The 57671-nt window shown below is 41.6% G+C and carries 36 protein-coding genes and 1 pseudogene (2 of these 37 only partly in view); 28 read left to right on the top strand and 9 right to left on the bottom strand.

The window, feature by feature from the left end; translation table 11 throughout:
• Positions 1–1762 carry the 5' portion of an alpha-N-acetylglucosaminidase gene (locus SNE26_RS09345; RefSeq protein ID WP_321559090.1) on the bottom strand. Its footprint begins 371 nt before the window's first position, so 1762 of the gene's 2133 nt are visible here — the first part of the coding sequence; it begins with the start codon at positions 1760–1762; the stop codon falls past the left edge of the window.
• Positions 1763–2308: 546 nt separating this feature from the next.
• On the opposite strand from SNE26_RS09345, the gene SNE26_RS09340 reads away from it, so the two are divergent.
• From SNE26_RS09340 to SNE26_RS09315, 6 genes are all read left to right on the top strand, one after another.
• Entirely contained in the window at positions 2309–3070 is a 762-nt protein-coding gene (locus SNE26_RS09340) for an SDR family NAD(P)-dependent oxidoreductase (RefSeq protein WP_321559089.1), read from the top strand.
• A gap of 72 nt (positions 3071–3142) precedes the next feature.
• The gene (locus tag SNE26_RS09335) at positions 3143–3751 is read left to right on the top strand and encodes a TetR/AcrR family transcriptional regulator (RefSeq protein WP_321559088.1); all 609 of its coding nucleotides are present in this window, start codon (positions 3143–3145) and stop codon (positions 3749–3751) included.
• Positions 3752–3840: 89 nt separating this feature from the next.
• The gene (locus SNE26_RS09330) at positions 3841–5166 is read left to right on the top strand and encodes a TolC family protein (RefSeq protein WP_321559087.1); all 1326 of its coding nucleotides are present in this window, start codon (positions 3841–3843) and stop codon (positions 5164–5166) included.
• A 7-nt stretch (positions 5167–5173) separates the two neighbouring features.
• Positions 5174–6226: an efflux RND transporter periplasmic adaptor subunit gene (locus tag SNE26_RS09325; RefSeq protein ID WP_321559086.1), complete on the top strand. Its 1053-nt coding sequence runs from the start codon at positions 5174–5176 to the stop codon at positions 6224–6226.
• 11 nt (positions 6227–6237) lie between these two features.
• On the top strand, positions 6238–9294 hold the full coding sequence (locus SNE26_RS09320; protein WP_321559085.1) for an efflux RND transporter permease subunit: 3057 nt from the start codon (positions 6238–6240) through the stop codon (positions 9292–9294).
• A gap of 366 nt (positions 9295–9660) precedes the next feature.
• A complete protein-coding gene (locus SNE26_RS09315) occupies positions 9661–9927 on the top strand; it encodes a hypothetical protein (RefSeq protein WP_321559084.1) in 267 nt (88 codons plus the stop codon).
• On the opposite strand, the gene SNE26_RS09310 is transcribed toward SNE26_RS09315, so the two are convergent.
• Positions 9924–10703 carry an NUDIX domain-containing protein gene (locus SNE26_RS09310; protein WP_321559083.1) on the bottom strand — a complete coding sequence of 260 codons (780 nt, stop codon included), beginning with the start codon at positions 10701–10703 and terminating at the stop codon, positions 9924–9926. The genes SNE26_RS09315 and SNE26_RS09310 overlap by 4 nt on opposite strands.
• Positions 10704–10867: 164 nt before the next feature.
• Between SNE26_RS09310 and SNE26_RS09305 the strand changes: the two genes are divergently transcribed.
• The 12 genes from SNE26_RS09305 (at position 10868) to SNE26_RS09255 (ending at position 27684) form a co-directional block, all read left to right on the top strand.
• The gene (locus SNE26_RS09305) at positions 10868–13783 is read left to right on the top strand and encodes a glycosyl hydrolase (RefSeq protein ID WP_321559082.1); all 2916 of its coding nucleotides are present in this window, start codon (positions 10868–10870) and stop codon (positions 13781–13783) included.
• A gap of 45 nt (positions 13784–13828) precedes the next feature.
• Positions 13829–14230, top strand: a complete 402-nt coding sequence (locus SNE26_RS09300; protein ID WP_321559081.1) for a hypothetical protein — start codon at positions 13829–13831, stop codon at positions 14228–14230.
• A gap of 22 nt (positions 14231–14252) precedes the next feature.
• Entirely contained in the window at positions 14253–14510 is a 258-nt protein-coding gene (locus tag SNE26_RS09295; RefSeq protein ID WP_321559080.1) for a hypothetical protein, read from the top strand.
• Positions 14511–14521: 11 nt separating this feature from the next.
• Complete coding sequence (locus SNE26_RS29525) at positions 14522–14707, top strand: hypothetical protein (protein WP_373695591.1); 186 nt, start codon at positions 14522–14524, stop codon at positions 14705–14707.
• A gap of 55 nt (positions 14708–14762) precedes the next feature.
• Entirely contained in the window at positions 14763–15788 is a 1026-nt protein-coding gene (locus tag SNE26_RS09290; protein ID WP_321559079.1) for a GntR family transcriptional regulator, read from the top strand.
• A 225-nt stretch (positions 15789–16013) separates the two neighbouring features.
• Positions 16014–18869 (top strand): TonB-dependent receptor domain-containing protein, encoded by a 2856-nt coding sequence (locus SNE26_RS09285; protein WP_321559078.1) that lies wholly within the window; start codon positions 16014–16016, stop codon positions 18867–18869.
• Positions 18870–19060: 191 nt separating this feature from the next.
• Positions 19061–22000 (top strand): glycosyl hydrolase, encoded by a 2940-nt coding sequence (locus SNE26_RS09280; RefSeq protein ID WP_321559077.1) that lies wholly within the window; start codon positions 19061–19063, stop codon positions 21998–22000.
• A gap of 465 nt (positions 22001–22465) precedes the next feature.
• Complete coding sequence (locus tag SNE26_RS09275) at positions 22466–23446, top strand: AraC family transcriptional regulator (RefSeq protein ID WP_321559076.1); 981 nt, start codon at positions 22466–22468, stop codon at positions 23444–23446.
• Between the two features lie 116 nt (positions 23447–23562).
• Complete coding sequence (locus tag SNE26_RS09270; RefSeq protein WP_321559075.1) at positions 23563–24630, top strand: alkene reductase; 1068 nt, start codon at positions 23563–23565, stop codon at positions 24628–24630.
• Positions 24630–25556 carry an NADP-dependent oxidoreductase gene (locus SNE26_RS09265; protein WP_321559074.1) on the top strand — a complete coding sequence of 309 codons (927 nt, stop codon included), beginning with the start codon at positions 24630–24632 and terminating at the stop codon, positions 25554–25556. Before SNE26_RS09270 ends, SNE26_RS09265 begins: the two co-directional genes overlap by 1 nt.
• A 66-nt stretch (positions 25557–25622) precedes the next feature.
• Positions 25623–26540: an NAD(P)H-binding protein gene (locus SNE26_RS09260; RefSeq protein WP_321559073.1), complete on the top strand. Its 918-nt coding sequence runs from the start codon at positions 25623–25625 to the stop codon at positions 26538–26540.
• A gap of 64 nt (positions 26541–26604) precedes the next feature.
• Entirely contained in the window at positions 26605–27684 is a 1080-nt protein-coding gene (locus SNE26_RS09255; RefSeq protein WP_321559072.1) for an alkene reductase, read from the top strand.
• A gap of 587 nt (positions 27685–28271) precedes the next feature.
• On the opposite strand, the gene SNE26_RS09250 is transcribed toward SNE26_RS09255, so the two are convergent.
• A complete protein-coding gene (locus SNE26_RS09250) occupies positions 28272–29708 on the bottom strand; it encodes an SEFIR domain-containing protein (protein ID WP_321559071.1) in 1437 nt (478 codons plus the stop codon).
• Positions 29709–29848: 140 nt separating this feature from the next.
• Positions 29849–30814, bottom strand: a complete 966-nt coding sequence (locus tag SNE26_RS09245) for a hypothetical protein (protein ID WP_321559070.1) — start codon at positions 30812–30814, stop codon at positions 29849–29851.
• A gap of 275 nt (positions 30815–31089) precedes the next feature.
• Here SNE26_RS09245 and SNE26_RS09240 point away from each other — a divergent pair, with 275 nt between their 5' ends.
• The 9 genes and pseudogenes from SNE26_RS09240 to SNE26_RS29520 all read left to right on the top strand — a co-directional run.
• A complete protein-coding gene (locus tag SNE26_RS09240; protein WP_321559069.1) occupies positions 31090–32124 on the top strand; it encodes a CBS domain-containing protein in 1035 nt (344 codons plus the stop codon).
• A gap of 347 nt (positions 32125–32471) precedes the next feature.
• Positions 32472–34871, top strand: a complete 2400-nt coding sequence (locus SNE26_RS09235; protein ID WP_321559068.1) for a hypothetical protein — start codon at positions 32472–32474, stop codon at positions 34869–34871.
• Positions 34861–39045 carry a hypothetical protein gene (locus tag SNE26_RS09230; protein ID WP_321559067.1) on the top strand — a complete coding sequence of 1395 codons (4185 nt, stop codon included), beginning with the start codon at positions 34861–34863 and terminating at the stop codon, positions 39043–39045. The genes SNE26_RS09235 and SNE26_RS09230 overlap by 11 nt, the downstream gene beginning before the upstream one ends.
• Positions 39046–39047: 2 nt before the next feature.
• Positions 39048–39560, top strand: a complete 513-nt coding sequence (locus SNE26_RS09225; RefSeq protein WP_321559066.1) for a hypothetical protein — start codon at positions 39048–39050, stop codon at positions 39558–39560.
• 2 nt (positions 39561–39562) lie between these two features.
• A complete protein-coding gene (locus SNE26_RS09220) occupies positions 39563–40147 on the top strand; it encodes a hypothetical protein (RefSeq protein WP_321559065.1) in 585 nt (194 codons plus the stop codon).
• A 571-nt stretch (positions 40148–40718) separates the two neighbouring features.
• A complete protein-coding gene (locus SNE26_RS09215) occupies positions 40719–42191 on the top strand; it encodes an alpha/beta hydrolase (protein ID WP_321559064.1) in 1473 nt (490 codons plus the stop codon).
• Positions 42192–42197: 6 nt separating this feature from the next.
• On the top strand, positions 42198–43205 hold the full coding sequence (locus tag SNE26_RS09210) for a caspase family protein (RefSeq protein WP_321559063.1): 1008 nt from the start codon (positions 42198–42200) through the stop codon (positions 43203–43205).
• A complete protein-coding gene (locus SNE26_RS09205; protein ID WP_321559062.1) occupies positions 43168–44817 on the top strand; it encodes a hypothetical protein in 1650 nt (549 codons plus the stop codon). Before SNE26_RS09210 ends, SNE26_RS09205 begins: the two co-directional genes overlap by 38 nt.
• Before the next feature lie 308 nt (positions 44818–45125).
• A pseudogene (locus tag SNE26_RS29520) lies at positions 45126–45263 on the top strand (GIY-YIG nuclease family protein); the annotation flags it as partial.
• A gap of 935 nt (positions 45264–46198) precedes the next feature.
• Here the strand turns inward: SNE26_RS29520 and SNE26_RS09200 are convergent.
• The 3 genes from SNE26_RS09200 to SNE26_RS09190 form a co-directional block, all read right to left on the bottom strand.
• Entirely contained in the window at positions 46199–46999 is an 801-nt protein-coding gene (locus SNE26_RS09200; protein ID WP_321559061.1) for an SDR family oxidoreductase, read from the bottom strand.
• A 143-nt stretch (positions 47000–47142) separates the two neighbouring features.
• Positions 47143–49455, bottom strand: a complete 2313-nt coding sequence (locus SNE26_RS09195) for a glycoside hydrolase family 3 C-terminal domain-containing protein (protein WP_321559060.1) — start codon at positions 49453–49455, stop codon at positions 47143–47145.
• Positions 49456–49496: 41 nt separating this feature from the next.
• Entirely contained in the window at positions 49497–49886 is a 390-nt protein-coding gene (locus SNE26_RS09190) for a hypothetical protein (RefSeq protein ID WP_321559059.1), read from the bottom strand.
• A gap of 492 nt (positions 49887–50378) precedes the next feature.
• Between SNE26_RS09190 and SNE26_RS09185 the strand changes: the two genes are divergently transcribed.
• Complete coding sequence (locus tag SNE26_RS09185) at positions 50379–53210, top strand: TonB-dependent receptor domain-containing protein (RefSeq protein WP_321559058.1); 2832 nt, start codon at positions 50379–50381, stop codon at positions 53208–53210.
• Positions 53211–53476: 266 nt separating this feature from the next.
• On the opposite strand, the gene SNE26_RS09180 is transcribed toward SNE26_RS09185, so the two are convergent.
• Both SNE26_RS09180 and SNE26_RS09175 read right to left on the bottom strand, forming a co-directional pair.
• A complete protein-coding gene (locus SNE26_RS09180; protein ID WP_321559057.1) occupies positions 53477–56377 on the bottom strand; it encodes a glycosyl hydrolase in 2901 nt (966 codons plus the stop codon).
• Between the two features lie 31 nt (positions 56378–56408).
• Positions 56409–57671, bottom strand: partial view of a glycoside hydrolase family 2 TIM barrel-domain containing protein gene (locus tag SNE26_RS09175; protein WP_321559056.1) — the 3' portion only. The gene runs 1251 nt beyond the window's last position; the window shows 1263 of its 2514 coding nt (coding positions 1252–2514); the start codon falls outside the window, past its right edge — the gene reads right to left on this strand; it ends in the stop codon at positions 56409–56411.

Raw genomic sequence — 57671 nt, 5'->3', positions numbered from 1 at the left:
TTAAGAGATCATCTGTTAGCCTGATCATATGCAGGAATTTTGCGCTGGATGTGTTAAATGTCTGCAGGTTCTTGTCGTTATAGGCACTTACCATCTCATTAAAGGTAAGCGTGCCTTTATTGGCCAGCAACTGCCGCACCATATTGATAAGGTCTATTTTATAAGTAGCCGAATTAATAAGGGCAGGGGAGGCTTTAACAAATTCTCTTACGGCATTTTCGAACTTTACAGTATCATAATTACGGGTAAGCGTGCCCCAACTTGATATTGATTTAACTTTGAGTGCCGGGCGCGCACAAAAAATAGATTCACCTGCCCCTTCCTGGTAACCGGGAAGGCTTTGGTAAATGGTTTGTAAAAATCCCTGCCAGGCAGCATCGGCATGCTCGTTGCTTACACCGTAGCGGTATTTGGCATATCCGTTGATCCAACTGCGGGTATCTACCTTTTCGCTATGCCAGCCTAACTCAAGCATTAAATCATAATCAGGAGGGTTGTTATTAATGCCTTCGGGCATTATTCCCACACCTTTAAGATAATTGCTGTAATTGCTTTTGCGGGCCCGGTATATTTCATCAGCAAAGCGCTGTAGTTTGCCATAAACGCCCGGACGCTCGCCAAAATTGTTAACGCTGCACCATATAAACGGCGTATTATCGTAAGCCTTACGTTTTTCCCAGTTGTTGGTGAACTCGCCAAAAAGCTCCTGTACCAATACCTTTGATTTATCGAGGCCATCAAGCATGGCCTGTTTGGGATTATCCTGCCAGCCCTGCAATACCCATGTTGAACCAGGGTAGTACTTTTGCATAGAGGCCTGTATGGCAGTACCCGCTTTTTTCAAATCCACGCCTTCGGTTTTACCGCCTTCATGAAAAGGGTCGCCGGCGAAAAAATGGATCTCTTTGCCGTATGATTTTTGAATTTCACTATAATAGATGCCCGCGATGCGGCTAAATTCAGGATCAGTAGGGTCAAGTATATCAGGTCTTTTAAAGGCCCCCCAATTACCCTGATCAATGATATGCGCTTTACTTTTGTTTTTTAATGAACTGGGCACCATGCCGTAAAAACCTTGCAATACGGGTTGTATACCCAACTCCCGCATCCGCTTCATCATTTTCTGTTGGATCAGCTTCCTGTTGTCTATCTGGCTTTGAGGCATGGGGCCTCCCCAGCCTTCAATATTTCCCATCAGCCACCATGCTGTATAAGCAGGCCCGACAATGAAACTGTTAATTTCACTTTCAGTGTATCCTATTTTCCTCAATGTGCTTTGCCATACCGCTTCCATACCTTCAACAGTAAGCATGGTGTTCACCCCATTTAACGCCATCCAGTCAATCTCCCGCTCCCAATCAGGCCAACTATAAAAGCTCATGGTATAATTATAGGTACAGTAATTTAACGCATAACGATAGTTAGCTTCGGCCTGTACGGTTACTTTTTTGTTAACATTAGGGATAGGAAACACAGGCGACATGTTATCACCCATGTGCGACATAGAACGATGGCAATAATATTTAAAATACCAGTTTACGCCAACAGCCGCGGCATTGGCTCCGGAAGCATGGATAACCAGTTTGTTTTTGATGGTTTGAAGTTCAACTATTTCTGACCTGGTGTTTTTTAAAGGCTCAAAAACAATATGGTTGCTTAACCATGGAGCACGCCTTTTAACCAGAGCTTTCACAGGATCAAATTGTTGGGCTAAAAGCTGCATAGGCAATAATAAAAGGAGCAGACATGTTAGTTTTCGCATAAAATGTATTGGTTTTTCCATTAATATGCCCGAAACTACCTAAACTTCAACAAAAAAATAATGTGTAACCTTATGGCTTTGTGCTAAAAAAATTACGCAAACGTTTGTTATAACCAAGACAAACGTTTGTGTAACTTTTTAATATTTTTTTCGATTAGCATTTTGTTAGCGTCGCAACTCTAACCATATCAATTTGATATTCAGGATTGATTTTAATAAATTAGACACAGCATTTGCGGCTGATAAAAAAATAAAAGTGGTGAGTAAATTGATGAGTCCGAAAATGAAAACCCTTAAAATATCAATCAAAACTGCGAAGAGAAAGATATATAGATAAAGAAAGCGCCTCGATCTCATTTAAGCACTTAATTATCAACTAAATCGCTGATCGCACCTGCAATATTTTACCCGATTCAGCCAAGTATGTAGTATCCTTTAATGCCTTATTATCATTTTGATGTCAGATAAAAAATAAACGTCAAATAAATTTTCTATAATTGAACAGTGTTCAATATTTTTGTGGTGTTTAAATTAATGAACAAAATCATGAAAAAAGTATTAATAACCGGGGCAAGCGGCGGCATCGGGCTGGAAACGGCTAAACAGCTGGCCGCGCTTGGTTACCACTTGACACTGGTAGCCCGGAATGAGGACAAATTGAATAAGGCTGCAAAAAGTTTGTCCGGTACCGGCCACACCGTTTTTGCAGCAGATCTGACAAGCGAAGAAGACCTGCAAAAAGTGGTAAACGATTTGAAGACGGAAAAATACGACGTCCTGATCAATAATGCAGGTGCCGGACTTTATGGAAAATTCATTGAAATGCCATTAGCTGATCAATTGGCAACCATGCATCTCAATATGGATGCTTTGGTCACATTGTCTTATGGCTTCCTGCAAAACGCTTCGGCAGGTGACAGCCTGGTAAATATTGGTTCATTGCTTGCCCACTCGTCTCTGCCGGGAGCATCGGTTTATGCAGCCGCTAAAAGTTTTGTTGCCAACTTTTCAGAATCATTGTGGTATGAGTTTAAACGAAAGGATGTTTTTGTACTGGGTTTTAATCCGGGTGCCGCCAACTCCGACTTTCATGCACACGCCGGCGGGCAAACAAGTGACTTTCCCAAATTTGTAGTTTCATCGGTTGAAGACGTGGCCAGCGAACTGGTGAAAGCTTTGGAAAAAAGGCAGAAGCCGCGAGTTGTGCAAGGCTGGAAAAACAGGTTCATGCTTTTTGGGTTCCGCCTTTTGAACCGAAAATCGGCTGTTAACATCATGGGGAAGATTAGCCCGGGAATGCACAGCTAAGCCCCAGAATTCTTATACGAAATTTCGCCACATGGTTAACCATCTTATATTTGTAACTTATATCATCTTATAATGGGCATAGCAGAAAGAAAATTGAAAGAGAAACAGGAAATGCATCAGCGCATTTTGAATGGTGCGCGCAAGATATTCCTTGAAAAAGGCTATGAACAAACGAGCATGCGTAATATCGCGAATGAAATAGATTATAGCCCAGGCTCGCTCTATTTCTATTTTAAAGATAAAAGTGAGATTTTTCATGAACTGCATAAAGAAGGATTTAGGCTTCTGCTTAGTCAGTTTAAGGTTCTTGAAAAAGTAGCCGACCCATTTGAGCGTTTGAAAGCGATGGGCCGCATCTTTATTCAATTTGCACAGGAAAATAAGGACTATTATAACCTGATGTTTATTGTTGATGAACCGGTAAAAATGTCTGAAGATGGTGGCTTCAAAATAGCACAGGAAGCAATCAATCAACTGTCGTCGGTTATTAAAGAATGCCAGCGCCAGGGGAAGTTTAAGGACATGAATACCGAATACTTCACGTTTATGATCCTTTCGGCGGTTCACGGCATATGTGCCCTCTTTTGCAAAGACCGCACGGCAAGTTTTGTGGGCAAAACGAATGAAGAGCTGATGGAAAATGGCTACGAATGCTTCGTTGCTTTACTCGAAAAGAGTTAGCTATTTTTTTGGCTTATTGTTAAACAGTGTTTAAATTAATTACAGTGATTAAATTTGATTTTAAAACCAAAACAATTTCCCGTTGTGCAATGGCTGCAATAGCGATTCTTGCCGGTCATACGGGAAAAGCTCAGAATAGACTGGATGAATATATCCGGCAAGGACTTTCATCCAATCAGAGCATTACACAGCAGCATTTCCTGCTTGAAAAAAATGTGTACGCGTTACAGGAAGCCAAAAGTATGTTCCTGCCAGACATCACTTTTTCAACGACCTATACCAAAGCTCAAGGCGGACGTACAATCGATTTTCCGGCAGGCGATCTGTTAAACGGAGCCTATGCTACGCTCAATCAATTGACCGGGACAAATTCATTCCCCCAATTGCAGAACCAGCATATCCTGATCAACCCGGACAACTTTTATGACGCGAAATTCCGCACAACGCTTCCTATTTTAAATGCGGAGCTGATCTACAACAAACGGATCAAGCAACAGCAAGTAGACCTGCAAAAAACCGAAGTGCTGCTTTATAAGCGGGAATTGGTTAAAGAGATCAAGACGGCATATTATAATTATTTAAAAGCTATGAATGCCACTAAGATCTATGAATCGTCGCTCCGGTTGGTGGAAGAAGGGCAGCGTATCAACACGAAACTTTTTGAGAACAGTAAGGTAAACCGCACTGTGGTACTTAGAAGCCAAAATGAAGTATCGAAGATCAATGCTTCATTGATAACGGCAAGCAAAAACGCCGAGTCTGCCCGCTATTATTTCAATTTCCTGCTGAACCGCCCGCTGACAGACAGCATACAAACCGACGAGATTTCTACGCTACCTGCACAGGAACAACTGCAAGATAATAATACCGGCAACAGGGAGGAACTGTCTAAGCTTAGGATCGCAAAAGACATCAATGGCAGCCTGACCGGTCTTGCCAAGTCCTATCTCATACCTAAAATAGGCACTTCTCTGGACCTGGGGTCACAGGCCTTTGATTGGCGTTTCAACACGCAGAGCCGTTATTATTTGCTGGGCATTTCGCTTGAATGGAACCTGTTTTCCTTTGGCAAGCACAATTACCGGATCAAGCAGACGCTTTCTGACCAGCAGGCCCTCGCAGCGCAAACTGACTATGTACAGCAACAGCTGCTTACCGAATTGAAGGTTAAGCAGGCAGGTATGCAAAGCGCGCTGGCAGAATATAATGCGGCAGAATCACAATTATCTACAAGCAAAACCTACTATAGCGACATGTTGAAATTATACAAGCAAGGGATGGCTATTTACATTGAATTGCTGGATGCCCAGAACCAATGGATCGACGCCCAACTTCACGCAAATATCGCCCTTTTTGACACCTGGATTGCTCATACCGCAATCGAACGGGCCAATGCAAGTTTCACTATTCAATAACAAAATCATGAAAAAGATCTATTTATTCTCTGGCATAATCGCAGGCGCACTCCTGATCGCGTCGTGCCAACATGAGCAAAAAGCTAAAAATCCAATGGGTGAACCCGATATTATCCCTGTGAAAGTAGCCACGATAGCTGCTTTGGAAATACCCGGCCAGATCAGCGCTACCGGCTTGGTAAATACTGAAGATGAGGCCAAATACGCCTTTAAAATAGGCGGCGTGATCAGTCGCATTTTTGTAGAAGAAGGCCAATTTTTCAAAAAGGGCCAGTTGCTGGCTACGCTAAATTCGACGGAAATATCAGCCGGCCTGGCCCAATCGAGCCTGGGCGTGGAGAAGGCCCAACGAGATTATGCCCGCGCCGTTAACCTTTATAAAGACAGTGTTTTTACGCTGGAACAATTACAGAACACTAAGACTGCGCTGGACGTCGCCGCCAAATCCAGGGAGGCAACCGCTTTTAACGAGCGCTATTCGAAAATATACGCGGCCACCGATGGTTTCGTAAGCAAAAAAATCGCGAATGAGGGTGAAGTAATCGCTCCGGGGATGCCGGTGTTGCTCATCAATTCAACGCAGCAGCACAATAGCTATACACTGAAAGTTGGCGTAACCGACCGTGAATGGGCCGTCATCAGGCCTGGTCAAAAGGCGAAGGTAGCGTTGGACGGTTTTGAAGGTCAGCAATTTGATGCTGTAGTATTCCGGAAGTCGCAAGCTGCGGATAGCCAGCTTGGTTCTTTTCAGGTAGAATTAAAGATCAATTTAAATGGCAAAAGACCTGCCGTGGGCATGTTCGGTAAAGCAGAAATAACGACCAGCCAGGGCGAAAATGTGATGGCCATTCCCTATGGTTCATTGGTGGAAGCTGACGGCAACAAGGGATTTGTATTTACCACCATTGGACCCGATAGAGTAAAAAAAGTACCTGTGACCATTGCGAGGTTTGATAACCAGGAGGTTTACCTTAAAAACAAACCAGATGGCGTGGATCAGATCGTGATTTCCAACAGCGCCTACCTGAACGAAGAGTCAATTATTAAAATCATCAAGTAAGTACCATAGTTATGAAGATCACAAATTTTGCGGTTAAGAACTACCAGTTCACGCTCATCATATTCCTTCTTGTTGCCGTGGTGGGTGTACTCACCCTGTTTACGATGCCGCGGTCGGAAGACCCTACCACACATCCGCCACAATACCTGATTACTGTGATCTATCCCGGTACCAGTCCTAAAGATATGGAAGAACAGGTGGTAAAGCCTATAGAAAACAAAATCTATGGACTGGAAAACATCGAAAAGATATTGACTACGGTGGAAGACGGTGTTGCGGTTATTCAGCCGAAGTTTAAATACGGTGTAGATGTAGATAACAAGTACCAGGAGATATCCACAGAAATGAATGCCTTAAAAAGCAGTGAGCTTCCGAAGGATATCTATCTGATCAAAACCGAGAAGATTTCCTCAGCCGATGTAAATATACTCCAGGTGGCCTTAGTTTCCGATAACGCTTCGGGTAAATTGCTTAGGGACGAGGCTGACATACTTAAAACACGGCTGGAAAAAATTACGGCATTGAAAGATGTCAAGTATTCGGGCATGCCGGAACAGGAGATCCGCGTCGACATGCAGCTGGATAAACTTGCGCAGTACAAAATTCCGCTAAATGTCGTCATCGGAAGCCTTCAAAGCGAGGCTACAGACATACCCGGCGGAAGTATCAACCTGGAGAGCAAAGTCTTTAATGTTAAGACCAGCGGAAAAATCCGGACGGTCGACGATGTCGCCAATACGGTGGTTTATAATGCAAACGGCAAAATCATCTACCTGAAAGATGTGGCAGATGTCAGCTACAAAGACGGAACAATTGATCAGATCACCCGCTTAAATGGGCATCGTTGTATCCTGGTCAATGCGCGAATGAAGGATAATGTGAATATTACCAAAGTTCAGGGGGATTTCCTTCCGGTATTACAGGAGTTTTCCAAAGACCTGCCATCCAATATCCGCATGGTCAAAAATTTCGATCAGGCCAATATGGTATCCAAGCGTTTGGGCCACCTGGGATTTGACTTTGGATTAGCAATTGTTTTGGTGATCATCACCTTGCTGCCGCTGGGGTTCAGGGCGTCACTTATCGTGATGATCTCTATACCGCTTTCCCTTGCGCTCGGCCTTATCGCCATGAATTTATTAGGGTATTCTTTAAACCAGCTAAGCATCGTCGGGCTTGTAGTGGCGTTGGGGCTATTGGTAGATGATAGTATAGTGGTAGTAGAGAACATCGAACGCTGGCTCAGGGAAGGTCATTCACGAAAGGATGCTATCCTGAAAGGCACCAGGCAGATCGGTGTCGCGGTAGTTGGATGTACAGCTACTTTGGTGATCGCGTTTTTACCGCTTGCATTCTTGCCCGATCTGGCCGGGGAGTTTATCCGTTGCCTGCCAATGGCTGTAATGACCAGTGTTTTAGCCTCTATGATTGTAGCCTTAACACTTGTTCCTTTTCTGGGAAGCAGGATGCTGAAGACACATACGCATGGCGAGGGTAATTTCTTTCTGAAAAACTTACAAAAATTTCTTACCTACTCGTACAGGCGCGTAATGCCTTTAGCCTTAAAATGGCCGAAGACGACCATAGGGATATCATTGGGTTTAAGTGTGTTTGCTTTTTTCCTGTTTACCAAAACCGGCTTTAAACTTTTCCCTACTTCTGAAAAACCGATGTTTCTCATTAATATCAAAATGCCCTTACAGGCAGATATCCCCGAAAGCGACCGGGTAACCAAATTGGTAGAAAGTGAGTTGAAGAAACATAAAGAGATCGTTTATTATACGGCAAATGTGGGTAAAGGCAATCCGCAGGTTTATTACAACGTGCATCAACAGGACATCAAGCCGGACTTTGCCCAGGTTTTTGTGCAACTGGATGAAGAAGCCAGTCCGAAAGAAAAAACCGACCTGATCAAACAGTTAAGGCAGACGTTTAAAGATTTCCCTTATGCAAGAATAGAAGTGAAAGACTTTGAACAGGGAACGCCGATAGAAGCCAATATTGTGGTCAGGGTCTTTGGAGACGACCAGGAAAAATTGCGTGTGCTTTCTTTCCAGGTGGAACAGATACTGAAAAAGAATCCCGGTACTTTTTACGTCTATAACGAATTGAACACCTATAAATCGGATGTAAAAATAAAAATTGACAAAGAAAAGGCGCGCACTTTAGGTGTTCTTACCAGCGATGTGGACAAAGTAATCCGGATGGCAGTAGCAGGGCTAACCGTTGGGGACTATATTGACGACCGGGGCGATTCGCGGAACGTTGTTATCACGCTTCCCAGGGAGAAATTCTCGAACCTTGATGTTTTTAAGAACCTCTATGTAAATAACATCCAGGGTACTCCGGTACTGGTTAATCAAATTGCAACCATTTCATTTGAAACATCGCCCACAGCGATCAATCATTTTAATAAATCCCGTTTTGCAAAAGTTACCTCGCTGACGAAAGACAATATTTTAGCCAATGATGTGCTGAAGGAAGTCGTTCCGCAGTTGAATAAATTAAAAATGCCGCAGGGATATTATTATAAACTATCCGGAGAGGCGGAATCGGAAGGTGATACATTGGGCGGAAATTTTCTTTCGGTTATACTACTGAGCGGCTTTCTTTTCATAGGTGTTTTAATCTTACAATTCAAAACCTTCAAAGGGATCATCATCGTACTATCAATTATACCGTTAGGCATACTCGGCGGGGTGGTATTTCTTCTTTTAACCGGCAATCCGATGTCATTGGTATCTATCATTGGGTTCATCGGTTTGTCAGGCATACAGGTTAAGAATTCGCTGCTGCTTGTCGACTTTACCAATCAACTGCGTGCGGAAGGGCATAGTATTGATGAAGCAATCGAGATGGCCGGCGAGACGCGCTTCCTGCCGGTCGTGCTTACGTCAATAACGGCCATCTGCGGACTGCTTCCTATTGCCCTCAACCCAAATCCGCTTATTGCACCATTAGCCATTGTGTTGATCGGCGGACTAATAAGTTCTACCATACTTTCAAGAATTGTTACGCCGGTAATGTATAAGTTGATACCGCCAAAGCTGGAAAGCGACGAGGATTAAAATACCAAAAGTGCTGTAGCTGCCGTGACGAAAAAATACAACTAACAGCACTTTTTGGTATATTAAAAAATCAAATTAGTTGCGCTTATAAATTGGTATTCCCTTTCAATATAGCTCTAATAATTGCTAAAATTGTAGAAAGGTGTTCCAACTGGTTCCCTTTATCCCCTGAAATCAGACGCAGCCTATTCACTCCGTAAGCTCTTCACCGGGTTTATGAGTGCGGCTTTCAAACTTTGATAACTTATGGTCAGCATGGTATTAACAACATCAGCATAGCCGCCATGGCAAATATCTACGGGGCCAATTCGGTATGATAAGTATAATGCTGGAGCCAGCTTTTGCATTAAACTATACGCCACCGGCGTGGCGATCAGCAAGGCAATCCCGACCGGAAATACCAGGCCTTCCTGGATGGATTCGCTTTGGTATTTTCACCCGGGAGATTTGCCAGGCGGAAAACAGTCGGCAACCGGTACAACCGGCTGGGATACCCTGCATCATACCGTTTTTGGCAATGCGGGTGCGCCACGGCAATGGCGGGGCATGGGCTGGTTTGGCTTATGGATAAGAGCCGATACCCTGCTGCTGAACAGGAAACTTTTTCTCAGTATCTTTCTTTCAGCTTTTTAAACCAATACCATCATTTCCTTTAAGGCATTATCATAAGCTTCTTTATCAAACTTGTAAAGTTTTGGTGACCGATGAGCCCCAATGCTCTTTTGCTCGCCCAATTCTTTAATAATACCTGTAGTAACCAGCTTTTTTGCGAAATTTCTGCTGTCCAGTGATTTGCCTAAAATAGTTTCATAAAGTGCATGGATTTCCGGACGTGTAAACTTCTCTGGCAAAAGCTCATAACCAACAGGGTAATGATAAATATGCAGGCGCAAGGCCTTTAAAGCTTCATCTACAATTTCTGCGTGATCAAAACTCATCTGCGGCAAGTCGCTGACGGGCCACCACTGACATTCTTCCATATAAAAGCTCCCGTTTGGTGTAACTAATGAAAATTCAGTAAGGGTATAGAAACATACAGAAACAAAATAATCAAACATCCAGTGATCTTCAGGGACATCGATGCCCGATAATTTTGTAAAAAGTTCTGGCGTGAAATCCACATCAATAGTTCTGTGTGGCGTTCCGAACGACCTGAATTGTTGGAGGTACAATCTATCTAAGCCGGTTCTTTCTCTCGCAACCCGCCGAGCGGCTTCATCAATGGTTTCTGTTCGCTTGATATACCCTCCCGGTAACAGCCATTTTGAAATTCCCTGGGGATGTTGGAGCAAAACTTTTAATTCTTTGTCATGATAGCCAAAAATAACATTATCGACTGACACATTTTTTAGAAAATAAAGATGTCCGTTTATTACGGGATTGATTTCTTCGCTTTCGGTATGCTTCATATACAAAGGAAAAAAATTATTCTGTAAAAATTACAGAATAATAAAAACTTTATTTATCATTGTGTAAATTTTACAGAATGACTCATTTGAGCGTGCTGTGATAAACCAATTGTTAGGTTCCGAAAAGAAATCCTGTATATTGTTAACCCTCTGATTATAAACATATGCAAAGAAAGTTTGGCTATAAATTTTTTCAGGCATGTATCGCAATGGCTATTTGCTTATGCTTTGGGCTGCTGGCTTTTAAATTAATACCAGCAGGAACTGTAAAGCCTTACGAATTGAAAAGATTCAATTTTGATCCAGCTCAATTCAAAAACCCATCTTCACAATTTGGCCCATATACGCGGTGGTGGTGGCCTGGTAATGACGTTACAAAGGAAGAACTTACCCGGGAAATTAATTTGTTTGCTGACAACCATTTTGGCGGTGTGGAAATACAGCCCTTTGCGTTAGTTTTTCCTGCGAAAGGCGGAAAAGAGCAACAGGACCGGATAACGGGATACGATAGTCCCGAATATTACGATAACCTCAAAGCTGTGTTAAACGAGGCCAACAAAAGAGGGCTAACGGTTGATTTAACGGATGGCAGTGGCTGGCCTGCTGGTGGCCCGCACCTTACCGAAGAAGATAATAACCTTACCCTTGAATTCGGTGTATTGAATGTAACCGGAGGGAAAAACATAGAGGTCATTATTCCTCGTGCGATACGGGGAGACAGGCCTTCAGCAAGATTACAGGTGGTTATGGCGGCAAAGATTATTAAAGATAATTCGGACAAGAAAGGGAGCGTTTACCTGGATCCTCAAACAGCAATGGATATAACCAGCCAGGTAAAAGATAATAAGCTCACCTGGGATTGCCCGGAAGGCAGCTGGAAATTGATTGCTTTTTGGGGAATACCAGATGGGGAGCAGCCGAGCATTATCGCCAAGAAAGATGCCGGATACGTCATGAACCACTGGGACTCGACGAAAGTCCTGAAAAATTACAACTATCTGTTCGGGGCTCGCACAGGTTTGGAAACCTATTTCGGCCATCCTTTGCGTGCCATATTCGATGATAGCTATGAGTTTAAAGCAGACAGGGATTATACATGGAACTTTCTTCCTTATTTTAAAAGAAAACGGGGATATGATATCAGTAAATGGTTAGGGGCAAACATGCAATTAGGCTACAATAACCAGTATGCCCGGGCAGCTCATCCTGACGCTCCAGTTGATTTCGTTTTCTCTGATGAAGATTGGCGTTTGCGCTATGATTATGACTTAACATTAAGCGACCTCCTGGGTGAAAACTTTTTGGATGCTACAAGGCATTGGACTGAAAGCCGGGGATTATTGCATCGTACCCAAACTTATGGCTTCAATATGGATATGATTGGTTCAGCAGGTCTTGCTTCTATACCCGAAACGGAAACCATGATGCAGGGCATGGGTTCAGAAGGCTCTATGAAATTAATTACTTCAGGGGCTCATTTATACAATAAACCTGTTACATCTGCCGAGAGCGCAGTCTTTATTAACCGCGCATTTATGACCACCCCCCAAAAGTTGCGTATGGTTGTAGATAAATTGATGGCTGTAGGTGTTAACCAGGTCATTTTTCACGGAACCAGTTATCATTACAAACCAGAAGGTTACGGGAAAGAAGGTTGGTATCCATGGAGCAGTAATATGATCACCAGTATTAATTTCTCTTCAAATATCAACGAAAGTGACCCTTTCTGGAAATATCAATCATCAATCAATCAGTATATAACAAGAACGCAGTATGCCCTTAGGGCCGGAAGGCCTCACGCGGATGTGTTAATTTATTACCCCTTTTTAAATTTTGATGATAATGCCGTTAATCCCGAAGAAATATTGACAGCAGGCTATTTAAAGGGAATCGAGCCGCCATTACCCGCCAAACCCATGGGATTAACTAATATGGATGACCAAAAGAAATGGTATGAGCGGACCTGGAAAATCATCAACAAACTGGAGGCCTCCGGGGTTTCCTGGGAATGGGTAAATGACGCTTCACTTCAACAGGCGAAACTCAATTCGCATCAGCAAATTGATATAAGAGGCAACTTGTACCAGGCAGTAATTCTGTCAGATGTACCCTATATCCAATTAAATACTGCTCGAATGCTAAGTAAGTTATCCGGACGAGGTATGAAATTACTGATGATCGGGGAACAACCAAAGAAACAACCAGGTTTCCTCGATTATCAGGTAAACGATAAGTTAACGGCAGATCTGATCAAAACATCGATAACAAATCCAAATGCTAAGCAGTTGAAAGACGCCGATAACCTGCTCCCCTGGATCAATGGCCTGGATTTAAAAGTGAAATATACGTCGGATTTTGGCTTTGTACGTTCCAGCCAAAGAGAAATGGAAGATGGCAGCCGTATTCAGTTCATTTGGAATAAGAGTGACAGCTGGAAAAAAATAACCATCCAACTGGATAAAGGATTTAAAAACAGTTATTGGCTAAATGCAGAAGATGGAAGTATGGTAAGAAACACCGGGCAGCAAATAAGCTACACGCTGCCGCCTTATAGTTCGCGGATATTGTATGCTTCTACAGGGAAAATAGTTCCGGCCAATTTATTATCCACCCCTAAGGCCCCGCTATTAGCTAATCGAAAACTGATCAGTTTAGATAAATGGGAAGTAAAAGCAGATAGTATATCCGTAAAAAATGCCGCGTTATTCGATTGGAGAGATAATCCCGCTTTTAAGTTCCTGGGTAGTGATGGAACATATACAACTTCTTTCAATTTAAAAAAGCAAACGGGCAAGAGATATTACCTGGATCTTGGCAAAGTATATTTCACCGCAGAGGTAAGTATAAACAGGAAGATGGGCGGCACTTTGCTATACGCACCTTATATCCTGGATATCACAAGTATGGTAAAGAGTGGGAAAAATATCCTGGAAATAAAATTAACAACCGGCCAACTCAACTATTTTATTGGCCGGGCCCATAATGGCGATAAGCTATACAAACAATTTAAAGGCCAGGAAGATAAACTGATGGCAGCAGGGATAGTTGGGCCTGCTGCCATTCAAGTCGCTGACAATTAGTATTAATCAATTCAAATAAATAAATAAAAAACCAAAATGAAAATTATGAAAAAACTAAGTATGCCGTTGGCCATGTTCGCTTTTCTATTGTTTTTTTTCGTGAATAAAAGCGAAGCTCAAACAGCTGATGCAGCCAAAGTAGTTCCGGCAACCGAAAGTTATTTTATCGGAAAATGGAAAAGTATGTTTAAAGGTGTACCGCAAGGGGATACCGAAGTAACTATCGTATTTGAAAAAAAGGAAGGGAAAATTTCAGGTTCAATGATTGATCCTAAAACAAATGCCATTACAAATTTTGATGCAGTTGAAGTGAAAGATGGCATATTGAGTACAAAATTCACAGCTCAGGGTTACGAAGTGAGCTTGTCCCTAAAGAAGAAGGACGACGATAATCTTGAAGGTTCCATGATGGAACAATTTGATGTGACAGGTACACGGATTAAATAAATTTTATAAATCTCCGGTTAAAATGAAAAGGCACATCCTTTTATATCTGTTGTTATCAATAGCCTATTTTGCTTCAGGTCAAACAACTGATCAAAATGTTCCTCAGTTGGGTAAAGACCCCATTAAGAAAGTTATGGCAGCTATGACTTTGGAAGAGAAAACAAAATTGGTTACAGGTATGGGCTTGGGGGCATTTGGCCATGAACCTGTGGCTGGAAGAACAGAAGTCAAAGTAACCGGAGCGGCCGGGGCAAATCTCATTCCATCACATTTAAGATAGCCGCTGAGGATTTGGCTTCTTTTCAAACAGTTACAGAATCATGGGTCACAGAAAAAGGGAATTATGAGCTGAAAGTTAGCGCTTCAAGTACTGACATCAAAAGAACCGCTTCATTTTTCGTAAAAAAGGATTGGGTTATCGAAAAAGTTCATAGAAGCATATCACCACTTGTTCCTATTAATGAATTGACAAAGTAAATTCAAGTATGCTGGGTTAGAAGTGTTAAAACCAGTAGCAAGAAAGGAGGATTAGATGAAGAATTATTTGAAGATCGTTAAAATAGATGAGAATTCAATTACACCTAAGTACCTGCAGCTGATCAATTCCATTCTGAGCGGTGTAGAATCCGGAAAAATTGCAGAAGGCGATATTTTACCATCAGTTTATGATTTTAGCATAGCACTGGAGACATCCCGAAATACCATAGAAAGAGCCTATAAGGAACTAAAGAAACTAAATGTCGTTAAATCGATCACGGGTAAGGGATACTTTATTGCCAACACGGATTTTAGCCGGCCAACAAAGGTTCTGTTATTATTCAATAAATTAAGCAGTCACAAAAAAATCATGTATGATGCTTTCGCCGACGTATTGGGAAGCAATGCTGCCATCGATTTCTATATTTATAACAATGATTTCAGTGCTTTTAAAAAGCTGATCCTTGAAAAAATAAATAGTTATGCCAAATTCGTCATTATCCCTCATTTCATTGAAAGCCCTGTAAATACTTATGATGTGATCAATAGTATCCCTAAAGAGAAACTGATCCTTATGGATAAGTTGGAACCAGGAGTCACAGGACGTTTTGGGGCTGTTTATGAGGATTTTGAGCGGGATATCTATAAATCTCTGGAACAACTGTTGAATAAACTAAATCGTTACAATACGATCAAAATTATATTCCCGGAACACTCGTATTACTCGAAGGATATTCTGACAGGTTTTCTTAAGTTCTGCACACAATATGCATTTGAATACGAGATACTTTCTTCTTTAGATCACGAGACAATAGTTGAGGGGACTGTCTATATTAATTTAATGGAGGATCATCTGATCGAATTATTAGAAAAGATCATATCCATAAATTTAAAAGTCGGCTCCGACGTAGGGGTCATATCCTACAATGAAACGCCTGTCAAAAAAATTATTCTGGATGGCATAACCACCATTTCAACCGATTTTCAATTAATGGGCGAAAAAACAGCTGAATTGGTTTTAACCAATTCCACTGAGCATATTGCCATTCCTTTTAAGGTAACCAACAGGAAATCACTTTAATCGGGATCGAATTAAACGAACCTCCGTTCAACGAGAACCTTTGCTAAGCTATTAGAAACGGGTCATGGAGGTTGGGGCAGGTTGAACCATTTCTTCTAAATAGATTTGAATATAAATAAGAGAAGGGCTTGGAATCTTCTTTTATAACGAACCAATATACCGATAAGCCATTTTTTGTTTAACCTTTTGAAGTGCGAGCTTCAAATACCCTAATTATTGAAAATTATGAGAAAAATTTACAATCTTCTCAGCAGGATCTATTTACCGTTGACGGTAATTTTTTTGCTGCTTTCGTTATCATTTGATTCATTTGCACAAGTACTGAAAGTGTCAGGTACTGTAAAAGATGAAAAAGGCGTTACGATGCCCGGCGTTTCAGTTACTGTAAAAGGGACTACTCAAGGAGTTAGCACCGATCCAAATGGTAAATTCAGCCTGACGGTATCCGGTACAGCAACACTGATTTTTAGATTTGTGGGATATACCACTAAGGAGGAGGCGATTAATGGTAGGTCTGTGGTTAATGTATCACTTGTATCCGAATCCAGTAGTTTAAGTGAAATAATTGTCACTGGTGTTTTTGATAAACGGACCGCAATGAATGCCTCGATTGCTATTTCATCAATCAGCGCTATCCAGATAGAAAAGCAGGCTCCACTCAGCTCCGCCGATCTCCTGAAAAACATACCAGGTGTTTACGTCAATTCTTCCCTTGGCGAAATCAGAAATACCGTTTATTCCCGGGGGGTATCAGTGGGATCTAACGATGGCGCGTCTGGTTACTATTACGTGTCAATGCAGGAAGATGGGTTGCCGGTTACAAATGCAACATACGGAAATTATGGCCCGGACTATTTTTCCCGCCCGGATGCGACTTTGGGAAAGCTGGAGGCCCTTCGGGGCGGTACTGCATCTATCCTGGGTAATAATGCTCCTGGTGGGATTTTTAACTATATTTCAAAGCAGGGAGGGCAAGCGTTTGAAGGCGAAGCCAGGATAAAGTACGGACTTGAAGGCGATGGCCGCAATCCATATTACAGAGGAGATATTGACTTTGGGGGGGCCTTAAGTAAAGACGGCAGTCTTACTTATAATCTTGGAGGCTTTTACAGAAACAGCGTAGGCGCCAAAGATCCCGGATACCCCCTCAATAAAGGCGGCCAGATAAAAGGTAATATTGTTAAAAAGTATAGAACGGGCTCTATTAAGATCTACGGAAAATACCTTAACGATCACAACGGTTGGTTTGAATTTACGCCAACTACAGGTTTCACATATCCTAAACCGGCTACAGGTTTCACACCGTACTCATCTGTGCTTATTCCGAACGTAACACAATCCTATCCGGTTAACGATAATGGTACAGCCACATATAAATCCAGCAGCTTGATCCATTCAATTGACCGTTCAGCAGGAGCAAATTGGACGCAGCACCTGGATTCGGGTTTAACTTTTAACAATGCTATCAGGTATTCAAATAAACAAGCCGATTGGAACACCACCGCGATAGTAAATCCGTTAGCTCTGAATGATTTTGTAACCGCTTCAATTTTAGGATATCTTGGAAGAACGGGCACAACAACACTTACCAATGCCCGCACAGGTGCACCCCTGGCTACAATTTCATCATTTACCGGCTACGATTACAATATAACTAATACTGGTCTTCCCGGTGGAAATGTTTCTCCTAATTCTGTGTTTTTTGAACCATTAAATGTTAATAACAATAAAGTTAAAGAGCTACTTGATCAGTTCTCTTTTTCTAAGAAGGTTAAAAACATGAGCTTTACTTTAGGTGGTTTCTATGGATATACCCTTGTTAATGAAATTACCGGTATTGCCGGCGTCGCCGCGGGCACTATTCAAGACCATCCCGATCTTGTTAATATTAGTTTTGCCGACCCTTCAGGCAAGGTTTATCAGCTAACAAATCCTAATGGGGTAAGTGGTGTCGGAGGGTCAGGCTTGACGGTAAATAACGCTACTCAAAATCAGGTGGCCTTATTCTTTGGGCATAACTGGCAAATAACGAATAAACTTAATGTTGATTATGGATTCAGGTTTGAATCGATGCATCAGAAAGGATCTGTCAGGCCAAATGTTGGCAACCCAAAGAGTTCAGACCCGGCTTACGGCGGTGCTGATGGTAACCCTTTGACTGTTTATGACAATTATGGTGGAACTGCAGGTACCCCACTACCGTTTAACAAAACCATCAATACATTTTCCTATTCAGCAGGTTTAAATTATACAATAGATAATCATTTCTCTATTTATGGCCGATACTCCGAGGGAAACAAGGCGCCAGATTTAAGTACATATTTCGCAGCCAACACGGTATTTGCAAACAGTTCCTTAAACCCGCAGGCCCAGAAAGTTGATCAGGCCGAAATGGGGGTTAAGGTAAGAGATGGGAGTTTTACAGCCTTTGTGACTCCATTTTACAGCGTGTTAAGTCATGTTCCCAATGTTCAGACGTTCACCCTGGCTGATGGAACTACAAGCTACTCTCCGCCGGTATTATATGAAAAAATCAAAACCTATGGATTAGAGCTGGAAGCCAATATTAATATTACAAAGGATTTCAGTATAAAAGGCGTTGGAACGTTTCAGACCTCGAAAGCGTCTACTTATAAAGTATGGATAGCTAATCAGCCAGGACCGCAGGACGATGCGATCATGGATTACTCAGGGAATAAAGCCGATAATAGCCCTAATTTAATACTTAACGTTACACCATCATACAACGTAGGGAATTTCTTTTCATTTGTAACATGGTCTTACCTCGGTGCACGGGAAGCCAATGTAGCCAATGCTTTTAAATTACCCGGTTTTAGTCAGTATAACCTTGGGGCAGGCTACAATTTCACTAAAAAGTTCCAACTAAGTGCGAACATTAATAATATTTTAAATAAATATGGCGTAATGAGCTGGTCAAGGCCCGGTACGTTCTTAACAGCATTAGATCGCGAAGGGTATACAAAAACAATGTACGAGGCTGATGTAAAGGCAAATACGCCTTATTCAACTATTGCTATTCCGCCGAGGGCTTATTTTTTAACACTTACATATAAATTCTGATCGTATTGTTAAAGGGCTGATGCAAGGATTTATCCCGGCATCAGTCCCGGGATGCCATAAAGTCAATAATGTTATCAAACAAAAATGCATGTACTTATCCGGGCTGATAAAAGATCATATTAGGTTTAATCAATGAATCTGCTGTGATTTAAGCTATAGAAAAGAATTGACCGGGTTTAAAAAAATATCCAATGAAAAAATCACTTCTGTTTTGCTGTATTTGTGCCGTGATAACGGTAACCATTTGTATGGCCTTTAACATTAAAGGAACATTAACCGTGCGGCATAAAAAGGCATGGTTTCCACATTTTGACTTTAATGCAGCAGTTTTTAAAGAGGCTCCGCGCGAGTTCGGGCCTTTAACCCGCTGGTGGTGGCCAGGTAATGATGTTAACAACCAGGAACTCCAAAGAGAGGTCAGGATGTTTGCCGACAACGGTTTTGCAGGAGTTGAGGTGCAGCCTATTGCAAACGGCTTGAGTCCTAAAATGCCCGCGGAACAGTCTGACAGGGTGTATAGTTGGGATACACCCTCATTTTACGAACACCTACGGGCCGTAATGGAGCAGGCGCAAAAATCAAATATAATTGTAGATATGAATGGGGGCAGCGGATGGCCTTTGGGAGGTGCATTTATAGGGCCGGATGAAAGTATGCGGACTCTTGCGATATCAGATACCGTCATCGAGGCAGGAGCGGTGTTTAACGATCAATTACCTGCTCCGCATAATCATGACATGAAAGCAGGCGGAATGATGGACGCACTGTTACGGGGAAATGTCATCGATAATAAATGGGCCAGAATTAAGAGTGTCGTTGCCGTTCGCTCAATTGGGATGCATGGAACACAAACTATACTTGATCCCAAAACAATAATAGATCTGACTAAAAAGGTAAATGGGAAAAAGCTGAGCTGGCAGGCCCCTGCAGACGGAAAATGGAGATTGATTGTATCATGGGATATCCTTACAGGTGAAAAACCATCTTGTATAGCATCAAATAAGACAAGTTATGTCATTGACCATATGGATCCATTGCTTGTAAAAAAAGCCTACGACCATTTATTGGTCTCTGAAACAGGCCTTCCTGCTTATTATGGTAACCCTTTGCGGGCTGTTTTTAATGACAGCTATGAGTTTCATGTGGATAGGATCATTTCTCCGGATTTTTTGGATGTTTTTCAAAAAATGAACGGATATAATATAGCTCCATATTTAGCTTCTGTTTTTCAGAAAGGGTATGATCATCCGGCTTATTTAGCTGCAGCATATTTTGGGGCGAAACCCGCTTTTATGTTTAACGAAAATGAAAACTGGCGGATGATGTATGACTATGACCGCACCGTAAGCCGGGTTTTCCAGGATAATTTTATTAAAACGAGTAACAGATGGATGGGGGCCCATGGCCTGTTGCATCGGACCCAGGCTTATGGCTTTCCTGGTGATCTGATAGGTAACGCCGGAGCGGCTGATATACCTGAAGCGGAGCAGCTATTTGCAGAAGGATCAGAAGGGTATCTGAAATTGATTACTTCCGGTGCTCATTTAAATCATCGACCGGTCATTTCACAGGAATCGTTCGTATCCATATACAGGGCTGAAATGACTACTCCTCAAAAAATAAGAGTATGGGCAGACAAATCGTTTGCCTGCGGGATTAACCAGTTGATCTATCATGGATCGCCCTATAAGTATAACAATGGTGAATTTGGCAAAGAAGGTTGGAATACATTTTCATCTCCTTACATGCCCTTTGTTAATTTCTCCAATGGGATGAATGAGTCAGATAATTTCTGGAAAGATATAAAGGCCGTAAATCAATATCTTACAAGGTGCCAATATGCATTACGGTCCGGAAGGCCCAAAACCGATGTGCTGATCTATATGCCGTTTGTTGATCTTACCGAGGATCAGATACCCGTAAATCCAGAGGAAATATTAAACAAAGGATACTTTAAAGGCGTGGAACCGGACATTAAGGGCTTTGGTATTTATGACGGCCCGAAAAGCCTGATCAACGTGTGGTATACAAAGCTTTGGAAGACGGTTAATGAGCTTGAAGCCAAAGGAATTTCCTGGGAATTTGTAAATGATGAACGCCTTCAGAAAGCCACCTGGCAATCGGGTAGGATCAATATTGCAGGGAACCAATACCAGGCACTGATATTGGCAAATCTGCCTTATGTCGATCTTGGTACTGCGAAGCACATCAATACTTTAAGTAAAAAAGGATTGCGGCTGTGGAGTGTTGGGGAATTACCCCGGAGGCAGCCGTCGTTTCTCAACTACGAAGCCAACGACAGGTTGACCAAAGAGTTGATTGCCGAAGCAATTTCACAAAAAAACAGCAAACAAATAAATGGACAGTTACCGCTGCAAACTATACATCAAACAATAAAATTTTCACAGCCGGTTACATTTTCCAGAGGGATTACCCGCCAGATGTCTGATGGCAGCCAGCTTAAATTTATATTGAATAAAACGGACCAGTGGCAAACTATCGGGCTTACGGTAGATAAAAGTTTTGACAATACCTATTGGCTGAACCCGGTAAACGGAGCTATTGAAAAGGATAACGGGAATACCGGAAGCTATCAATTGCCTCCCTATGGTTCGATTTTTTTTTATGCGGCAGCGAAATCCATTCCTTCTAAATTGATTACGCCTGTAATATTAAGCAGTTATAAGGCCGCGGATATCGTAAAGATCGATAACTGGAAAATTAACGTTGGGGATGAGGAGCTCGAAAACAGTGCCTTATTGGATTGGCGCAGTAATGATCGGTTAAAATATAAATCAGATAGCGGTCTGTATACTTCAACATTTAATTTAGACAAGGTTATGCCAGGTAAACACTATTTCGTTGATCTGGGGCAAGTATTTTATGTTGCAGATGTAAAAATCAACGGCAAATCAGCAGGCAACTTGCTTTTTTCACCATACAGTCTGGATATAACCAATTTTATTAAAAAAGGCAGAAATGCTATTGAGGTAACCATCACTACGAATAGGAGGAACAAATTTGTTGGCAACGGAGCAAATGGTGACCCATTTTACAAGCAATTTAAAGGGAAGGAAAAGACATTGGTACCCTCGGGTTTGGTAGGCCCGGTAATTATTAAATCTTTATAACGGCAGGTCAAGCCATTAAATGACCGTACGGGGCCAGGAAAGGTAACTGAAAATTCATAATAAAAGTTGCTGGTTCGGATAGCCAGGCTGATTTTAAATGGCGTAATAAAAATACGCACAGGTAAACCTTACACATAAACCCGGATGAGCCGGGCAAATTCAACAAAAAAACCTGTTAAACTGCTAAATTGCTTGATCAAGCAACATAGAAAGGGGGAGCGCAAAAATACGCTTGCAATTAACAAAAAAAGGCCTTTTTCAATACGAAAAGGCCTTTTTTTACTTGGTGATCACTATGGTACAAATTTCGAACTCTTTTATTGAGGATTGTAAGAAAATTGTGGCGTTGAATCGGATGATAAACTTAAATACGATTAATATTCTACCTGAATAAGGTATATTCAAGGAAAGTAACTTATTTTGAATAATGCACAGTACCTTAGAAAATAAACAGTAATACTTGCAATGATTTTTGAATTTACTACAGCACCAGGTTTTGACTTTATCACACTCTTTGCAAAACAGATCAATGCTCCTGTAAGAGATAATTTCCTGGAAATCCCGAAAACACTTGGAACGGGTTATGTACGTAAAGTTGGATTTGGCGATGATTTCAAACTAACGATCCATCGTTATAATTTGAAAGAAGATCTAATCATCAAACGTAATCCGGCTGCGAGCACTAACGATGTCCGGACCATTTTCTTTTATAACAACACTGAAGATCTTGAAGTGAGGTATAATAACGAGGAAAATAAATCATTTTCTCCCAAAAATGAGTCCTCCATACTCCTATCAACGAATGACTTGCGCACGGAGATCCGTTTCCCTGCCGGCAGCAATATTCATTACGTGGTCGTTGGGATCACTGCTAACCGGTTACGCTCCGTCCTGTCTATTGAAAACCCTAACGGTACGCTACAAACCATTATAGCAGAAAATGCATCCTTTCTTTTTTTCGAAAGCCTGAACGCGGAAATGCAGCTATTGCTTAAAAATATTGTATCCGTAGACGTGAGCAACTCGATGAATAATTTCTATTTGCAGATCAAGGTACTGGAATTAATGTACCTCCTTTTCAGTAAGTTGTCGCTCCGGGAGAACACGACCATTAAAAATATCAACAGCAACGACGCAGAAAAATTGCTCGTCGTCCGAAATGAAATACTGATCGACCTGAGTACTCCACCGGTGATCAGTGAATTAGCCGCTATTGCATCGATGAGTGAAACGAAACTCAAGCAGCTTTTTAAGCAGACATTCGGTGATACGATCTATAATTACTATCAGAAAGCCAGAATGGAAGAAGCCGCCTTTTTGTTAAAACAAGCTAAACATTCCGTTGCAGAAGTAGGCTACGAGTTAGGCTATTCCAATCTCAGCCACTTCAGCAAGTTTTTTGAAAAGCAGTATGGCATCACCCCAAAAAAATTCTCCACCACTTAATAAAACAGGTGCCCTTAAATAAACCAGTTGTCGGATAGGGGCTTTCTTACGTCTTTTTGGGTTATTTTACCCATGTAATAGCTTCTACTTTTGGTCATAGTAAATAAATGACGAAAGTGAAGAAGTTATTCGCGCCATTTCAGAAAGGCACCTTCCAATTGAAAAATCACCTGGTGATGGCGCCGGTCACCCGAAGCAGGGCTATCGGTAACATCCCCACTAAAGTGATGGCTACTTATTATGCCCAACATTCCGGCGCGGGCCTGATCGTTACAGAAGGGACTTCCCCAAGTCCCGAAGGGCTGGGCTATCCGCGGGTTCCGGGGATCTATTGCAAAGCGCAGGTTGCGGGCTGGAAAAACGTTACCGATGCGGTACATCTGAACGGATCAAAAATATTCCTGCAACTGATGCATACCGGGCGCATTGCCAATGTTGCCAACCTTCCCGCCGGCCTGCAACCCGTTGGCCCTTCAGATATCAAAGCTGCCGGTGAGATTTTCACAGATAGCCTCGGTATGCAGGAACATTCTGCTCCGGTAGCCCTTACGCTGGAAGAGATAAGCCGTGTTATTGCTGATTTTATAAAAGCTTCCGAAAATGCGATCCTTGCCGGTTTTGATGGTGTGGAACTTCATGGCGCCAATGGGTATCTCCTGGAGCAATTCTTAAACCCGAATGTTAATAACAGGACAGACCTATATGGCGGCAATATAACGAACCGAAGCCGGCTCGTTTTAGAGATCGCTGAGAGCATTTCCGCTGCTATCGGGCCCGATAAAACAGGCATTCGTTTTTCTCCTTTCTCCCGGGCATGCGGCCAACAGGCCTATTGTCAGGAGGAGGAACATCAGACCTACACTTATCTGAGCGAACAACTGGACAAAACAGGGATCGTTTACATACATATTTCGCGCAATCCTGACCTGCCTGAAAAAACATACCAGGCAATCCGCGAGGCATTTCATCATACGCTCATATTTTCCAACGGATTAACCATGGAAATAGCAGAAGCTATACTTCAGGAAGGATCGGCCAACCTCGTTGCGTTTGGGCGCGGATTCCTGGCAAATCCTTATTTTATTAAGCGTATTGAAAAGAACGGCCTTTGCAATGATGAGGGTCCCGGTAGTTGCCCCTTGCAAAAAGAATACACAGATAATTTACTTAACAAATCCAAATAGTGAAAGCAATACAATACAAAGCATTCGGTAATTCCGATGTGATCGAGTTCGCTGAGATCCCTCAGCCGGAAATCAAAAATGAAAATGAAGTTTTAATACAAGTTAAAGCAGCCAGCGTAAATCCTTTAGACATCAAATTCCGCAATGGCATGATGCAAAAGATGCGGCCCATCAATCTGCCGTACGTACCAGGTGCTGATGTAGCGGGAATAGTGATCGCAACCGGGAACAAGGTAACCAACTTTAAAGCAGGTGATGAGGTGATCGCGGTGACCCGAGAAGGCGGTTATGCCGAATATGCACTGGCATTAGAAAGCAATACAGCTATTAAGCCCGAAAACACCTCTTTTGAAGAATCAACTTCGCTGGTTGTGAACATAGGCACCGCCCAGGCCTTATTGTTTAACGAAGGAAAATTAGCAGAAAGGCAGAAAATCCTGATCCAGGGAGCCGCAGGCGCGACAGGGACCGCCATGGTACAAATGGCCAAAAATACAGGTGCTTATGTCATTGGTACGGCATCCGGCCCCGGCATTGCATTGATCAAAAGCCTCGGTGCAGATGAGGCTATAGATTATAGATCGGGAGATGTCAGCGTATTGATCAACAATGTTGACCTGGTGGTGGATTGCGCCGGTGGCGAATCTCAGCATAAACTTTTCAAAGTCTTAAAGCCCGGTGGTAAACTATTCAGTATCGTAAGTCCGCCTTCTGCCGAACTGGCGGAAAAGTACCAGGTTGAAGCACGGTTTATCAGTTCCAATATTTCAGCGGGTAGTTTGACCGGTGGCCTGGCTTTGGTCAGGGAAGGGAAACTCCGTCCCATCGTTGCCAAAACTTTCCTGTTAGAACAAGCCGCCCAAGCGCAGGATTACGTATCAGCTGGAGGCGTAAACGGTAAAGTTGTGCTGGTAATATCACAGTAACAAAATCAATCAAAAAATACTAACATAATTAAAATGCCTGCAATCAGGCTTAATCAAGAAAATAAAATGAAAAATAAAAAAGTTATCGTAGCCGGTGCAACCGGAATGCTGGGTAGCCAGATCGTGAAAGAACTGCTGCAACAAGGAGCAGAAGTTACCGCTATGGTCAGGGCCAGCAGTAATAGAAGTGCACTCACCCAAATAGGTGTTAAAAATTTTGTGGTGGGCGACATGATGGACCCCGCTTCTTTAAAGCAAGCGCTTTCCCCTGCACATGGGTTTGATGTCATTGTAGCCAGCGCTGCCGGCTATACCCGCCGAAAAAAGGGTGATGGCCCCACAACAGACACTGTTGGTTACCAAAACCTGGTGGACGCTACTAAAGCAGCCGGAATTCCGCGATTTGTATTGATCTCTATTCTTGAATCGGATAAAGCCCGATCTGTACCTCATTTCTATAATAAGTTCCTGATCGAAAAATACCTGAAAGAAAAGGGCCAGCCCTATATCGCCCTCAGGCCGGGTGCTTTCCTTAACCAGACACCGGATTTTATTCTCCCGAAGATCACCAAAGGCATATTGCCTACCTTCCTGACCGGGACTTACGGGATCATTTATACGCCCCAACTTGCCAAATATACCTCTTTAGCGGCGGTAAGCTTACCCGACTCTGTGTTAAACACTTCCATAGACGTCGGTTGGGACCACCCAGTTAACGAAAAGATACTTCAGGCGGCATTTGCGGGCGTCCTTCAAAAAAATATCGAGGCCAAGCCGATTATACCACCATTTGTCGTGAACCACGTACTGCCGTTCATAGGCCGCTTCAGCGAAAAGGTCAAAGATATGTATGAAATGATCAGGTGGATCGATACGGGTGTGTACATCAGCAAAAACCAGCAAAGACAAAAAGAACTTTTTGGCGAGTTGCCTACAGTTGAAGAAAGTGTGGCGCAATACTGCCGGGACAACGGCCTGATCTAACAAAAATATCTTCCATTTCAAACAGTACCATTTACAATAAAACAAAATAAAAATCCAAAAGATCATGAAACTATTAGAAAAGGTAACATTAGGAAAACAAACATTACAGAACGCCATGGCGATGGCACCAATGACCCGCAGCCGTGCCAATGGCGAAGGTGTTGTATCTGACCTGACTGTATTATACTATACACAGCGTGCCAGCGCCGGCCTGCTGTTGACAGAGGCCATTAACATTTCGGAGCAGGCCCTGGGCAGCCCCCTGACACCCGGTCTGTACAGTCAGGAACAAATTGATGCCTGGAAGAAAGTGACGAAATCCGTTCATGACAACGGATGTCTGATCTATGCCCAGCTTTGGCATACGGGCCGTGTAGGGCATTCCGTAGATAGAAATGGGAAACTTCCGGTAGCACCGTCCGCGATCGGAATCAAAGGGCAGCAGCATTTTACCTCCAAGGGAATGAAAGATTACGAAACACCCCGGGAATTGAGGGTCGCAGAGATCAAACAGATCGTAAAAGATTACGGCCAGGCGGCCAGGAATGCTATCGAAGCAGGTTTTGATGGTGTTGAACTACATGCCGCGTTCGGGTACCTGCCAAACCAATTTTTATCAGAAAGTGCTAATCTGAGAACGGATGAATATGGTGGCAGTGTGGAGAACAGGAACCGCTTCGTGTTGGAAGTTATGCAGGAACTGGTTGATGCTGCGGGAAGTGATAAAGTTGGCATTAAACTTTCACCGACTGTCTATTATAACAATATAGAGAACAGTGAGCCTGTCGCTCAATTCACACCTTTGATCGAAGCGTTGAATGAATTACCACTGGCCTATATCCATCTGATGAATGGCTTGTTTCCATTGGATAACTACCCTCAATACCCTAAGAATGCTGTAGAAACATTCGGAAATATAAGTAAACACCTGGTTATCGCCAATGGCGGGTTTAATAAAGATAGCGGAGAAGCAGAACTGGAAAAGGGGATCGCTAAAATAATCTCTTACGGCTCATTATTTCTGGCTAACCCGGATCTGCCTAAACGTTTTGAACTGGGAGCTGACTTCAATGCGCCGGATCAATACACTATGTATGGTGGAGGCGAACATGGATACACAGACTATCCTTTCCTGAAGGATTGATCTTCATGTTAATTTTTACATTTTTTTAAATAACTCAAAACTGTTTGCCTTCTTTGCCTGTACTTTTTATAGCTCTATACCTGATTAATAATAAATTGCATAAAAATAAAAATGGAACAGAGTACGATTTTACGTCTCTGTCCCACTGGGTGACCTAACGAAGTTCGAACTCAAAAAGTGACTTCATTGTGCAAAAAACGCAGAATCTAAAAATCGCCTAAAACAAAACCGCCTCTAAATGCATTAGAGGCGGTTTTTTAAATTTTGTGACCCCAAAAGTACAGATGTCGAACACTTTTATTGAGGATTGCAAGAAAATTGTAGCATTGAAATATGGATAATGCGGTCTGTTAATTTAACAAAGGTGTCAATTGAGTGGGATAATCGAACATTTGTTATTTGCTGTTTTAGAATTGGAGTTACAAGTATTCTTCCAGTTTAAAATCCAAAAATTCACTTTCCTAGTGGTATTGTATTAATTCATTTATATCTTTCATAATGCTAGGGACGCAAATATTTCCATTGTTTTTACGTTAATGTTGGCGTTTGAATTACCGTCTTTCATTGTTATATACTCTTCCTTTCAATTACCTAAGCGTGGCGATCTTTTGTTCATCAATAAAATTACTTATACCAGGCATTCTGCTATGTGAATTTGAATAGCCGCTCTGCGCACTTTTCTTTTCCCCCAAGGCAACGATCTTTGCAGTTAATTCCTCCGATGTGTCAATATTAAAAATACCCTTAACTTTTTCAAAATGACGCTTTGAAAGCAGTTTGTTGAGAATTGGCAAAGAATCGGAATCCTCATCCCGGTAGATGTAAGTGCGGGGGAACCAATTTTTGCCATTCAATTGAGCAATAAAATAACAAAGAATATCCGCGTCTGTAAAGTCTTTCTTACTTAACGTATCCGGTAACCGTGAAATTAGAAAATCCGCTTGTGGATTCAGGAATGGGTGATTGTGGATTTTAACATAATACTCATTGAAATCGGCTATATTATGACGGAAAGAGGAATAATCAACGGGAGTGTTACCGGTCTTGTATTTATCACGAATGAAATACGAAGCATGTAAGAGTTCTGACATTAATTTATAATTTTCCTGCTTTAAAAGCAGTGCAATTGTATAGGTAAACAATTCGTCAATGATAAACTTATAATTGACAAAATCACTTCCATACCAAGATCCAACAGTAACATCGGGGTATAACAATATTGGGAGTCGCTCAAAAAAGCCGATTAAAATATCGATATCAAACTCTTCTCCAGTTTTGGCCAATTTATCAATAAAAATAATAAAATCGTTGCGTAAGGGCGTATATTTAACCAAGTTGTTATAAAGGGTTTCAGGAAAATCACGGTTATTGCAACTTCCAAGTTGCAATTTAAATTCTTTTAGGTCTTTGAAAAATTCATCAAAAAAGTCCCTTGCGAGTAAATTAATCCGTGACGGGTGCTTATCGATTTGAGTCTCGAAAGCTCTTGCCATGGTAGTGGTTTTAAAACTCATCGGAGTTTCCTCCATTAAATATTTAGGGGGTGAACCTAACTTGGGTTTAGTTAGTCGGGGTAACTGGTAAATATTTCTTAAAAGTTGCTCATATCCACTTTCAAAATGCTCTTCCGTTGAAAGATCAATGTAAATTTTGCTGGTAAGGTAGACGGGTAAGAAAGGATTTCTATTTTCGTCCTTTTTCACAACTATAGGAATGAATTTTTCCTGTGTTGTGCTTTCATAGACCTTGGAGCTGATGATGGTTGTTTCCGTACCGACACCTCCTGATCTACCATCAGCTTTTTCACTATACTTCTTATCCAATATGATTAATACTTTGTCAATATCTGCAGCATGTACCATGCTTTCCATAAAAGCAAATTTGTCATGCCCTTCTTTCAGATGCCATTTGTCCAAAATAATATCGACACCATCATGGACAAGTCTTTGTGCAAGTTGTAATACCCAAAGTTCGTGAGCCGGATTACTCCAACTGTAAGATATAAAAGCTTTCTTGTTAGACATTTTTTTTAGATATAAGGTTCAGATGAGTACGTTAACAAAGTTATCAAAAATACTTGTTATCAATCGGCTTGAATAGTCAACTTGTACTCCGATTTGATCAGCTTTTAAAAGCCGCGAAATCATGAATTGCTGGAGGATAATTAAATAGTACTTAATATGTTAAAAACATCCGCCAGTTTACTTGCCACTTGGCAATTGTACAATTGATTGAATCTTTCTTGATTAATAAGAGTACCTAGCTCATTTTCGGTGAAGAAATAGTCACAATATGGAAGCGCACCGCAGGCGTGCATAACATCTAAAGTGTCGTTTCCATCTTTATATTTCCGGTTTTTATTCCAACGGAATTTGCCAAACAAAGTAGAGTAAATATTAAAAAACGGTAAATAAGCGCCGATCTGATTTGCTATGAAATTTGAGAATATAGCCGCCCTAAACTCATGGATTAGTTCCGGGTTTCTTTCTTTTTCGGCAGGATAACGGCCTGTCTTGTTGAAAAAATCCTGCAACAAAGCCTTTTCTAATAAAGGATTACAAGCATCAAGATGTCCGGCCAGTTCGGATAAGAACATCTGGACCGGAGTTTTATTCTGATCCTTATATAGTTCTTTATTTAAATTCAATTCCACTATATTGTCCTTATAGTGAAAAGGGTGCTGTAGTAGAAATTCGTTGTTGACTGCATCAGGGATTGAGAAGTTACTCCAATAATCAAACATGGCGTTTTGATGCGTCGCGTTGTTAACTGTGAATTGAAGAGTCAGTAGCTCATTGTATTTAATAATTAGCTGGAATTTTGCCCAGATGGATTGTTCAATTGGTTGTGTCGGTTTATTTAACTTATTATTCAGCCAAAAAATCAATTCATTTACTATACGGGTTTCCATGCCGACCAATGAAATTCCTTCCGAAAGTTGTTCTATAATCTTTAGGGTGTTCGTTCTGGTTACGGCATCACTTTGTTTAATAATCTCATAGTAAGTCATTTCGCTTACTATAAAAATACATTTTTTTGACCTGACAAGATCAATTGCCTTATCTAAAAGTTCCCTGCCTTTTGAATAATCAAGAGCACCTTGGTCTCTTAGCAAAATCCAATAGTTCATGTCGAGATATATGGTTTTACGGGTCCCAATGGTTGCATTAATGCCGGGACTTTGATTGGCTATATATTGATCTATAGGACTGACTGGAAGCATTGTTTTAAAAGTCAAATGCGGGTATAGATTAAACCTGGATTTCGATTAAGATAATATACTGTAATATTTATGGTGTTATTACTCGGTTGACGTAATATCTCCCAAATCTACTTGAATATTATTAATTTGTATATTTGATTTCCAAGTGACCTATTTTAACGCTTAAGTTACCTCATAAGTCAATGTCAGAACCTAAATCCAATTTTGAAGAAATCCTCGCGGACGTAAGAAAAACTCAAAAGCCTGTTAGAACTTTTCCCTATATAGCTACCCAATATTTAAATGTTTCCCGGCGAGGATGGCGCGTAATCAAATCCGTAAACGACTTATTGGAAAAATATGAACTAATATGCGAACCTGAATTTGGTAGTGCTTGGTTCTATGGGGAAATCGAGATCAAGCCTAAACCGAAAGTGGGCTATGGCAAATCAGATAATTCAGTTGTAGAAACTGATCCGACGCCGCGACTGAGCTTATTGAAAGCGGCAAATCTCAATAAAGTAAAGGAACTAGGGACTGGAAACGGTTTGATTAGCGTTAACCGAAATACAACAGTCATTGAGGCTACTACGCTAATGATCATGCATAGCTTTTCCCAGTTACCTATCTTGAATAATCAAAGAGATGTAGATGGAATCGTAAGCTGGAAATCTATTGGCCGAGCGCTCGCACTCGGCAAAAGTTGTACTACTGTTTCCGATTGCAAGGAAGACGTTACCATTTTGGATCATGATGAGCTTTTATTTAACGCAGTGAAATTTGTGTTAGAAGAGGAAGTTGTACTCGTCAGACAAAAAGACCGTACGATAAGCGGGATAGTTACAGCGACAGATATTGGGGAACAATTTATATCAATGGCGGAGCCGTTCCTGATAATTGAACAAATTGAGAATCATATCCGAAAAATGCTAGGTAATAAGTTTGAAAAAGAAGATTTAATTTTTTCGGAAAAATTGGAGGAAAAGTCAAGGGAAATCAATAACATTTCTGATTTAACATTTGGCCAATATGTAAAACTAATGGAAGATCCCAAGAAGTTTGAAAAACTTAAAATAAATGTTGATAGAGGGGTGCTAGCAAAGCAATTGGAAGAGGTGCGAAAAATTCGCAACGATGTAATGCATTTTAATACCGATGGAATTAACTCCCAAAATCTGGAATTATTAAGGCAGACGGTAAATTTCCTGCATGTAGTAACGTCAACGTTAAAAACTTGACAATTAGAATAATATTAATGCCGGGTTGTAATAAACACCAAACTGTAACTGCTGGGAATTAATGAATGAAGTGTAGTGGAACACCACATTCAATGGTGAATATGATTATGAGTTGCTTTCTCCTACAGTAAATAGAATATGATATCGGCAAATTTTGTTTGTAATTTATTACTTGTGGTGGATCGAAAAGAATTTTAGTATTTAAACTATTTTTTTGCATATTACAATAACCAATAACCGGTAACCAAAATCACTATGGAGTCACGATTTCTATCGCTTTCTAACTATTCGTTTGAAAATATAATCCTGGGTGTATTTCTATGTAAAAGAAAATTAGGCAATTGCAAATGAGTCTGCTTCAACAATATCGCAAGAGTGATAAGCTCAGCATCGTTATAAAGTCAATTGTAAATAATATAGTATTGGCAAAAATAATTAACGAATATAAGGAGTTACTCCAGCAAAAGGATAAAGAAGGCTTTACATTTTTAGAAGAATTGAAGGAGCTGGAAATTAGGTTTATCGCAAACTCAAGTTTTGATGAAACAAACGAGGCATTTGATCTTCTTTTTCTTTCTTATTTAGCCTTGTTAAAAGCAGATTTTCCCAATATTACTATAAAAATATACTATCCTTATTTTGACGAAAAAGAACGAAATAATTATTTTTTCAAACTGAACCAACACCGTCTACACTTTATCATTACTGCTAAGCAAGAGGTATTTAGACTATATAAGAATAATATAGAATATAGAGTTAGAAAAATTTCCCAATCTATATCTTATATCCCTCCGTTGCCCATTAATCTTCAAACGATAGACGATTTGTTTAGTAAAAAAAATAAGAATAACGATTACTTGTCTATTTTAAATGCGACATTAAATGGAAGTGCTCATGATCTTTTTACTGCAACAGACAGAGAAGTTGTTTTTTCGAAAATGCAGCATTTGTACAAGGAAAAGAGGGGGCCTTTACAATACTGGACAGCAAATGAGCTTAGTGGATTATATTTCCTGAAAGCACTTTATGACCTCTACGTCTTGCGCTGGTATATCGATCTGCACCATGGTGTTGTTAGTGATTATCAGATTGGCTCGTCGATTGTCAATTCGAAGGAAGATACAGAAAGCACGGTGGTTTTTAGAAAAGCGGTAATTAATGTGCTTAATGAGACAGGGGCGTTTTACTTCAGTGATGTAGAAGCCTATTTTTTTTCATTGATTATCAGTAATAGTGAACTTTTTAAAATTCCAACAGGCAGAGACGATATGTTAGCTAAGGTTTCTCTTTTTTTTCAAGAACATGAAGTCGAACAATTGGCCGCAGACAACAAGCATTTAAAAGTAACCTACATCAATATATATCAGGAAAATCTGGAACGAATTATTGGATATGTTAAGGATATAGCTTATGGGCTCGAAGAATTAGCCAAAAATGTAGTTGAGCACACAAAGGCGAGGCATGATGTCATAACTGCTAGAATATACAAGTATCAGTCTATAGTGAGTCTCAAAAGCATTGATAAGGACTGGCTTCAAAAGTTTGATTCCAGCCACCGGTTTCTAGATATTAATGTAATAGATTCTGGCACTATCAGTGTCAAAAAATCTTATAAGCAAAGCCTATTAAACGAAAGAGATCTTTTTACGGTTTCGGTCACCGATGATATGTTGAATGAGTCATTGGCGAATGAATACAACGATGACATCGAAAAGATCGAGCATTTTGGATTAAGTGATTTCTTTAATTATAATTCGATAAAATTATATCATCAGATTAACCGAACTAAAGCTCGTCTTGGCCTTTTGATTTTTTCGCAAACAATTTTGCACGAGAAGGAAGCTTTTGTTGGTTTTTCTTCCAATGACCTTGAAGAGAATGTTCCGAAGGGCTGCTATATGTTTGTGGGGGAGACTGGGATCGTAAAAAGGAATACTGAAAAAATGATGCCGCTTGGCACGCATTACAATTTTATTATTCCAATGAAAGAAGTTTTGCAAACGCGCCGGTTGGAGGACGATATGATCTATAAAGAAACAAGCATATCCTCATCGGTATTCCTTGAGCTACATAATTATGGAGTCAATGAGAATGCCAATAGAAATCTTTCTCGTGTAAATTTCGACAGTACCAAAGTCTCATCAGATAAATATGCCAAATTAGATGAACTTAAACTTCAAATGGCCAGATATCCCAGAGATAGCATTATGGTCATTAATGCGGATGACCTCAATGAAATACTAAACAATTCTAGTGACTGGATTCGCTTCTTAGCCAACATACAGTTCTCGTCTGACTTTTTTAGGGATGTCATTATCTATGGCTTAAACCCAATAGTCTACGTGGAAATCATAAATATTCTTAAACTTTTTGACAGCATTCCAGATCAAGTTGTAGGGTTCTGGAAAAAAGGCAGGTTTATTTTATGTTATCTGCCAATTGATTACAATGAGGGTGTCTTTTGGTTTAATCATCTATTAACGGGTGCGAACTACCAACAGTTTGTCAAACTAAATGACGAAGTCAGTCTGTATCATTTGAATTTCAACAGTGTTGTTGATTGCAAGCGCTTTCCGGTTGCAGACATGCGTGATTTAGATACGACAGAAAGCTACTTTTTCTCAAAAAGTAAAAAGCTTTTAAACTTTGAGTTACTGATTAAAGGCAATGCCAAAATCAGTCTGTTCGAAGAGACAACGCGCTCATTGATTAATGTTCCTATAGACAATAAAATCCATGAAATTTAATAAGGATAAATATTTTAGGAACATTACGGGATATAAAATCCCCAATGGACATTTTGAGCTTGGTTCTAACCTGCATATCAAAGATTACTATTATGCAAAACGATTATTTTATAATAGCTTTTATACAAACAGATTTGCATTTTTAATAGTCAAATACATTTTATCCCAGTTTGATGCCCTTATTCAGAAAACGCTGGGAAGTGATCGTTCCAATGCAAAAGAATCGATAATTACACTGTTGGGATACGAAAATTATTCAGAGTTGCTTGTGAGTAACGTAAGGAAAATGCTCAATGATTATTTGGCCGAGAAATATAAGCTCAAACGGGAGATCTTCAACCACGATATTTATACCAAAGAAGGGATATTTTTGAAGAACCCGGACAAAATAGGGCGGAATATATTGTCACTATTTCCAATAAGCACAACCTTTTCAACCTCAATCAAGATACAGGGTGAAATGAAGGAAATATTGCAGCATGAACGCTTTGGAAATTTGAATCTGGTCTTCCATGATCCGGTTATCAACTGTATCATCATATCCAACGAGGGATTGGACGGGTATCGGGAGTTTAGCCAGGGGGATATTGAGAAGCAATTTGGGTGGGAAATCTACGATCATGACAGACGGTACATCGAAATGCAGCATTTTGATAACCAATTGGGCGAATCTGACGACACCTGGTTCCAAGGTTTTGAGAGACCTTCAAAAAAGATCCTTCAACGGTTTTTTATATCTGTTAGAACCGAATGGCAAAAGATAGACGAGTGTTTGCAATGCTATCCTCAGGTACCCACTGTCGAAGAATGCCTGGTTGAAACCAAAGCCAGTGCAGTAACGCCGAATTTGATATTTGGATACCCTAAAACATTTGACTATGCAGAAGTCAATAATGCTTATAAGCTCTTTAGCATAAAAAAAGTATCCGGGAGGCAAGAGCCGATCGTATATAGACGGCATTTTACCAAGGATAATAAAAATTATATTTATTATATCCGAGTAGGCAAGTTTTTGCAGGAAAACAATAAACAAATTAGGGCGTGGCTTTCTGATTTGCGGAAAAATGACATGAAACCCTTGCTGGATCAGAATATTGTTATCGTTACACCAACTATTGGGTCGAATTCTGGTTTTGTCAATCTTGTAAACGATCAGCTTTTTTCAGATACAGCTACTATTATCCAATATAATCCAAACGAAGAGTTTTTACAGAATTTTAAGATCTTCTATGCTGATATCTTAAATAGTGCGGATGCAGTCATATTTGTGGATGATGTTGTATCCACCACGAATTCGCTTTCCGATATTAATTTTTTTATCAAGAATGCAAGGAGTGATAATAAAGGTATCGATTGTTGTATCAACCTGATCAACCGAGTGGGGTATTACAATTATACAAAATTGCAGGAAAAACTAAAAAGTGGGTCTACACCTAAGCTGACAGTTAAGAAATTCTTCAGTTTTGTAAATGTCAACGTTACCCCAGTTGTTTACAGAAATAAATTTCCTTATATAGTGCTCGGAGAAAAATTTAAAGAGCTGGCTCAAAAATCCGTTTTGGACAGCATGCGAATACATTTTAAAGAGAAAGAGCGACTCTTTGAGCCATTAGATATTGGACGTCAATTTGATAAATTAGAGGATGATGATCACCCCAAGGCCCTGTTTCAATTTCTTTTTTTGCATGAATTCAATAAAATATTTACCGTAAAAAGCCGGGGCGATGCATATGTTCATGCCGAACTCATTGAAAGAGCATTTGGGCTTAACCGTCAGGAATCTTATGAAGCTATTATTGAACAGATACTTACAAAAGATCAGAATAATTCTCTAACTAGTTTCCTATCGGACTATCCCGTTTTTCGTCACGAACTACGAAATGCACTATTTAAAATATGCACCCTCGACCCTTATATTCATCATCACTTTATAAAGCAAAGCGTTTTTAAATGGGTACTCAATTCGCTGATTGAAATTGTTGATAAGATTTTGGCGGACGGAAAAGTTGAGGATGTATTCTTTCAAGCCAGAAAGGGAAACGAGTCGACCGCATATTCCGCCTTCCAAAACTTCAAATTTCTATTGAAACGAGGAGCAAAATTAAAGATGAATTACATCTATTCCATTGATATGCTTAATGCCATCAGGTTCGTACTGATAGGTATTGAGCGGGTCAAAGAAAACAGACATTTTCACATCTCCGAAAATAGCATTTCGTTGTTAGAAGAGCCGCAATACCGCGTCTTGGTCGACCCGATTCGTACAAAGGCAATCTTTCCCGTGGAGTTTATTACTTATTACGTTGGGTTATTAGAAGAGCTTATAATCGAACATGAAGCCAAGGCTCTGCAACTGGTTGTCAATATTAAGAAGATTATTGACCGTAATTTGATAGCGACTGGCTCTGGCAAAACACTTAAAAATTCTTACAACGATCATTTTACCCAGTTATTACGATTACTTGTTATAGAGAATACTTTTATATTCCATACCTCGAGCGATAAATTCTTGAATAAGGCTGAACGCCTGATTCTGTTTTCAGACAGTAATACTGATGAGTTTATTGGAAAGTTGAACGCTTTTGAGCGTACTTACTCCTTTCAATTTGCCAATAATATGCTATCCCGGTTTGACTTTGTCGACGGACGTACAGTATACAAACCTGAGGCTTCGATATTTATGTCTTTTCAATATATGATATTATTGAAAGCCTTGTTGCGGAACGACCTTCAGGAGAATAAGAACTCGGTTTCGATAAAGGACAAATTGACTAAGATTTTGGAATTAATCTGTCAGATTCTGGAAGTAAAAAACGGAGGCACGTTTCTAGCAATCAAACACAAAAACAGGAGGCAGCTCACGCAAACCGATGATGTTGTGCTTGTTGGTGAATATCGAAATGAAGAATCATTTGAATTTATGGGTGATGATCTTAGCCAGGAAAGCTTGCTTTTCAAGGTTTTTGATGGAGTTTCCGAGAAAAAAAATAGATACATACTCTCTACCTTTGAGCTTTCATTGGATAGTAAAAGCAACTACCACTTTAGAGAGAATGAACAAGTTCATCAGTATAACCTGAGCGCACTTTACGAATTCCAGGTAAAAAACACCTATAAAAATATTTTTTACCTGCGTATAGCGGATATCGCGATCGACCAGCACAACGGCGGATTTGAAACGGCTTCACAAGCCGTAATTTGTGTTTATAATAATATGTTAAATGAAGATGAGCGGCAGGCGCTCATTAAGGTACTAACTAATGCCCCGAATCTTGCTGATCAACGAGCGATTCCTTTTGGACGAAAGGAACCAGATGTGATTATTCCACCTTCTTATGAGAGGTTCGATCCCAAAAAGATCAGGCAATTGTTGCTTTTACGAAACGATTTGAATGATTTTATCAACCACCATTTGAACAATGACAGCCTCAGAGCTTACATCGAAATACTTAACAAAAACAAATACTATTACACCTTGAAACACGGAACCGTCGTTTATGAAACTCTGGTAAAAAACTATCTGAAGAAATTGCAGACAGCAGATACCATCAGCGGGGTAAAGGAAAACGCTAACTTTTTGAAAGTAGCTATAACCTATCTCATGAACAAAGTAAACTTGATGACCATCGCTGCAAAATTGTTTGACATGAAGGATGACCAGTATCCGGTACTGGTAAGACATAAGCTTAAAGAATTTGCGGATGAAATCGAACAGTCTTATAAGTATATATTGACCATGGAACAGGACAACCTTAATTTCTTAGAGGATGTTGGGTTGGTTGTCTTTGATCGTTCCGGTATACCCGAAGAATTTGCAGAAAGAAAATTCTCTTTTTGCAAGAATCTGATGAAAGAGTTGGTGTTCGAAATCCTATATAATATCAAAAAACATGCAGTCAATCCTAATCCTTTTGAGATAAACGATGACAATAAATTGATAATTACTGTAGCACTCGTAGAAATAAAGAAAAATTATTATGTGCAGGTGACTAATAACTTTTCCGATAAATCCGAAACTTTCATCAAAGGACTAAGCGATAATTTGTTAAAAAGGCGTAATACCGATGGGCTTAATTTAATATACAACATCATAAATATCATATCAAAAAGAATGATCTTTCTGGAAGAGCAGGCAGATATTTTTAAAATTTACATACCCTTATCATTTGATTAAATATGGCCAATATTATGATTATTGAGGACAACATCAGCCATTACCGGTTCTTTTCCAGCATATTGATGACCGAGCACAGTGTTTTCCCGTCAGACGAAAGCGAGTTTAAAAAATTTCGCTCGTTGCTTTCTAAAATGTACAGTAATGGAAATAGTACAAGCGTTAAGAAAAAGGCTATCGCTGCAATTACCGATATTATAAGTAATGTGCTCCCGGATCTTTATATTATGGATTACCAATTATTAGAAGGAGAAGATGCTTGCAATGGGCTGAGCTTTACGCGAGATTTTATACGCGCAAGTCATATTTTATTTGTAACGGGTATAGATAGCAATAAAACGATTAACAAAATTAATTCCTATACTAAAGATCAACAAGGCAATAACATTATGGAATCTATTTTAAAGGAAGAGACATTGGATGACGAGTTTGCCGAAGAGATAAGAATGTTGGTGAAAAAATTACTTAAGACAAAATTTTCAGATGATAGGCCATTAGATGTTTCGAACTTATAATTATGGCAACAACGTCAAATTTCAACGACCTAGCAGAGGTTTTTACTCAAAAGAACAGTGATTTTAAGCTCTTTGAAACTGAATATACGACATTGGGACGGAAATTAAAAAGAGCGGAAATTGAGGATTATATTAACAAGTTTCAACAGTGGTTATCGATATTTACAGGGCTTTATAGTGAGATATCGAAAGAAGCATTGATCGAAGATGTAGCAGGACACCGAGCAAAGTACGTAAACTGGCTAAACGTCCTAATTAACCGGATACAATTTATTTATTTAACACAGTTGTCTTATGAACTTAGCTATTCATATAACAAGCATAATCTTTTTGTAGCGCGTGTTTCAATCTTTATTGGTCTTGGACTTACTATATTTTCGCTAGCCTTCCCATACATGATGCCCAATCAATTTGAATCTAATGTAAAGGAGTTTCAGAAGAACAATAAAAAGCAACATGAACGCATCATCGAACTCGAAAATAACGTCCTCAAGTTACAACAAGAATTGAAAAATAGGTTGAATAATGAGGGTGTTTACCAATCCGCTGTTAAACCCACCCAACGAACTGTTCCGGTCAGGCGTTAATCCCATTCTTGCTTCTCTGTAATCTTATAAAAAGAGCCGTGATCGGTATGAGGGCACTGAAAAAGTTCCCGAAATTCGGGTAAGAGAAAGGGTATTGAAGATGTAAAGAAAATTGTGGCTTTAAAGTCAGATAATAAACTTAAAATACGATAACTATTGACACTTCGATTTTCACTGGTAATTAAGAGATAATTTGATAGGTTGGAAAGATTCTCTTTTTTGCAGTATGAACGGGCATCTATTAGAACACCTGGAGGGTGTTTTACAGGTGATTTAAGCAGTTTTAGAGGTTAAGGAATTTTTAATTGAAATCGCGGGGCGGAAACCAGAGATCGCCGATCTTTCAGAAGGTTTGAAAGCAAAGATAAATGAACAGGTCGTTTTAATCTCCGAATTGTTTGGGCTTCTGACATTATTTGAACGAGCTATTCTGAAAATGCCCATTTCTTGGCTTGGGTCATCTCCGGATGAAGCGCCGTTGGTGAGTGATTTGACACTGTTTATAATCAGTTTGTTTTTGGAGATATGTCATATTTTCAATATATTCGATCCACCTAAAGCTACACACTAAATGCCTGAACTTTCAAAATTTAATTACATCAATGTCGGCCCCGGCGGCACCTTCAAACCATCCAGTATTGCAGCGTATAATACTACTCCTCAGGATGTAGATGCGATCTTTAACCAGCTGGGCGATAATCAAAAACACATTTTGCTGTATTTTCATGGCGGTCTCGTCAACGAGCACAACGGGATGAATACCGCGGAAATCGTTACCCCTTTACTGACAGCGGCTGATGTGCATCCTGTTTCCTTTATTTGGGAAACAGGCTTTTTCGAAACGATTGAACAGAACCTGGGATCGATCTGGGGAACAACTTTTTTTAAAAAGATACTGGAAAAGGTGATCAAGGTTGCCGGCAGCAAACTCGGTATCGAGTTGCCGTCAATTGCCGGCTCCCGCGGCGTGGGCACGCTCAGCTATGATGATATTCAGCGCGAATTGCAAAACGAGGCGCCTTTCCAGAATTATGTTGTGCAAACCGGTAGCCGTTCTGTAAACGTCATCAGCGGAAGCGATCGTTTGTTGAGTGATGAGATCGAAGTTGATATTGAACAAGAGCTGCTGGCCGACCCTTATTTTCAGAATAACCCTCTTAACCAGCTTGATGACCACTCGCTTGCCATGATCAAAAAGGATCAGCTCGTCAATGTTCCTGACGCGGGTAGTCGTGGTATTTTGTCTATCGCGGGCCTGATCAAAGCAGCAGTGACCATCATTTTCAAGGTTATTAAACGCTTTATCGCTAAACGTGATCATAATTTCTATCCTACCATAGTTGAAGAGATCCTGCGGGAAGTATACCTCGCCGATTTCGGCACCTGGCTCTGGAGTGATATGAAAAATAAAGCAGAAGAAATGTGGAAGACGGATTCCTCCGTTGCAGACCCGCTTGCTCAGCACGCAGGCGGTTACCTTTTAAAACAGCTAAAAATATTTGCCGATACACATCAGGGGATTACGATTGATTTGGTAGGTCATTCTGCCGGAGCCATTGTTATTTGTCATTTTATAGAGGCCTTCAATCAGCTCGGCATCAATGCCAGGATCCGCAATACGGTCTTTATGGCCCCGGCCTGCCGTTCCGATCTTTTTTATGAAAAGGTGATCAAAAGCGGCGCGGACATCGGCCGTTTCCGTATGTTCACCATGGACGATCATTATGAGTGCCTGGATTTCTGCGTCAAATACGTCTATACACATTCTCTGCTGTACCTTATTTCCGGCATTCTCGAACCCAATGAGTATGACGCTTATATCCTTGGTATGCAGCGCTACCTGAGCGGAACGGCGCCTTATGATCAGGATGATATATTAAAAGCTGTCCGGGATTACATGGCCGATAGTACCAACCGTACCATCTTTGCAAAAACAATAGATGGGGCAGCCCGCGGCCTGCAGTGTATAGCGGAGCACCACGGTGGTTTCGCAGACCCGGCCGCACTTGCTATTGGTAGTATCACTTATTTACTAGAGCACTAATTGACCATGCCCAATATCGGTGATTTTGCAATAGTTATAGGGGTTGACGAGTACCTTAGCTTACCGGCTTTGCAGGGGCCGATTAATGATGCCAATCAGTTTCATTACTGGTTGCTGGACGCTCAGGGTGGAGATGTACCTGTACGTAACTGCTACCTGATTCCCAATACCCGTAACCCGGCGCGCCCGCTACAGGATGATATTGATGACGCACTGGCAGCGATTGTAACACAGGACATTACTTTCCGGCGCTTTTATTTCTTTTTCGCTGGTCACGGCATGGGGGTGACCTGGGACCTGAACGGATTGTGTTTACCAAAATGGAGCCAGATACAGCGCAATTATGCGCTTTCTTCCAAAGGATATCTGAATTACCTAGTTGAATCTTCCTTGTTTCCGGAGATTTATTTCTTTATGGATTGCTGTCGCTCACGCGAGATCAACGTGGTACCCTCCAACACCCGGCTCAACGCGATCCGTCCCCGTGGCGGCGATGTTGCCAGCATAGTGATTTACGCGACGCCCTTTGAAAATACAGCAGGTGAAGCGCCGGTTGGCGGGGCCGATAATTCGCTGGTACGCGGTTTTTTTTCACGTTCGCTGGTTGAAGGCCTGGGCGGAGCGGCTGCCGACAGCAATAATACCGTTACAGCAAAAAACCTGATCGATTACTGCCGGAGGCGTACCGAGGAACTGGCACGCGCCAATAACCGCGTCCAGATTATCCAAACTGTGATCAACGACGGTGGCAGACCATTGGAGGAACTGGTGATATGCGGCGTACAGTCGAAGCCAGGTGTGGCGGCAACGGTCAGTTTTGCAACCGCCGGGGATTTTCGCCTGTTGGGGCCAGACCTTTCCCCGATAGCCGCATGGACGGTAACCGCGGGAGCAGAAGAAGGGCCTATACCGCTGCTGCCCGGCCTTTATTGTATAGAAAATACGCAAACTAACGTTAAACAACTTTTCCTCATCGATGGCAACGCAAACACTTTCCGCTTCAGCGCCAATTGAGCGCTTTACGCTTTCTGCTTTCGCGAGCGGTCCTATGGCGGAATTTGCACGCCTTACGCTGTACGATGGTCGTATGCAGGTCATTGCCGACGATTATGCTTCGATCACCTGTGAGACTTCTAAAGGTCTGTATAAACTGACGCTTAAGCTGAACGAAGCCTATACCGAGCAATATATCGTATTAGACCAGGACCGCTATGAAAATATCCCCACGCCCCAGACAGCGTCAGCAACGCTGGCAGCCGGATTTAATACGACGCATGAATATTACAGCCTCGATGCAGAAACCATAAGCCGGGAACCAACGGCAGACTTGCCCGCGGAAAAAGGTAACGGGGCTTTGTTTCTTTTTTTTCGATATCCGGATGAACCGACATTCAGTAATTTTTATTTACCCGGCCAACGCCTGACAGATCACTTCAAATTACTGGACGCCGATCGGCGGATCATCTGTGATTTTACAGAAAATTACGTTCGGGAAGAACTGGATAGGTTTGGCTGGACCGGTTTCCATGCAAGCCTGAAACCGGGTATTTACTATTTATATTATGAAGGCCGTAAAGCTGAGAAACTTTGGCAGGAACGGCAGGGGCAACCAGCAAGGGAAATGCCCATACATGTTTTTGAGGGTTGGCAGACGCAAGGTTTTATGACCTTTCGAAATGGCCCGGTGTTTACTTCATTGATCTTTTCATTGGCTAAACTGGATCACCGGGAGCGTTTAGGTTTCCGCATACAGGAAGAGTTGACCTTACTGGAGGGCGTATTGCGCAAATTTGCGAATGGTATTTACTACCTGCCTAAGGATATGCTATCCAATCTAGCTTACGGGAAATTTGAGAACCCCTTTCTCGGGCTGGTTGCTGCCTATTCTTATTTCAAAAGTCGTGGAAGCGGGCAGGAGCAGTTTTTTGCCACTGTTGTCCGTAATCTCAACCAGCTTTTGGGCGCGGAAACCCCGGATGTCTCTGCGCTCAATGCGTTGGCCGCTGCGCATTCCAATGCTCCCGTAAGAATACCTGTTGCGCTACGTACCCCTGCTATGTTTGCTCCCGGGTTTTCATTAGTGCTTCGCCAGCAGGGAACCCGTTTTTATCCAGGTGTACAAGCAGGCAGTATAGCTGAAAAGTGTATTGAGAAATTGTTCCATGACCTGGTATGGACCTCATATAAGCCGCTGGGTAAGCCTAAAGAGCTATATGAAAAGGAAGTTATTCGTGCCCGCAAGTTAGATGTCCTGTTGGAGAGCGTCCCTGATCCAGATCTGGATTACGAGATACCGTCCGGCGTTCCGGCTCCTGCGAAACGTGCAGCACCAGGAAAGCCCCGTAAACCAGCGATCTTGAATTCCTGGGTAGCCAACAGCCTTGTTTATGCTTTACAAAATAATGAAGGGTTAAATCCAGTTAATCTGCCACAGCTGGCGGCGCAGCTCCAGGTAACCCCAAACATGCTAATGGATACTGCTCAAAAACTGTCGCGCGAAAGTGACAAGATCAGGGCTTATCTATCTGTACAGCAGGAATCGGAGTTGTCTCAAACCTTCAGCGGGCAGAACCTCGATAAAGTTGCCCGCCTGACGGGGACCTACCTGCCGCCGGCAGCCGGTTGATTAGGCTATCGGGGCATGATCAAGGCCATCCCAATCATCCTGTAACAAGCGTTTGGCATTCAGGCTGGTGATCTTTTTGATACGCCCCTCCATAATTCGGGGTCATTTTTCATGTCATCATATAAAGCGTTGAGCTGATGGTTCAGGAACAGGTCTTTTGGGGTTGGTTGCCAGACCGTCGAAACCGGTTCCGATCGCAATATGGTCATAATCCTGGCCGGGTGTATGCCGGTTCAATTCTTTCATCTTTTCGTTAATATATGGATATACCGCTGATATTGACCACTTGATTTCGGCGGAATGACTGTAAACAAGCAGAAGCGGAAATTCACGAAATCCTCGCAAAATACAGGGTTGACCCTCGAAGAGAGTTTTTTAATCTGGACATGGAATCGATTTGCGAGACCATACAAACGGTGATAGAAAAGATCAATAAAGATGCCTGAAAGCAGGGGATAGTAGGAACCAATCACAGGGAAAGCCTCCGGCAAAAAAACTCTTAAAATGCATAGGGGGATATATTAATGTCCCTTAATGAAAATATGAGCCGAAGAGTTACTCAGTCTAATCGAACATATCACAAGTCGGAATTCGAGTGATGACACACCAGTCTTTATAACATCTAATGTCATTCACGTCAGACTGAAGGCCTTCCGATTTTCAGTTTTTGAGAACTTATTTAGCTCTAAAATGAAAGATATCTAAATTTAAAAAAAGGAGAATGATTTTGTCAACATAAATAAACAGTTTTGCGAAACAAATACTATGCATGGTATTTGTTTCGCATTAAAGTAAATATGAAATCTTTGCGCCTTGGGCCGTTGCAAGTTAGTGTTGCTTTTTTCAAAAGTGAGAGCTTTTACGAAGGACTGCGAACAACTATTGGGATTGTTCTTCCAGTTTGGTTATTGTTTACCACAGACCAAATACAGGCAACCACTGACACCGGATTGGGCGCATTTATGCTGGCATTAAGTGATACGCCCAGGGATTTGCGAAAGAAGATGGTTTCGTTGTCCCTGAAAATTTTACCTGTATATGGGATCAAAAGACAGAGATGATACACATAAATTCGTTGAATTTTACAATGCTTTTTCATTATCTGCGAGACCTTCCAGGATCAAATGCTAGCTGTAACGGTACTCTGATCTTTAAGGAAGATATCCCCTGCAAGTATTCTCGGTTATTCTTTTATAGGATGGGTATTTAATTCTGGCTATCCAAAATATTGATTTAGCAAAGTTTTTTAGTTGCGTAATTCAAAGCCACTTCTGAACGCGCAGGTATTGCGAATTTATAAATAACAATCCGGCTGCCTGCCGAAGCCCAGGATTTCTACTACTGCTTCGAACGAGTGGAAGCGTGGGACAATAAAATTGTATTAATTCAATTTTGATCTCATTTTTTTGTAGATCATTTGCGCGGCAAAACGTGGTGAGATCCTATAGAGCCAGTCCATAAATCTCGAATCCGAACCAACGAAAACACGTGTTTTGCCTGCCTCCATCGCATTGATAATCTGGATTGCCGCCATTGCAGGTGTCATTGTTTTCGGCTGTTTTTTATCTGGTTCTGAAGTTGGCTGTTTTAAACCTGAATTGGCCATAATATTGGTATTCATGGCGCCGGGAAAAACAATCGTAACCTCAATATTACTTTCTGTAAGTTCAGAGATCAGCCCCTCTGTCAATAATTTAACGCCTGCTTTGGCCGCACAGTATATTGTTTGACCGGGTACGGGAAGGAAGCCACCCATACTGGCAATATTGATAATATGCGCCTGCTGTTGCGTTATTAAATGAGGTAGAAATGCCTTGGTTAGGTAAATCGTGCCGAATAAATTGATCTTAAACACTCGTTCAATGGTTTCATAGCTAACGTCATTGAATTTGACGAATGGCTGTATGATGCCCGCATTGTTAATTAATCCATCCACATGCTTGTGTTTTGACAAGATGATTTTTGCAGTTTGTTCTACAGCTTCTTTATCCGCAATGTCTAATTGATAAGTGAATATGACATCACTGCTATGTTGGCTGTGTACAACCGTTTCTTTTAAACTGGCGGCATTAATGTCCAACGCAATTACCTTGGCCCCCCTGTTAAGCAAGATTATCACTAAAGCCCTACCCAGGCCGCTGCCGGCACCGGTAACAATTATGGTTTTATCTTTTACTTTCATGATTTATAATGTTGGGTTGTTCTTTTATCGAGGAGAAAGCTGGCGCAGGGATGATGTTGAAAGCAATGCAAAACACCCGTCTTGACTACGTAATGTGTTTGCATTGCCTTTTTTAAAGGGTCAATATTTCTTTGTATGGAAATTTATTTCGAATCCATTTTTAATTCTGTTATGGATACTTGCGGAACCAAAACATGCTGAACTTTCTCGACGACCACAGATTTGACCAGTTTAAATTCCTTGTTGAGTTTAATATCTTCACTCGAAGCACCGATTCTAACGATGTATTTTCCTGCATCCGCCACCCAGGCCGATAAAGCGGTGTTAAATGACGCCAGATCTTTTGGTCGAATCGTAAATGTAAGTGTTTGTGTTTCTCCTGGCTCGAGCAGTCTTGTTTTCGAAAAGCCTTTTAACTCCTCCAGGGGTTTGTCAAGCGTGCCTTGTGGGGCGCTCAGGTAAAGTTGAACAATTTCTTTACCGGCCTTCGAGCCAACGTTGGTGATATTGACACTAACGGAAAGCTTCTTGTCGAACTTTACTGATCCAACTTTTAAATTGCTATAGTTGAATTTGGTATAACTTAACCCAAAGCCAAATGGAAAGGCTGGCTTTACGCCAAAGGAATGAAAATAACGGTAACCGACGTAAATACCTTCGTTGTAGATCGCTTCTGTTGGTTTATTTGCGGGCGACCCGGGGAAAGTTTTTGACGAAGGACAATCTTCGTATTTGACCGGAAAGGTTGTTGCCAGTTTGCCCGAAGGATTCACAGCCCCGCCAAGGATATCCGCGACTGCGTTTCCCGCTTCAATACCTGGCTGCCAGGTCAATAAAATGGCATCGGCATTTTTTTCCCAGGAACCAGTTTCAATCACTCCACCGATATTCAGGATTACAATAAGCTTTTTGCCTTTCGCGTGAAATGCTTCACTGATGTTTTTTATTATATCCTCCTCAATTGGCGACAAATTAAAATTGCCTTTGACTACCCTGTCAGCGCCTTCACCGGCATTTCTGCCGATGCTGAAAATTGCAACGTCTGCATCTTCAGCACATTTATTGACTATATCTGCAGGATTCCATTCGGCGGCCATGTGTGGTGTTCCAAGCGTTAATTTTTGGTGTTGTGGATGGTCCAATTTGTCCTGTTGAAGGTGGGCCGTATATTTTTGCCACAACTCCTTATTTACCTGGTAGCCTGCATTTGCAAGTCCTTCCGCGATTGGAACACTATAACGCACATTTACCTGTCCACTTCCGGTGCCACCAATGACCGTTTCAAAAGAAGTATTACCGAAAAGGGCTACTTTTATGTTTTTTCCTAATGGCAGTGTATTTTGGTTGTTTTTTAGGAGCACCATGCTCTCGGCAGCGGCATTCATTGCCAATAATGCATGGGCTTTTAGATTGGGTGTATTGGAATACCGGTATTTTAGGAAAGTCGGCATTTTTAGGATAATATTCAGGATATGTTCGACGTTGCGGTCTAAAACTTTGATGTCAAGCGAGCCATTTTGGGCAGCAGCAAGGATCTGAGCCAACTGCGTACTTGAACCTGGCATGATCAGGTCGTTACCCGCCATTACCTGAGCTACTTTATCTCTGCCGCCATACCAATCCGTCATTACGAAGCCATGAAACCCCCATTCGCCACGAAGAATTTTTGTGAGCAGATCATTACTCTCAGAAGTATAGACACCGTTGATCTTGTTGTACGAGCTCATTACTGTCCATGGTTGGGAGTTTTTGACGGCTATTTCAAATCCCCGCAGATAAATTTCCCTGAGGGCACGTTCACTGATAATTGCATTGATCGTATTGCGGTTTGTTTCCTGGTTATTTGCCGCAAAATGTTTAATGGAGGTTCCCACACCGTTTGACTGTATACCATTTACAATTGAAGCAGCCATAAAACCGGATAGGTAAGGGTCTTCAGAGAAGTATTCGAAATTTCGGCCGTTAAGGGGATCCCTTTGGATGTTCATCCCGGGTGCCAATATAACATCGGTTCCATACTCTTTTACTTCGTTGCCGAAAGCCGCGCCAACCCGCCTGATTAATACTGTATCCCAGGAAGAAGCCAGTAGGGTGCCGACAGGCCAGGCAGTTGCGAAAAATGTTTTAGTACTGTCTCTATTGCGATATGGTTCAATGCGTATGCCTGCAGGACCGTCTGCATAAACAGCGCCCGGGATACCGAACCTATCGATATTGATGGAATTTCCGGCAGCGCCCGGTACGCGGCCATCAGCTTCGCCGATGATTGGCCCGCCGCTTCCGAACCGCATTCCGGTTCCAATCACCAACCTTGCTTTCTCTTCAAGTGTCATTGATTTAACAATATCTTTTACCGGGTTTTTCCCCAGTTGTGGTAATTTCTGCTGGGCTTGGGAAGTTCCAATTGTGAGCAGGCCAACAATCTGTAGAATAAACAGGAAGGATTGGAATTTCATGTCTTATAATTGTGAATTGAATAGGGCTGTTGTCGTTCTGATTATTTGTTTTCTTTCTTTTCATCCTTAATACGGATGGCCTTTGCATCAAACATGCCCATTATATTGCCTTTGGCGTTGTCGGCGTCTACCGGTGTAAGTTCAAGTGTAACATCATAACCCTGCGTATTGAAATAGGCAGTTATAGTTTTATCTTTTTCGTCGATCTGTGTAATTTTTGAAATTTCCTTATCGGTTGAATCTCTTAGAGTACCGGTCAATTTTCCGTCTTTTTTTTCGAATACGAAATCCATCTTTGAGTCACCCTGTGGTGTTCCGGTTACTGTAACTTTCCATTTGCCTGCAAAATAATCGGCATTGGTTTGTGCTTTGGCACCTGCACATAAAAAGATGAATACAACTGTTGTGAAAATTAAGCTTAGCTTTTTCATGATTTTTTAATGGTTAGCAATTGATTTTTAATTTAATGAATTTTTATTCCGTATAATGGACGGAATAAAAGTAAATAACAAAAATGGAATATCCAAATATTAATCCGTTGTTTTTACGTAATGTATTTTTCAAAATTCCTATTTAGGTTCGGAAAAAACCTCCGTTTCGACGGTTGGCTTATCGGTTTTTTTATTATGTTGCTGTACAATAGGTATTTATGGTCATATTCTCTGTCTGTAAATAGATTATCAAATGACTTAGGCGCACAGAAAATAGTTTTCTGTATTAATGCTGGTCTGTTTTTGACAGCGGAATGACACGTCTGGTTTTTATTGTTAATAAAACATTTAATCGGGAAGGTTCGGGAAGGTAAAGGTAGGTCGGGGAGGCTTTTCTAAAATGATTCGGATAGCTTTGATTTCCTTGTCGATCTATAGGACAAGAGCCAATTATCTTATTAACCTGAGGCATTTACCTCATAACTTAATTTTATGCGAAGTTTTTACAAAAAATTATCATTTGGCATTCTTTTTTCATTATTGCTCTTTGTTTCACTGGATTCCGTTGCCCAGACAATTAAAGTGTTTGGTATTGTAAAAGACGAAAAGGGGGTACCGCTACCTGGCGTGACTGTAACAACCAAACAACCTGGAAGAGGGACAACAACGGACACTGATGGGAAGTATTCAATCTCAGTTGGCGCAGAGAGCACCCTTATCTTTCGTTTTGTAGGATACACGATCAAAGAAGTCGTTGTCGGCGGAAGAAAAACCATCGATATTTCTTTACTCCCAAGCAGCGCTGATCTTGGGGAAGTTATCGTAACCGGGGTTTTCGACAAAAGGACTGCGTTAAGCTCCTCAATTGCTATCTCCACGCTGAACGCTGCACAAATCTCCAAGCAGGCACCTCTAAGCGCCGCTGATCTGCTGAAAAATATACCCGGGGTATATGTCACCAGCGCAATCGGCGAGATTAGAAACTCGGTATATTCCCGTGGTGTTTCCGGGACAAGTGATGGGGGGGCAGGTTATTATTATGTTTCTTTGCAGGAAGATGGCTTGCCGGTATCAAATGTCACCTTCGGTAACTGGGGGCCAGATTATTTCTTAAGGCCAGATGCTACTTTAGGCAAGCTGGAGGCTGTACGTGGAGGGACCTCGTCTATACTTGGGAACAATGCTCCTGGAGGGATATTCAATTACATTTCCAAAACAGGGGGAAGTAAATTTAGCGGGGAATTCAGGGCGAAGTACGGCTTGGAAGGAGATGGGCACAATCCCTTTTACAGAGGTGATCTTGATCTGGGAGGTCCTTTGAATAGTGATGGTTCCTTAACTTACAACCTGGGGGGCTTTTACAGGTATGCGATCGGTGCGAAAGATCCCGGATATGCATTTAACAAGGGGGGGCAGGTAAAAGGAAACATCCTGAAAAAATATAAGACCGGATCAATCAAGTTTTACCTGAAATATCTGAACGACCACAATGGATTTTATCAGTACACCCCGACAACACTTGATTATAAACCAGCCCCAGGCTTCACGCCACGGTCATCCGAAGATCCGAGAGCTTTTAAATCGCCCTATCAGTTCGAGGGACAGACTAAATTTTTCAACCCTGAAAACCTGATTCATTCAATTGACAGGACGATAGGTGTAACACTTATACAACATCTCGACAGTAGTTTAACATTCAATAACGCAATTAAGTACAGCTATAAAACGGCGGATTGGAATACCACTACGCTCGTAAGCCCATTGGCGATGGACAACCTGATTACCTATGCGGCGTTAGGCCTGCTTGGCAGGCAAGGGACTTATTCATTTACGGACGCCGTAACCGGTGCCAAACTTGGAAACGTAACCTCGCAGTCGGGGTTCGATTATACTGTTTCGAACAGTAACTTCCCCGGGGGCAATATTCAGCAAAATTCATTGTTTATTCAGCCCTTCTTTGTAAACCTGAACCGTTCAAAGGAAATTATTGACCAGGCCTCTTTAACCAAAACGCTCAAAAATATGAGTTTTACATTTGGTGGTTTTTATGCACACAGCGATGTGCATGCTTATAGCGGTACAGCGGGATTCGGATTGGGGACAATGGTAAACCAACCGCATCCTGTATCCGTTACCTTGACCAGCCCTGCCGGACAGGTCTATCAGCTAACAAGCCCTGAAAACGTATTTCAACAAGGCGGGGGCGGCTTCACCGAAAATAAAGCTACGCAGAATCAGCTTGCATTCTTCCTTGGTCATAACTGGCAAATATTGCCAAATCTGAACCTCGACTATGGTGTACGTTTTGAAACTCTGCATATTAATGGTTTTGCGGGTTCCTCAATCGTAAATCCAAAATCGGCGGATCCGACTTATGGTGGTGCAGATAATAATCCGTTGACCGTTTATGATAATTATGGAGGTTCTCCGGGGACCCATTATGATTTCAATAAGACAGTAAATACTTTTTCCTATTCGGCTGGACTAAATTATGAACTATCAAGTCACATGTCTGTATACAGCAGGTTTTCGTCGGGTCGCAAAGCGCCTGACCTAACAGTTTATTTTGCAGCCAATACCCCTTTTACTTCGAGCAACTTGTCGGTACAAGCGCAGAAAATTATCCAGGCGGAAATAGGTTTGAAAATCAGTGACCGGAATTACGGTTTATTTATAACACCATTCTACAGTAACTTAAGCCATGTGCCAAATATCCAGTTATTCGTAAATGCAGATAACATGACGAATTATAATCCGCCAGTGCAATATGAGTCTGTTAGAACGTTCGGTTTAGAACTGGAATCCAAGATCGATTTTACCAAAAACTTTAATGTCAGGGCGGTTGCGACATTCCAAAATTCCAAAGCAACGCATTACACGACTTGGGTGCCTAACGCAAATGGGCCGGCAGATGACCAATTGATCAGTTACTCTGGTAACAAGCAGGATAATAGCCCTAATATTATTGTCAACGTGACCCCTGCTTATAATGCCGGTAGATTTTATTCGTTTCTGAGCTGGCAATATTTAGGTCAAAGGCAATTTGGCGTTAGCAATACCTTCAAAATACCCGGTTACAGTCAATTCAATTTAGGTACAGGTTATGATTTTAATAAAAAACTGCAATTGGGCTTTAACGTCAATAACCTGTTAAACACATACGGTATTGCGGCCTTTAACCGGCCAGGAGACTTTTTCACTTTGCTTACCGCGGCAAATTACACCAGGGAGCAATATGAGGCTGATAAAAAAGCCAATAGGATCGCTTCTGCAGTCGGAATCCAGCCAAGGGCATATTACCTCACATTAACCTACAAGTTTTAATAAGTTTTATTTAAAGACAAAGGGCTGCTTGGTGCAGCCCTTTGTCTTTAATGCGGAAATATACAGCTTTAATTACCAGCCCCTTAGCATTTTCTTTATTTGCTCCACCACGTGCTTTTTTTAATTGCCGACAGGTGATTCATTGAAGCGGATGGTCGGGGAAGTAGGCATCTTATATCACGGAAAAAAAGCTCATTTTTTTCATCAATTAGAAATTGTGAATCGTTTGTCTCCTATTTTATTGGCACTAAAGAAAATTCAGCTACCTATTGTTGGTTTACAAGTGTCGTTTCTTTGATGAATATCGGCCCGACAAGGCCCGCCGACATAAGTTGATCTTCTTTTCCTTTAAATTGTTTATAGTGTGCATCTCCTTGGTTCGCTTTGCCGATAAACCCGTTCAATTGGCCGGTTGTGACGCGTACTTCAATTTTGTTAAACCCTTTTACCAAAAATGGGGTGATTTCCAATTGATAGGGCGCAAAAATTCTTTTGCCTGCAGTTTTACCGTTCACGTAGACTTCTGCCGTGAAATATACCTTGCCTAAATCAAGGAAATAATGAGTATTATGCTGTGTTTTTTCCCATTGGAATGAGGTAGTATAAATTCCTTCGCCAGACACAAATTTAAGCTGATCATTAGTTTTCCAGTCGAATAAGGGACTGTTTTTAAGAGACACATTGTCTGCATTTAAATCCCATTTTACGAGCGCAAGGGTTTCTTTTGCGTTCTGATCAACCTCTGTGGCTACCATTGTTCCAACGATGCCTTGTTGATCTTTAATTTGAACCGATGCATACAGGATCACGGATGCATATGGTGCCATATAGTAAGTAACCACCTGCCCCCGGTTTTTGATAATCGCGCCATTTTCGGCATCCAGCCAGCAGCTTGATTTATAGCCTTTGCCAAGTGTCAGGGATAACGTTTGCCATTGGTCACTTTTGTTCCAGATGAAGCGGAGCATATTACCATTATCCATTTTTCGTTGAACCTGTCTTGTAAAGTGGTACTCACCGTTGAATAAAACGTCCTGATGTAGTCCTTTTATCCAGGTAGTCAAATCATGCTGGTCACTAATATATCTGCCGGTTTTTTGTTTTAATGCAGCAACAATCGCTTTTTTCGTTTGGAGATCGTTTGATTTCCAATTTAAATATGATGGCTGCATGTAAGGGAGGGTTCCCGTAGCGATCAGATTCATACCTGCTTTAGCCAGCTGATTTATTTTTTGTGCAGTCGGCAACTGGATAATGGAATCATTTGCCAGGACGAGGGCCTGATAGCTATTACCGCGGATATTGATTTGCTTTTTTATATCCAGTTTCGCATCAAGTATAGAGAGATCGTTTACCCATTCCCAGGTAATACCGTTTGCCTCCAGTTGATTGATAACCGGGTATACTTTTTTTGCCCACAGTTCCTTCGCTTCATTCTTAATTTCTTTAGTAGGAGGCAAAGGGCCTTCGATGCCGTCAAGTTTTCCTTTCGTCAGGATCTCCTCGGGGTTATCGGGCATACCGTCCACATCCATAAATGGGAAATAAATAAGCACATCTGCTTTGGGTTTACCAGAACGTAGTGCGTATTGGTTCCTGTTGACGTAATCGTTTATAGTTTTTTGATATTTCCAGAATATATTACCCTCCCCTAAGTTTGACGAAAAATTTACAGCTGCTACAACTGGTGTGGAGAAAGGATACCAGCCTTCAGGGCCCAGCTCATCCGGTGTGTAACGGTAAGGTACGCCATGATAAATGATTTGATTTACGCCGGCGGCAAACAGTTTATCCACCGCGATCTTAATTTTTTGAGGCGTATTGGTGTATGCCCGGCCATTGAAAACAACTGACTCGGCAGATTCAACCGGCCGGTTGTAGAGATGCCCGCCGGATGTCATGATTTTAAGATTCGCTTCCTGGGCGAGCATACTTTCCGTTTCTGGTATCGAGGCGAGGCCGGCCTGTGCAATCATATCCATATTCAGTCCGTAGGCTTGCGTGCGGTGGAGCAGCCCACGGGGTTCAAGCCATTTTCGAGTGGCAGTCAGAAATTGCTCGCCAAGCAATTCACTTACCGTCAGGTCATAATCATATTTAAGGCGCCAGTCCTCTTTTGAAAAAGAAAAATCAGGATCTGTGTTTGGCCGCATGTAAGAAACGTAATTATACCCCCTTTGCATCTCAGCGGGTAACCATGGTGTAATATCATATCCTCGGTGCTTTTTAAAATAACTGATAAACCCGGTAGTAAAATGACGGTCTACGGCAAATTCATAACTGTCGTCAAAAACAGCTCGCATCGGGTTACCGAAATATGGGCCCAAACCCGTTCTTTCACCGAAAATATGACGGTAATGTTTCAAAACCTTGTTGGAATCCAGGTGATTCATTACCGGTCCCTGTACCGCGCTGGCGGTCATGGTCCGTTGGGAGGCTGGTTTGCTCCAGAATGCTATGACCTTCCATTCGCCAGCCGGCCGTTTCCAATTCAGAGAATCCCCCTTAACAAAGGTGGACAGGTTAAGCACAGATTTGGGATCCAGTAAAATTGTTTTGGACTTGTCGTCTGCTGGTTTCACCGAAGCTTTCGCCGCAATAACTGCTTCCAAGTGAAGCGGGACCGGCGAAGAACCAGCTATAACGGGAATGGGGATCTTTTGCTTGTCGCCGGTTTTAACATCTGCCGATGCATATTGTAAACTCATGAAGCCATCCTCAGGAGCAAGGTGGCTACCACCGGGAGGCCAGCCACTTCCATCAGTCATATCTACGGTCATCCCTCTTTTACGGGCTTCTTCCATTGCCGTTCTAACATGCTCATAGTAGTCGGGAGTGTCCCATGTCAATGCTTTAGCTTTAGCTTCTTTCGTACCGGGAACAAATAAATTCAGAGCCTGTATCTCGACCCCGCCAAAATTATGGTCTGCAAAAAGATTGATCTCTCGTATTAATTCTGCGTTGTCCACATTGTTGCCCGGCCACCACCAGCGGGCAAACGGAGCGAACGAAATAGGTGGTTTGGGAAATACGCTGCTATTAAAATTATAACTTGGGAACCATTTCGTTGCTTTATCAACCTTTTTTACAGCGCGCTGTTGGGCGGTAAGAAAAAGGGGGAGGGCTGCCAATGAAAGGCAGGTAGTAAAGGATTTAAAAATTTTCATCTCGTTAGTTAATTGGTAGTTATGGAAATGGTTATTCGATGGTTATCTTAGCGAAACCAGCTTTCAGACCCGTTGCCGTAGCTTTAAGTATTACTATACCTCTGTTGCCTTTAGGCCTTATAATGGCCAGCGCCCTGCCTTGATAAGCTCTTTTATGAAATTCCTGAAAGCTTGACATATCTGCATGGTTCCCGTTTCCTATACCCGCAATTGTCGCGTCGCCCGAGAGCTGGAACTGCACCTCGTAATCACTTGCATCAGGTACTACCTGGCCATGTTCATCAATAATTTCAACGCTGACAAATGATAGATCATTCGGCATACGCTTGATGACCGAACGATCAGGTACCAGCCTGATTGCATGGGCTTTCCCGGTAGTTGAAAGCGTGTCCGTACCTGTTTCCCGGCCGCCATCGTAGCTTTTGGCAACGAGTGTCCCCGGCTGGTAAGTTATTTCAAAAGTGGTGGTGATCGACCCGCCCGGAATATCCTGCCTGGCGATCATTTTGCCGTTCAATTCTAATTTGACAGTTTTGCTTCTTGAATAAACATTCACCTGTATTTTTTTTCCTTCCTCACCTGGCCATGTCCAGCTTTTTAATTCGTCAGGGAAGCCCCAGGCTGCCACGACTTCCCTCATCCCCGCCGGAACAGGGCGGTGGACCAGCATTTCGACTGGGCTTTTTCGCCATACAACATCTTTGTAATATAACGCAGCTTTAGGATTGCCAATCAGGTCCAGGTCCCCGCAATCTGCAGTAAATACCGGCCATGAATCACGGTAGAACAAGCCCATGCGTATCAGCCCCTTAGGTAGCTTTTGTGCTTCGGGAACAAGCAGCGGCCTTCCAATACCGGCTTCGCCGATATAGTCCATGGCAGTCCAGCAAAAGCCTCCTAAAATATATGGGTATTTTTCGACGACTTCCCAGTTTTCCAGTGCGGCATCAGGTACATATTCCGTTTGGATAAAAAGCTTCCCAGGATATTTTTTCTTATCTTCCTGGAAACGCTGCATGGTAGTACTATCACGCTGAAAATAGGGCGACTTGCTTTCAAAAAAGTAATTGTAGCCCACTACATCGAGGTTTACAAGGTTAGGCCGATAGGCGTCCAATGGTTTTTTGGTATATGGAGGGAGGTAAACAAACGCTTCCGTGACCGCGCGGGTGGGGTCGAGCCTCCTGACCTCATCACTCAGTAATTTCGCATTCCGGTATCCTGAGGAATCCGGTGCTTCATAGATTTCATTTCCGATACTCCACATCATTACCGAGGGGTGATTGCGGTCCCT

Origin of the sequence: Mucilaginibacter sp. cycad4, assembly GCF_034263275.1 — a bacterium.
Classification (GTDB): Bacteria; Bacteroidota; Bacteroidia; order Sphingobacteriales; family Sphingobacteriaceae; genus Mucilaginibacter.
This window is presented reverse-complemented; position numbering and strand designations above follow the sequence as displayed.

Coding starts and splice junctions, on each gene's coding strand:
- SNE26_RS09340 (WP_321559089.1), top strand. CDS start 2,309: ATGAAAAAAGTATTAATAACCGGGGCAAGCGGCGGCATCGGGCTGGAA.
- SNE26_RS09335 (WP_321559088.1), top strand. CDS start 3,143: ATGGGCATAGCAGAAAGAAAATTGAAAGAGAAACAGGAAATGCATCAG.
- SNE26_RS09330 (WP_321559087.1), top strand. CDS start 3,841: ATGGCTGCAATAGCGATTCTTGCCGGTCATACGGGAAAAGCTCAGAAT.
- SNE26_RS09325 (WP_321559086.1), top strand. CDS start 5,174: ATGAAAAAGATCTATTTATTCTCTGGCATAATCGCAGGCGCACTCCTG.
- SNE26_RS09320 (WP_321559085.1), top strand. CDS start 6,238: ATGAAGATCACAAATTTTGCGGTTAAGAACTACCAGTTCACGCTCATC.
- SNE26_RS09310 (WP_321559083.1), bottom strand. CDS start 10,703: ATGAAGCATACCGAAAGCGAAGAAATCAATCCCGTAATAAACGGACAT.
- SNE26_RS09305 (WP_321559082.1), top strand. CDS start 10,868: ATGCAAAGAAAGTTTGGCTATAAATTTTTTCAGGCATGTATCGCAATG.
- SNE26_RS09300 (WP_321559081.1), top strand. CDS start 13,829: ATGAAAAAACTAAGTATGCCGTTGGCCATGTTCGCTTTTCTATTGTTT.
- SNE26_RS09295 (WP_321559080.1), top strand. CDS start 14,253: ATGAAAAGGCACATCCTTTTATATCTGTTGTTATCAATAGCCTATTTT.
- SNE26_RS09290 (WP_321559079.1), top strand. CDS start 14,763: ATGAAGAATTATTTGAAGATCGTTAAAATAGATGAGAATTCAATTACA.
- SNE26_RS09285 (WP_321559078.1), top strand. CDS start 16,014: ATGAGAAAAATTTACAATCTTCTCAGCAGGATCTATTTACCGTTGACG.
- SNE26_RS09280 (WP_321559077.1), top strand. CDS start 19,061: ATGAAAAAATCACTTCTGTTTTGCTGTATTTGTGCCGTGATAACGGTA.
- SNE26_RS09275 (WP_321559076.1), top strand. CDS start 22,466: ATGATTTTTGAATTTACTACAGCACCAGGTTTTGACTTTATCACACTC.
- SNE26_RS09260 (WP_321559073.1), top strand. CDS start 25,623: ATGAAAAATAAAAAAGTTATCGTAGCCGGTGCAACCGGAATGCTGGGT.
- SNE26_RS09255 (WP_321559072.1), top strand. CDS start 26,605: ATGAAACTATTAGAAAAGGTAACATTAGGAAAACAAACATTACAGAAC.
- SNE26_RS09250 (WP_321559071.1), bottom strand. CDS start 29,708: ATGTCTAACAAGAAAGCTTTTATATCTTACAGTTGGAGTAATCCGGCT.
- SNE26_RS09245 (WP_321559070.1), bottom strand. CDS start 30,814: ATGAACTATTGGATTTTGCTAAGAGACCAAGGTGCTCTTGATTATTCA.
- SNE26_RS09240 (WP_321559069.1), top strand. CDS start 31,090: ATGTCAGAACCTAAATCCAATTTTGAAGAAATCCTCGCGGACGTAAGA.
- SNE26_RS09235 (WP_321559068.1), top strand. CDS start 32,472: ATGAGTCTGCTTCAACAATATCGCAAGAGTGATAAGCTCAGCATCGTT.
- SNE26_RS09230 (WP_321559067.1), top strand. CDS start 34,861: ATGAAATTTAATAAGGATAAATATTTTAGGAACATTACGGGATATAAA.
- SNE26_RS09225 (WP_321559066.1), top strand. CDS start 39,048: ATGGCCAATATTATGATTATTGAGGACAACATCAGCCATTACCGGTTC.
- SNE26_RS09220 (WP_321559065.1), top strand. CDS start 39,563: ATGGCAACAACGTCAAATTTCAACGACCTAGCAGAGGTTTTTACTCAA.
- SNE26_RS09215 (WP_321559064.1), top strand. CDS start 40,719: ATGCCTGAACTTTCAAAATTTAATTACATCAATGTCGGCCCCGGCGGC.
- SNE26_RS09210 (WP_321559063.1), top strand. CDS start 42,198: ATGCCCAATATCGGTGATTTTGCAATAGTTATAGGGGTTGACGAGTAC.
- SNE26_RS09205 (WP_321559062.1), top strand. CDS start 43,168: ATGGCAACGCAAACACTTTCCGCTTCAGCGCCAATTGAGCGCTTTACG.
- SNE26_RS09200 (WP_321559061.1), bottom strand. CDS start 46,999: ATGAAAGTAAAAGATAAAACCATAATTGTTACCGGTGCCGGCAGCGGC.
- SNE26_RS09195 (WP_321559060.1), bottom strand. CDS start 49,455: ATGAAATTCCAATCCTTCCTGTTTATTCTACAGATTGTTGGCCTGCTC.
- SNE26_RS09190 (WP_321559059.1), bottom strand. CDS start 49,886: ATGAAAAAGCTAAGCTTAATTTTCACAACAGTTGTATTCATCTTTTTA.
- SNE26_RS09185 (WP_321559058.1), top strand. CDS start 50,379: ATGCGAAGTTTTTACAAAAAATTATCATTTGGCATTCTTTTTTCATTA.
- SNE26_RS09180 (WP_321559057.1), bottom strand. CDS start 56,377: ATGAAAATTTTTAAATCCTTTACTACCTGCCTTTCATTGGCAGCCCTC.